General features: G+C 43.5%; 43 protein-coding genes, 12 tRNA genes, 1 rRNA gene and 1 riboswitch. Of the genes, 6 read left to right on the top strand and 50 right to left on the bottom strand.

Annotated features, from left to right (window positions below):
* The 7 genes from K5Q34_RS09305 to groES all read right to left on the bottom strand — a co-directional run.
* Nucleotides 1-5,834, bottom strand: a 5,834-nt coding sequence (locus K5Q34_RS09305) for an isopeptide-forming domain-containing fimbrial protein (RefSeq protein ID WP_221864883.1), incomplete at its 3' end; no start/stop codon positions are given.
* A 120-nt stretch (nt 5,835-5,954) separates the two neighbouring features.
* Nucleotides 5,955-8,744, bottom strand: coding sequence for a G5 domain-containing protein (locus tag K5Q34_RS09300; RefSeq protein WP_221864882.1), 2,790 nt, complete (start codon nt 8,742-8,744; stop codon nt 5,955-5,957).
* Between the two features lie 407 nt (nt 8,745-9,151).
* The gene (gene fusA / locus K5Q34_RS09295) at nt 9,152-11,233 is read right to left on the bottom strand and encodes an elongation factor G (protein ID WP_002938501.1); all 2,082 of its coding nucleotides are present in this window, start codon (nt 11,231-11,233) and stop codon (nt 9,152-9,154) included.
* 322 nt (nt 11,234-11,555) lie between these two features.
* Nucleotides 11,556-12,026 (bottom strand): 30S ribosomal protein S7, encoded by a 471-nt coding sequence (gene rpsG / locus K5Q34_RS09290; RefSeq protein WP_002940031.1) that lies wholly within the window; start codon nt 12,024-12,026, stop codon nt 11,556-11,558.
* Between the two features lie 16 nt (nt 12,027-12,042).
* Nucleotides 12,043-12,456 carry a 30S ribosomal protein S12 gene (gene rpsL, locus K5Q34_RS09285; protein ID WP_002940030.1) on the bottom strand — a complete coding sequence of 138 codons (414 nt, stop codon included), beginning with the start codon at nt 12,454-12,456 and terminating at the stop codon, nt 12,043-12,045.
* A 230-nt stretch (nt 12,457-12,686) separates the two neighbouring features.
* The gene (gene groL, locus K5Q34_RS09280; RefSeq protein WP_024393522.1) at nt 12,687-14,309 is read right to left on the bottom strand and encodes a chaperonin GroEL; all 1,623 of its coding nucleotides are present in this window, start codon (nt 14,307-14,309) and stop codon (nt 12,687-12,689) included.
* Nucleotides 14,310-14,319: 10 nt separating this feature from the next.
* Nucleotides 14,320-14,601, bottom strand: a complete 282-nt coding sequence (gene groES, locus K5Q34_RS09275) for a co-chaperone GroES (protein ID WP_105178932.1) — start codon at nt 14,599-14,601, stop codon at nt 14,320-14,322.
* Nucleotides 14,602-14,798: 197 nt separating this feature from the next.
* Here groES and K5Q34_RS09270 point away from each other — a divergent pair, with 197 nt between their 5' ends.
* A complete protein-coding gene (locus K5Q34_RS09270; protein ID WP_205027634.1) occupies nt 14,799-15,086 on the top strand; it encodes a hypothetical protein in 288 nt (95 codons plus the stop codon).
* A 223-nt stretch (nt 15,087-15,309) separates the two neighbouring features.
* On the opposite strand, the gene K5Q34_RS09265 is transcribed toward K5Q34_RS09270, so the two are convergent.
* Nucleotides 15,310-15,705, bottom strand: coding sequence for a single-stranded DNA-binding protein (locus K5Q34_RS09265; protein WP_099811371.1), 396 nt, complete (start codon nt 15,703-15,705; stop codon nt 15,310-15,312).
* A 54-nt stretch (nt 15,706-15,759) separates the two neighbouring features.
* On the opposite strand from K5Q34_RS09265, the gene K5Q34_RS09260 reads away from it, so the two are divergent.
* Nucleotides 15,760-16,536: a DUF2785 domain-containing protein gene (locus K5Q34_RS09260; RefSeq protein WP_221864881.1), complete on the top strand. Its 777-nt coding sequence runs from the start codon at nt 15,760-15,762 to the stop codon at nt 16,534-16,536.
* Nucleotides 16,537-16,570: 34 nt separating this feature from the next.
* Here the strand turns inward: K5Q34_RS09260 and ytpR are convergent, their stop codons facing one another.
* The 4 genes from ytpR to K5Q34_RS09240 are packed head-to-tail and all read right to left on the bottom strand — an operon-like array spanning nt 16,571 to nt 18,815.
* Nucleotides 16,571-17,194, bottom strand: a complete 624-nt coding sequence (ytpR, locus tag K5Q34_RS09255) for a YtpR family tRNA-binding protein (protein WP_205027596.1) — start codon at nt 17,192-17,194, stop codon at nt 16,571-16,573.
* Nucleotides 17,195-17,212: 18 nt separating this feature from the next.
* Nucleotides 17,213-18,169, bottom strand: a complete 957-nt coding sequence (locus K5Q34_RS09250; protein ID WP_105116244.1) for a DUF1002 domain-containing protein — start codon at nt 18,167-18,169, stop codon at nt 17,213-17,215.
* Between the two features lie 44 nt (nt 18,170-18,213).
* Nucleotides 18,214-18,534, bottom strand: coding sequence for a thioredoxin family protein (locus K5Q34_RS09245; protein WP_024375735.1), 321 nt, complete (start codon nt 18,532-18,534; stop codon nt 18,214-18,216).
* Nucleotides 18,531-18,815 carry a DUF4651 domain-containing protein gene (locus K5Q34_RS09240; protein ID WP_015646299.1) on the bottom strand — a complete coding sequence of 95 codons (285 nt, stop codon included), beginning with the start codon at nt 18,813-18,815 and terminating at the stop codon, nt 18,531-18,533. The genes K5Q34_RS09245 and K5Q34_RS09240 overlap by 4 nt, the downstream gene beginning before the upstream one ends.
* A 212-nt stretch (nt 18,816-19,027) precedes the next feature.
* Here K5Q34_RS09240 and pepA point away from each other — a divergent pair, with 212 nt between their 5' ends.
* Nucleotides 19,028-20,089 (top strand): glutamyl aminopeptidase, encoded by a 1,062-nt coding sequence (gene pepA, locus K5Q34_RS09235; RefSeq protein WP_221864880.1) that lies wholly within the window; start codon nt 19,028-19,030, stop codon nt 20,087-20,089.
* A 194-nt stretch (nt 20,090-20,283) separates the two neighbouring features.
* Here the strand turns inward: pepA and K5Q34_RS09230 are convergent, their stop codons facing one another.
* The 11 genes from K5Q34_RS09230 to comGA all read right to left on the bottom strand — a co-directional run bounded on the left by K5Q34_RS09230 (nt 20,284) and on the right by comGA (nt 28,356).
* Nucleotides 20,284-21,546 carry a folylpolyglutamate synthase/dihydrofolate synthase family protein gene (locus K5Q34_RS09230; RefSeq protein WP_221864879.1) on the bottom strand — a complete coding sequence of 421 codons (1,263 nt, stop codon included), beginning with the start codon at nt 21,544-21,546 and terminating at the stop codon, nt 20,284-20,286.
* A gap of 55 nt (nt 21,547-21,601) precedes the next feature.
* Nucleotides 21,602-22,153, bottom strand: coding sequence for a folate family ECF transporter S component (locus tag K5Q34_RS09225; RefSeq protein ID WP_105157385.1), 552 nt, complete (start codon nt 22,151-22,153; stop codon nt 21,602-21,604).
* A gap of 44 nt (nt 22,154-22,197) precedes the next feature.
* Nucleotides 22,198-22,343: riboswitch (THF riboswitch) on the bottom strand.
* Between the two features lie 125 nt (nt 22,344-22,468).
* Entirely contained in the window at nt 22,469-23,656 is a 1,188-nt protein-coding gene (locus K5Q34_RS09220) for an acetate kinase (protein WP_172115688.1), read from the bottom strand.
* Between the two features lie 49 nt (nt 23,657-23,705).
* Entirely contained in the window at nt 23,706-24,659 is a 954-nt protein-coding gene (locus K5Q34_RS09215) for a class I SAM-dependent methyltransferase (protein ID WP_221864878.1), read from the bottom strand.
* A gap of 49 nt (nt 24,660-24,708) precedes the next feature.
* Nucleotides 24,709-25,122, bottom strand: coding sequence for a competence type IV pilus minor pilin ComGG (comGG, locus tag K5Q34_RS09210; protein WP_141597151.1), 414 nt, complete (start codon nt 25,120-25,122; stop codon nt 24,709-24,711).
* Nucleotides 25,100-25,534, bottom strand: coding sequence for a competence type IV pilus minor pilin ComGF (gene comGF, locus K5Q34_RS09205; RefSeq protein WP_221864877.1), 435 nt, complete (start codon nt 25,532-25,534; stop codon nt 25,100-25,102). Before comGF ends, comGG begins: the two co-directional genes overlap by 23 nt.
* Nucleotides 25,521-25,814 carry a competence type IV pilus minor pilin ComGE gene (gene comGE / locus K5Q34_RS09200; protein WP_024401507.1) on the bottom strand — a complete coding sequence of 98 codons (294 nt, stop codon included), beginning with the start codon at nt 25,812-25,814 and terminating at the stop codon, nt 25,521-25,523. Before comGE ends, comGF begins: the two co-directional genes overlap by 14 nt.
* Nucleotides 25,786-26,193 (bottom strand): competence type IV pilus minor pilin ComGD, encoded by a 408-nt coding sequence (gene comGD, locus K5Q34_RS09195; RefSeq protein WP_221864876.1) that lies wholly within the window; start codon nt 26,191-26,193, stop codon nt 25,786-25,788. The genes comGE and comGD overlap by 29 nt, the downstream gene beginning before the upstream one ends.
* Nucleotides 26,174-26,455, bottom strand: a complete 282-nt coding sequence (gene comGC / locus K5Q34_RS09190; protein WP_074391328.1) for a competence type IV pilus major pilin ComGC — start codon at nt 26,453-26,455, stop codon at nt 26,174-26,176. The genes comGD and comGC overlap by 20 nt, the downstream gene beginning before the upstream one ends.
* A gap of 1 nt (nt 26,456) precedes the next feature.
* On the bottom strand, nt 26,457-27,494 hold the full coding sequence (comGB, locus tag K5Q34_RS09185; RefSeq protein ID WP_253214107.1) for a competence type IV pilus assembly protein ComGB: 1,038 nt from the start codon (nt 27,492-27,494) through the stop codon (nt 26,457-26,459).
* Nucleotides 27,406-28,356 (bottom strand): competence type IV pilus ATPase ComGA, encoded by a 951-nt coding sequence (gene comGA, locus K5Q34_RS09180; protein WP_221864875.1) that lies wholly within the window; start codon nt 28,354-28,356, stop codon nt 27,406-27,408. The genes comGB and comGA overlap by 89 nt, the downstream gene beginning before the upstream one ends.
* An 85-nt stretch (nt 28,357-28,441) precedes the next feature.
* Between comGA and K5Q34_RS09175 the strand changes: the two genes are divergently transcribed.
* Complete coding sequence (locus K5Q34_RS09175; RefSeq protein ID WP_221864874.1) at nt 28,442-29,392, top strand: S66 peptidase family protein; 951 nt, start codon at nt 28,442-28,444, stop codon at nt 29,390-29,392.
* 27 nt (nt 29,393-29,419) lie between these two features.
* Here K5Q34_RS09175 and K5Q34_RS09170 read toward each other — a convergent pair whose 3' ends face one another.
* The 4 genes from K5Q34_RS09170 to pbp1b all read right to left on the bottom strand — a co-directional run bounded on the left by K5Q34_RS09170 (nt 29,420) and on the right by pbp1b (nt 40,011).
* Nucleotides 29,420-29,794, bottom strand: a complete 375-nt coding sequence (locus K5Q34_RS09170; RefSeq protein WP_221864873.1) for a DUF1033 family protein — start codon at nt 29,792-29,794, stop codon at nt 29,420-29,422.
* A 147-nt stretch (nt 29,795-29,941) separates the two neighbouring features.
* Complete coding sequence (gene rpoC, locus K5Q34_RS09165) at nt 29,942-33,589, bottom strand: DNA-directed RNA polymerase subunit beta' (protein WP_024385119.1); 3,648 nt, start codon at nt 33,587-33,589, stop codon at nt 29,942-29,944.
* A gap of 177 nt (nt 33,590-33,766) precedes the next feature.
* A complete protein-coding gene (gene rpoB / locus K5Q34_RS09160) occupies nt 33,767-37,339 on the bottom strand; it encodes a DNA-directed RNA polymerase subunit beta (RefSeq protein WP_024385118.1) in 3,573 nt (1,190 codons plus the stop codon).
* Between the two features lie 248 nt (nt 37,340-37,587).
* Nucleotides 37,588-40,011, bottom strand: a complete 2,424-nt coding sequence (gene pbp1b, locus K5Q34_RS09155) for a penicillin-binding protein PBP1B (protein WP_024401499.1) — start codon at nt 40,009-40,011, stop codon at nt 37,588-37,590.
* A 146-nt stretch (nt 40,012-40,157) separates the two neighbouring features.
* Between pbp1b and tyrS the strand changes: the two genes are divergently transcribed.
* Nucleotides 40,158-41,414: a tyrosine--tRNA ligase gene (gene tyrS, locus K5Q34_RS09150; protein ID WP_221864872.1), complete on the top strand. Its 1,257-nt coding sequence runs from the start codon at nt 40,158-40,160 to the stop codon at nt 41,412-41,414.
* Between the two features lie 56 nt (nt 41,415-41,470).
* Complete coding sequence (locus tag K5Q34_RS09145) at nt 41,471-41,848, top strand: HIT family protein (protein WP_221864871.1); 378 nt, start codon at nt 41,471-41,473, stop codon at nt 41,846-41,848.
* Between the two features lie 339 nt (nt 41,849-42,187).
* Here the strand turns inward: K5Q34_RS09145 and K5Q34_RS09140 are convergent, their stop codons facing one another.
* The 23 genes from K5Q34_RS09140 to rrf all read right to left on the bottom strand — a co-directional run bounded on the left by K5Q34_RS09140 (nt 42,188) and on the right by rrf (nt 52,341).
* Nucleotides 42,188-42,397 carry a heavy-metal-associated domain-containing protein gene (locus tag K5Q34_RS09140; protein WP_221864870.1) on the bottom strand — a complete coding sequence of 70 codons (210 nt, stop codon included), beginning with the start codon at nt 42,395-42,397 and terminating at the stop codon, nt 42,188-42,190.
* Nucleotides 42,394-42,840 (bottom strand): CopY/TcrY family copper transport repressor, encoded by a 447-nt coding sequence (locus K5Q34_RS09135; protein ID WP_221864869.1) that lies wholly within the window; start codon nt 42,838-42,840, stop codon nt 42,394-42,396. Before K5Q34_RS09135 ends, K5Q34_RS09140 begins: the two co-directional genes overlap by 4 nt.
* A gap of 102 nt (nt 42,841-42,942) precedes the next feature.
* Nucleotides 42,943-44,451, bottom strand: coding sequence for a zinc ABC transporter substrate-binding protein AdcA (locus tag K5Q34_RS09130; protein WP_029172118.1), 1,509 nt, complete (start codon nt 44,449-44,451; stop codon nt 42,943-42,945).
* 9 nt (nt 44,452-44,460) lie between these two features.
* On the bottom strand, nt 44,461-45,273 hold the full coding sequence (locus K5Q34_RS09125; protein ID WP_002936593.1) for a metal ABC transporter permease: 813 nt from the start codon (nt 45,271-45,273) through the stop codon (nt 44,461-44,463).
* The gene (locus tag K5Q34_RS09120) at nt 45,266-45,970 is read right to left on the bottom strand and encodes a metal ABC transporter ATP-binding protein (protein ID WP_024385111.1); all 705 of its coding nucleotides are present in this window, start codon (nt 45,968-45,970) and stop codon (nt 45,266-45,268) included. Before K5Q34_RS09120 ends, K5Q34_RS09125 begins: the two co-directional genes overlap by 8 nt.
* Entirely contained in the window at nt 45,971-46,414 is a 444-nt protein-coding gene (locus K5Q34_RS09115; RefSeq protein WP_012774904.1) for a zinc-dependent MarR family transcriptional regulator, read from the bottom strand. It lies immediately after the preceding gene.
* Between the two features lie 166 nt (nt 46,415-46,580).
* Nucleotides 46,581-46,772 (bottom strand): hypothetical protein, encoded by a 192-nt coding sequence (locus K5Q34_RS09110; protein WP_205028885.1) that lies wholly within the window; start codon nt 46,770-46,772, stop codon nt 46,581-46,583.
* Nucleotides 46,769-46,930 (bottom strand): hypothetical protein, encoded by a 162-nt coding sequence (locus K5Q34_RS09105; RefSeq protein WP_161941060.1) that lies wholly within the window; start codon nt 46,928-46,930, stop codon nt 46,769-46,771. Before K5Q34_RS09105 ends, K5Q34_RS09110 begins: the two co-directional genes overlap by 4 nt.
* 39 nt (nt 46,931-46,969) lie before the next feature.
* The gene (locus K5Q34_RS09100; protein ID WP_205028886.1) at nt 46,970-47,800 is read right to left on the bottom strand and encodes a hypothetical protein; all 831 of its coding nucleotides are present in this window, start codon (nt 47,798-47,800) and stop codon (nt 46,970-46,972) included.
* A gap of 6 nt (nt 47,801-47,806) precedes the next feature.
* Entirely contained in the window at nt 47,807-50,917 is a 3,111-nt protein-coding gene (locus K5Q34_RS09095) for an SEC10/PgrA surface exclusion domain-containing protein (protein ID WP_221864884.1), read from the bottom strand.
* 269 nt (nt 50,918-51,186) lie between these two features.
* Nucleotides 51,187-51,270, bottom strand: a tRNA-Leu gene (locus tag K5Q34_RS09090).
* Between the two features lie 11 nt (nt 51,271-51,281).
* Nucleotides 51,282-51,353: transfer RNA gene (locus K5Q34_RS09085), tRNA-Gln, on the bottom strand.
* Nucleotides 51,354-51,364: 11 nt separating this feature from the next.
* Nucleotides 51,365-51,437: transfer RNA gene (locus K5Q34_RS09080), tRNA-His, on the bottom strand.
* Between the two features lie 7 nt (nt 51,438-51,444).
* Nucleotides 51,445-51,515, bottom strand: a tRNA-Trp gene (locus K5Q34_RS09075).
* Between the two features lie 7 nt (nt 51,516-51,522).
* Nucleotides 51,523-51,603: transfer RNA gene (locus tag K5Q34_RS09070), tRNA-Tyr, on the bottom strand.
* 20 nt (nt 51,604-51,623) lie between these two features.
* Nucleotides 51,624-51,696, bottom strand: a tRNA-Phe gene (locus tag K5Q34_RS09065).
* Nucleotides 51,697-51,711: 15 nt separating this feature from the next.
* A tRNA-Met gene (locus K5Q34_RS09060) sits at nt 51,712-51,785 on the bottom strand.
* A gap of 9 nt (nt 51,786-51,794) precedes the next feature.
* Nucleotides 51,795-51,884, bottom strand: a tRNA-Ser gene (locus tag K5Q34_RS09055).
* A gap of 5 nt (nt 51,885-51,889) precedes the next feature.
* Nucleotides 51,890-51,961: transfer RNA gene (locus K5Q34_RS09050), tRNA-Glu, on the bottom strand.
* A 6-nt stretch (nt 51,962-51,967) separates the two neighbouring features.
* Nucleotides 51,968-52,041, bottom strand: a tRNA-Ile gene (locus K5Q34_RS09045).
* A gap of 30 nt (nt 52,042-52,071) precedes the next feature.
* A tRNA-Gly gene (locus tag K5Q34_RS09040) sits at nt 52,072-52,142 on the bottom strand.
* 5 nt (nt 52,143-52,147) lie between these two features.
* A tRNA-Val gene (locus K5Q34_RS09035) sits at nt 52,148-52,220 on the bottom strand.
* 5 nt (nt 52,221-52,225) lie between these two features.
* Nucleotides 52,226-52,341: ribosomal RNA gene (gene rrf, locus K5Q34_RS09030) — 5S ribosomal RNA — on the bottom strand.
* Between the last annotated feature and the right edge of the window lie 131 nt (nt 52,342-52,472).

The raw sequence follows: 52,472 nt of genomic DNA, 5'->3' as shown, positions 1-52,472 counted from the left end.
TGGTAGGTGAAGCTTTCTTCACGTGTTGCCAAGTCCGCACGGTCCGCTCCATTTACATCCTTGACAATCGGTGGATTCTCTGGACTTGGTGGAGTGACTGGTACTTCATTTGATTTCTTCTTCGTCTCTGGGTTGTTATTGATCACATACTCGGCCGTATTCGGAATCTCGGTCTTGCCGTCTACCTTATAGGCTGAGAGGTTCGCACCTGGACGAATCTTAGCATTAAATGTCACTACGACTTCTTTACCGCCGTTAGCTTTCACTTGTGCTTCTGAAAGGGTGACTGTCAAGCGTTGGTCTTGAACCGCAATCGTTGCGTCGGCACTTGCGTCCTTGCCATCGATTGTGACAGTTGCGCCACCTTTTTCGCCATCAAACTCTAAGACATCTACGAGGGTATCGCTGATCTCAAAGGCTGTCGCATCAGTTGGTACCGCACTGGTGATATGGTAGGTGAAGCTTTCTTCACGTGTTGCCAAGTCCGCACGGTCCGCTCCATTTACGTCCTTGACAATCGGTGGATTCTCTGGACTTGGTGGAGTCACTGTGACTGGTTCTGACGTTACTTTTGGTTTATTATCAACCGTAATATTCGCAACGTTAGGAACTTTGACTGCTCCATCTGTAATGTAGTCTGACAAGTTGACATTAGCGCGAATCTTAGCTTTAAATGTCACCACGACTGCCTGACCTTGAAGTTTAGAAAGTTGATCTGACGTCAAGTTGATCGTCAAGTTTTGGTTTTCTGTCTTCACAGTTGTTTCCTGTGTGACATCTTTATCACCAATCTTAACAACGACTTCGCCCTTACCATCTGCTCCCGCAAACTCTAGAACATCCTTCAGTTCGTCAGTGATTTCGAATTTCTTCGCATCAGTTGGAACCTGAGTAGAAATGCTGTATTCAAACGTTTGGTCACGGTTTGTCAAGTTCTCATGAGCTTTACCGTTAACCTTCTTATCTACTGTCGGTGTTGGTGGAGTTGGTGGAGTGACGGTTACTGGATTTGAATTTTCCTTCGGCTTGTTATCAATTGTGAAGCTTGCCGTATTTGGAATCTTCGTAGTATTGTCATCCGCATTCAAGTAGCCTGATAAGTTAGCGTTCGCACGAATCTTAGCTTTGAAGGTTACAACAACTGCTTTACCACTATCTTTCTGCAGCTGTTCTGGTGACAATTTAACACTCAAGTTTTGACCTGAAGTAGCGATCGTTACAGCATCGGTCACCGTAGTATCACCAATAGTTACTACTACATCTCCCTTGCCTTCTGCACCGGCGAACTCTAGAACTTCCACAAGTTCATCGGTGATTTCGAAGCTTTTCGCATCGGTTGGAACCTGAGTTTGAATAGTATACTCAAACACATCCTCACGATTAGTCAAATCTTCATGTTGTTTCTTATTAACTTCCTTAACAATTGTTGGATTGTTTGGAGTTGGTGGGGTTACTGTGACTGGTTTTGAATCAACCTTAGGTTTGTGATCAACACTGATGCTTGCCGTGTTTGGAATCTTAATCGTGTTGCTTCCTTCTTCCAAGTAGCCTGTCAAGTTGACATTAGCACGAATCTTAGATTTGAAGGTTACAACAACAGCCTTACCGGCATCATCTTTCAAGTGAGTAGCACTCAATTGAACACTTAATTGTTGACCTGCTACAGTAACAGTGCTTTCTTTCGTTACGTCCTTATCACCGATCTTAACAACGACGTCGCCCTTACCATCTGCACCGGCAAACTCTAGAACATCTTTGAGTTCATCAGTGATTTCGAAGCTTTTCGCATCGGTTGGAACTTGGGTATTGATAGTGTACTCAAACACTTCATCACGTTGTGGAAGATCTGCGTGGACTTGATTGTTAACCAACTTATCTACTGTTGGGTCAGTTGGTGTCGGTGGAGTCACTGTAACTGGTTCTGACGTTACTTTTGGTTTATTATCAACCGTAATATTCGCAACGTTAGGAACTTTGACTGCTCCATCTGTAATGTAGTCTGACAAGTTGACATTAGCGCGAATCTTAGCTTTAAATGTCACCACGACTGCCTGACCTTGAAGTTTAGAAAGTTGATCTGACGTCAAGTTGATCGTCAAGTTTTGGTTTTCTGTCTTCACAGTTGTTTCCTGTGTGACATCTTTATCACCAATCTTAACAACGACTTCGCCCTTACCATCTGCTCCCGCAAACTCTAGAACATCCTTCAGTTCGTCAGTGATTTCGAATTTCTTCGCATCAGTTGGAACCTGAGTAGAAATGCTGTATTCAAACGTTTGGTCACGGTTTGTCAAGTTCTCATGAGCTTGACCGTTAACCTTCTTATCTACTGTCGGTGTTGGTGGAGTTGGTGGAGTGACGGTTACTTCATTAGATTCTTTAGGATTATTGTTCAGAATATACTTAGCTGTATTCGGAATAAGTGTTGTTCCAGTTTGAACATACTTATCTGCTGACAGGTTTGCATCTCCTCTAATCTTAGCATTAAAGGTAACAACTATTGGCTTACCTGCATCATTTGTAAGTTGTTCTTTCGTGAACTTAATGCCTAAATTACGTCCGACAGCTGATACTTCAACTGCATCTGTAACCACTGTATCTGCAATTTTAACAACTACATCACCTTGGTTTCCTGCAAATTCAAGTGCCTCATCCAACTCATCAGTGATTTCAAACGTGTCGGCACCTTTAGGAACCGTTGATTTGATTGTGTATTCGAACACCTCATCACGCTTCGTTAAGTCAGCGTGTTGTTTCCCATTGACTTGTTTTTCAATAAGTGGTGGTGGAGTAACAATAACTGGTGGAGTCGGCGGAGTTTCTTTTTCACCTGTGCTAGACGGATCGCGGTAGTAGACTTTTGCCTCATTAGGAATCTGTGCAAAGGCTGTACCAGATTTCACTTTAGCAGGAATCGTTAAATGAACTGTCTCGCCTCCAGATAATAATGCAAAACTACCCGGTTTGATTGCTGCTGTTACAGTACGTGTAACCGCATCGTAACTTACATCAAAATGTTGACTTAATTCTGCATTGACAAATGGTTGTGCTCCATCTTTAAGCTCAAGACGTTCATCCAAGACGTCAACAATCTTGTATGACTTATAAGCGCTGATATCATCAGGCAATTTTGTCTTAATATCAAACGTGAAATCTTCACTCTCTTGGAGAACGTTGTGTTCATCCTTCGCATCGTTGATTTTCTTGCTGATTCCTGGCTCTTTTGGAGTCACATATACAATATTAGACTTTTGCGGTTTCCCGTTCAGCACTACTTGTGCTTCGTTAGGAACCTTGATTTCGCCATTCACAACATACTTAGCTAAATTCGCATTATCTCGAATTTTTGCCTTGATTCCAATTCTAACCACAGCTGGTTGAGTGTAGTTATTTGTTGCACGGCGAATTTGGATATTCAACGCATTAGTGATATCTGCTTTAACCAAGTTCAAAGCAACGGACTGCTTGTTAGCATCAATTGTTAATTTGTTAGTTAACGTAGCATTTTGTACATCGTTAATAAATACCTCTGCCGAGATAACCTCTAGCTCAGGAACTAGGGTGTCTGAAATAGAGTAGGTATCAAACAAACCTGGCCATGAAGACTCCACATTGTAGTAGAATTCTTGCGACCTATTTTCTAGATACTCTTGCGAGTTTCCAGGTTTATAACCTGCTTCCTTATTTGGAACACTTTGAACATCTTTTTTGATGTCTGTTTCCACAGGAGGTTTAACATAAACAGTATTTGAACGACGTGTCTTAGCTTCCTCATCTTCCGGATTATTTGTCTTACCGTTCCATACAATGTTTGCTTGGTTTAGGATACCCAAACCATCATTCTCTTGTAAAATTTGACGATAAACAACCGGATTGTTCGCATTCGAATATTGATCCTTAATACGCACCTTCACATGGAGAGTATATTGCTTGAATTTGTGAGCTCCATACTTACCTTCATCCACATACTGAGTCTGTGTTCCAGGCGCTTCCGGAATATCCGCAACAACAATCGTTCGTTGATTACCTAGGGCGTCGTTCCCTGTGGTCGTTCGAATCTTGAAATTATTTAGACGTTGGCCATCTTGACCTGTCACATAAGCATCGACATACTCTAAACGATAGTCTAGCTTGTCGATCAACATAGGATTTGCTTCGAAGTTCAATGGCGCATTATTCATGCGATAAAGAACTTGGTACGTAAAGCCTTCGCTAAATGTACTCAAATTAGCAGCGTATGACTTTTTACCTTTTACAACTGGATCATCCAACTGACCTGTATCATTAGATTGATCCGCATCTGTGATAGATTTCGTTGCACTTGGGTAACAGTATTTCAAGTCAGTAACTTGAACAGTGGTTGGATCCTTAGAACCAATCAAATCACTTACGTATTCACCAACCTTAAAGCGTCCAGTCAACTGACCGACTGTTTCGGTCTTAGTTTCTGGTTGGTAGCCATCGGCAGGATCTGTTTCCTCATCTTCTGATAGAGCCGCATCTTCTGCCGCTGTCTTCGTCAAGTCGTATTCAAACGAGTTTTTACCAGGATTAAAGACGCTGTCTGGTACAGAAATCGTTACTTTAGTCCCTTCTTGGGTAACAGAACCTTGAATTTCTGTGTTCTCGTTCGTTACTGTCTCAACAACCTTCTTGCCATTGATAGTAACACTATTAACTTTATAACCATCCGTAACCGTAAAGTCACCAACAATATTTTCTTTAATCATTGCAGATGTAACGGCTTTTAAAATGTTTTCAGCAAAACGATTTGCATCTGTTTGCTCATTGACATAAAAAGATACCGGATTGCCGTTAATAGTTTTATCAGGAGAGGCTACTGATTGCAAAGCAGCATGGAAAACTTCCTGTACTGACCGTTTATCAGTACCGACATTAATTCCTGCCCTTTCATATGCTGTACCATCTCGATATGCAGAACCGTAACCTGTTAGCGTCTCAAAGGTTGGAACATCCTCCCAGAAACCAACAACAACTGTTCCGTCGTCACCAATTGCTTTCTTGATCCTGTCACCCGCTTGGGTCAACTCAGCCGCACGAGCAAGGTAGTTTTGAGAGGCCTCTGGCCATGAACTTGTACCCCAACTTTTTTGAAGTGCAAATGTTCTGTTAAAACTTTCTTGGATATATACGCGACCATCAGCTGCACGGTACCCGTTAGCTACACCATCAGTCACCAAAAGGAATACTGTTTTCCTATTGTTTGCCATTCCTCCGCCGGAATTTTTAATCTGATTATAGCTATTAAGTACGTCATCAATAGCCGGAACCGTCGGAGTTCCTCCTCCAACAGCGATACTATTAATGAAATTATGGACCTGATTTGAATTAGTCAGCAAACCATTCGTCGATTTGTATGAATAAGTTGTACCAGCATTCCCCATTTGATTATACGAAGTATAATTGGTATCTGGTCCTGTACTATAGATTGCACCACTATTATAAAACGTAGCATTATCATAGTACTGTATTCCATCCAAACCTTGGAAAGTCGCAACCATTACACGGTCTGTTGTTTTCTCATCTCCCGTGAAAACAAGTCGTGGATTTTTTTCATCATATGCATTAGCATCTACCGCTGTTGTCAGCGTTCGTAGAGCAGATTGCACACTACCGATAGTATTTTTAAAAGATCCACTCGCATCCTGCAAGATTACCAAGTCAATTGGCTGACGTGGTAATCCCCAGTTCACTTCTTGCTTTGTTTCAATCTTAATCGCACAACCTTTTTGCGAGACGGTTGTGGTTACTCCATCTGTGGTCGTTGAACCTAAGTCGGCGGCCTGGATATTCGGGACGGAAGTTATAAGCATACCTAGTTGTGATAGCAACACTGAGAACATCATAAACAGATGTCTCAGCCTTCGATACTTTTTCATAACTATTAAAAGTTCCTTTCTAGATAAATCCCCCTACGCTCACCAACAATCGTATTATTGTTGTTTGCGTTTTTTAATAAATGCCACCCCCATCATAACGAAACCAACAAATGTCATCCAAATAGATGTAGACACTCGCTCTCCCGTTTCTGGAAGCACCGTTTTATTTTTATCATTTTGTGAGGTTTGAGGTTTGGTTACCGTTTCCTCATTTTTTTGAACATCGTTCTTGATTGAAGGAGCTACTTTCTTCGTACCAACCTTAATCACTTCATTCACAGCTGGAGTTGTCACGCTATCGCTCTTAACTTCACGACCTGTTTCTACTCCATCTGTCTTCGTTACGGTATAGACGATTGTACGAACACCAGCCTTACCAGCTGCGGATACAACTTCCTTACCTTCTTCAAGGGTAGGATCGTTCTCACGAACTGTCTCATAAGCAACAGCTTCTGTCTCCGTTACTTCTTCTGTTGTGATGACTGGGGCTTTCTTCGTACCAACCTTGATCACTTCGTTCACAGCTGGAGTTGTAATAGTGTCGCTCTTAACTTCACGACCTGTTTCCACTCCATCTGTCTTCGTTACTGTATAGACGATTGTACGAACACCAGCCTTACCAGCTACGGATACGACTTCCTTACCTTCTTCAAGAGTAGGATCGTCTTCACGAACTGTCTCATAAGCAACAGCTTCTGTCTCCGTTACTTCTTCTGTTGTGATGACTGGGGCTTTCTTCGTACCAACCTTGATCACTTCGTTCACAGCTGGAGTTGTAATAGTGTCGCTCTTAACTTCACGACCTGTTTCTACTCCATCTGTCTTCGTTACGGTATAGACGATTGTACGAACACCAGCCTTACCAGCTACGGATACGACTTCCTTACCTTCTTCAAGAGTAGGGTCGTTCTCGCGAACTGTCTCATAAGCAACAGCTTCTGTCTCCGTTACTTCTTCTGTTGTGATGACTGGGGCTTTCTTCGTACCAACCTTGATCACTTCGTTCACAGCTGGAGTTGTCACGCTATCGCTCTTAACAACACGACTTGTTTCTACTCCATCTGTCTTCGTCACAGTATAGACGATTGTACGAACACCGGCCTTACCAGCTACGGATACGACTTCCTTACCTTCTTCAAGGGTAGGATCGTTCTCACGAACTGTCTCATAAGGAACGGCTTTGGTCTCCGTTACTTCTTCTGTTGTGATGACTGGCGCTTTCTTCGTACCAACTTTAATCACTTCATTTACAGCTGGAGTTGTCACGCTATCGCTCTTAACAACACGACTTGTTTCTACTCCATCTGTCTTCGTTACGGTATAGACGATTGTACGAACACCAGCCTTACCAGCTACGGATACGACTTCCTTACCTTCTTCAAGGGTAGGATCGTTCTCACGAACTGTCTCATAAGGAACGGCTTTGGTCTCCGTTACTTCTTCTGTTGTGATGACTGGTGCTTTCTTCGTACCAACCTTAATCACTTCATTCACAGCTGGAGTTGTCACGCTATCGCTCTTAACAACACGACTTGTTTCTACTCCATCTGTCTTCGTCACAGTATAGACGATTGTACGAACACCGGCCTTACCAGCTACGGATACGACTTCCTTACCTTCTTCAAGGGTAGGATCGTTCTCACGAACTGTCTCATAAGGAACGGCTTTGGTCTCCGTTACTTCTTCTGTTGTGATGACTGGTGCTTTCTTCGTACCAACCTTAATCACTTCATTCACAGCTGGAGTTGTAATGCTATCGCTCTTAACAACACGACTTGTTTCTACTCCATCTGTCTTCGTTACTGTATAGACAATTGTGCGAACACCAGCCTTACCAGCTACGGATACAACTTCCTTACCTTCTTCAAGGGTAGGATCGTTCTCACGAATTGTCTCATAAGGAACGGCTTTGGTCTCCGTTACTTCTTCTGTTGTGATGACTGGTGCTTTCTTCGTACCAACCTTAATCACTTCATTCACAGCTGGAGTTGTAATGCTATCGCTCTTAACAACACGACTTGTTTCTACTCCATCTGTCTTCGTTACTGTATAGACAATTGTGCGAACACCAGCCTTACCAGCTACGGATACAACTTCCTTACCTTCTTCAAGGGTAGGATCGTTCTCACGAATTGTCTCATAAGGAACTGCTTTGGTCTCTGTCTCTTCTTCAAGAGTAATTACAGAAACAACTGTTTTCTTCGTACCAACCTTAATCACTTCATTTACAGCTGGAGTTGTAACACTATCGCTCTTAACAACGCGACCTGTTTCTACTCCATCTGTCTTTGTCACAGTATAGACGATTGTACGAACACCTACTTGTCCCGGCGTCGCAACTTCTTCCTTACCTTCTTCAAGGTTCGGATCTTTTATCCGAATGGTTTCATACGGCTCTTCTTTCGTCTCTGTCACTTCTTCTGTTGTGATAACAGGAGATGGTGGCTGAACAGTTCCACTCAATTGAGCGCGGATTGCCTCAATACGAGCTTGGAGTTTTGCTCTTTCTGCGGAGTTTTTTACATTACTCACCGCAGCGATACTAGTAGCATAACCCCCCATAGCATCGGATTCTGTAAACAAATAGTCAGCAGTATCCTTATCGCCATCTGCAAGCGAAGCTTCTATTTCAGACAAATAGCCTGAGATCTTTTTAATTAAAGCAAGCTGCTCTGCATCTGGAAGTTCTTCATCTTCTCCTGGAGGAGTCTCCCCGGGTGGAAGATCGTTGGCATTGACTACCGTCGAACCGATCAACATTACATTGTTAAACCACGGCAACGGGTTCAACAAACTTGCAATGAGAGCAAGTCCAACGAGTCCTTGGAACCTTTTACTTCTCATAAAATTTCCCCTTTTCATAATATTTTAGGAATTTAAATATCCCAAATAATTATAGCGTTTATATAGAGAAAAAGCAATAAAAAACAGAACTTAGGTGATTTTTATAAAGCCTATAGCTACACGTTTTCAATCTATTTTCATCTGTTTTTTGTCTGTTTTTTAACACATTTCTTTGAAACTTTAAATATTTATATACATGTATATTGATATACGTTTTTTTTCTTGCAAAATAGATAGAATAAATACCCACATTCCTCTTAAATGATGTAGCTCTCCAGCAAAAATAAAAAGACAAAAATCCTGCATAAACACATCAAACATGATAGACAGAACAAGTTTTCTCTCTTGAAATTCCACACTGAATCTCAAACAAGCAAAAAGGCAGCCGAAGCTGCCTGGGTTAGCAATTATGCATTGCCACCGTTTTTCTTAATGATTTCATCTTGTACAGATTTTGGTACATCTTCGTAGTGGTCAAATACCATCATGAAGGTACCGCGACCTTGTGTTGCTGAACGAAGAACAGTTGCGTAACCGAACATTTCAGCAAGTGGCACATAAGCACGAACGATTTGTGTGTTACCACGAGCTTCCATACCATCAACGCGACCACGACGTGCAGTAACGTGACCCATAACGTCACCAAGGTTATCTTCTGGTGCAGTGATTGTTACAAGCATCATTGGCTCAAGGATAGTTGGTTGAGCTGATTTAGCTGCTTCTTTAAGGGCAAGAGACGCTGCCACTTTGAAGGCTGTTTCAGATGAGTCGACATCGTGGTATGAACCATCGTAAAGCTTCGCTTTAACGTCAACGATTGGGTAACCAGCAAGAACACCGTTAGCCATAGATTCTACGAGACCTTTTTCAACCGCTGGGATGAATTCACGTGGAACCACACCACCGACGATAGCGTTCTCGAACTCGAAACCTTTACCTTCTTCGTTTGGTGTGAATTCAATCCAAACATCACCGAATTGACCTTTACCACCAGACTGGCGTTTGAAGAAACCACGAGCTTGTGTAGAAGCGCGGAATGTTTCACGGTATGATACTTGAGGAGCACCTACGTTTGCTTCAACCTTGAATTCACGACGCATACGGTCAACAAGGACATCCAAGTGCAACTCACCCATACCAGAGATAACTGTTTCACCAGTTTCAACGTTTGTTTCAACGCGGAATGTTGGATCTTCTTCAGCCAATTTAGAAAGGGCAATACCCATCTTGTCTTGGTCAGCTTTAGACTTAGGCTCAACCATCAATTGGATAACTGGTTCTGGAACGTGGATTGACTCAAGGATGATTTTTGCTTTTTCATCTGTCAATGAGTCACCAGTTGTAGTATCTTTCAAACCAACCGCAGCGGCGATGTCACCTGCATAAACAGTTTCAATTTCTTGACGGCTGTTTGCGTGCATTTGAAGGATACGTCCGATACGCTCACGTTTACCTTTAGAAGTGTTCAATACGTATGAACCGCTGTTAAGGACACCTGAATATACACGGAAGAATGTCAAACGACCTACGAATGGGTCAGTCATGATCTTGAAGGCAAGAGCTGCAAATGGCTCTTCATCTGATGCATGACGCTCTTCTTCAGCATCTGTATCTGGATTAACACCTTTAATAGCAGGGATGTCAAGTGGGCTTGGAAGGTAGTCGATAACCGCATCAAGCATCAACTGAACACCTTTGTTTTTGAAGGCTGAACCACACAATACTGGGAAGAATTCAACGTTGATAGTTGCTTTACGGATAGCAGCTTTCAATTCTTCGTTTGTGATTTCTTCACCTTCAAGGTATTTCATCATCAATTCTTCATCAGTTTCAGCAACTGCTTCAACCAATTTTTCACGATATTCTTCAGCTTGCTCAAGGTATTCAGCTGGAATATCTTCTTCAAGAATATCTGTACCAAGGTCGTTAGTATAGATTTCAGCTTTCATCTTGATCAAGTCGATGATACCACGGAACTCATCTTCAGAACCGATTGGCAATTGGATTGGATGAGCATTTGCTTGAAGACGCTCGTGAAGTGTGCTTACTGAGTAAAGGAAGTCAGCACCGATTTTATCCATTTTGTTAGCGAATACGATACGTGGAACACCGTATTCAGTTGCTTGACGCCATACTGTTTCAGTTTGTGGCTCAACACCTGATTGTGAGTCAAGAACGGTTACCGCACCATCAAGAACGCGAAGTGAACGTTGTACTTCGATTGTGAAGTCCACGTGTCCTGGTGTGTCGATGATGTTTACACGGTGGTTGTTCCATTGAGCTGTTGTTGCAGCAGATGTGATAGTGATACCACGCTCTTGCTCTTGCTCCATCCAGTCCATTTGTGATGCACCTTCGTGAGTTTCACCGATTTTGTGGATTTTACCAGTGTAGTAAAGAATACGCTCAGTTGTCGTTGTTTTACCCGCGTCAACGTGCGCCATGATACCGATATTACGAGTTTTTTCTAATGAAAATTCGCGTGCCATGAGGTTTGTTCTCCTATATTTTTAGTTTTCTATTCTGATTATACCATATTTTAAGAAAAGCGAGTGGGCAAATCCCACCCGCTTAAGTTCTTACTAATGGTGTGAAGTGGATGAGGCAAGCCTCAATCCGATTTTTGATGGTTGAACGATAAGTTGGTACCATAATCTCAATTAATTTATGTAGAACTGACTTAACGTCCTCACATCCTAATTGAACCCGGCCGGCGTACTGCCAGTGAAAAAAGATAAGCTTCCTTGGTTGTAAACAACCAGCGTCACCTTCCTATTTTTCACCTGTACGCTCGTCCTTGGTATCTTAATCTTACCAGCGGAAGTGTGCGAATGCGCGGTTTGCTTCTGCCATTTTGTGAGTATCTTCACGTTTCTTAACAGCTGCACCTGTGTTGTTTGCAGCATCCATGATTTCTTTCGCAAGGCGATCGATCATAGTGTGCTCACCACGGTTACGAGCGATTGTTACCAACCAACGAAGACCAAGTGTTGTACGACGCTCTGGACGAACTTCAACTGGGACTTGGTAGTTAGAACCACCGACACGACGTGCACGTACTTCAAGTACAGGCATGATGTTTTCCATTGCTGTTTCAAATACTTCAAGTGCATCGTTACCAGTTGCTTCTTTGATTTGATCAAAAGCACCGTAAACGATTGATGCAGCAGTACCACGTTTACCGTCCAACATAACACGGTTAATCAAACGAGTTACCAATTTTGAGTTATACAATGGATCTGGCAATACTTCGCGCTTAGGCGCTTGATTTTTACGACTCATTTATATTTCCCCTTTCTTAGCCTTTTGGACGTTTAGTACCGTATTTAGAACGGCCTTGCTTACGATCGTTAACACCTGCAGTATCAAGTGCACCACGAACGATATGGTAACGTACCCCTGGAAGGTCTTTTACACGTCCACCACGAAGAAGAACAACGCTGTGCTCTTGCAAGTTGTGACCGATACCTGGGATGTAAGCAGTAACCTCGATAAGGTTGCTCAAACGTACACGAGCAAATTTACGAAGGGCTGAGTTAGGTTTTTTAGGTGTCATTGTTCCGACACGAGTTGCAACACCGCGTTTTTGTGGTGATGAAACGTTTGTTTGAACTTTTTTACGGCTGTTGTAACCAACGTTCAAAGCTGGTGATTTAGATTTTTCTACTTTAGACTTACGTGGTTTACGTACCAACTGGTTAATTGTAGGCATCTACATTCTCCTGTATATATTTTTTATTTTTGGTGATAGGGCATTGGTGACAACCCCTATCTGTGTGTACTTTTGCAACATTTGTCAGCACGTCCCTGTACACTCTTGAGAGACCAAAAGTAAAAAGTACCGTCTAATATAGTACCACATCCCAAACCCATTGTCAAATAGATATGTTTGAAATTTTCAAGAAAAAACACAGCCAATCAGCTGTGTCATTTTGCTATTTCTTAGTAGCCCATACCCATTCCATCCATACCTTGTGGCATAGCTGGAGCGGCTGGTTCTGGTTTATTGGCAACGACTGCTTCTGTCGTCAAAATCAAGCTGGCTACGGAAGCCGCATTTTGAAGAGCTGAACGTGTTACTTTAACAGGGTCAATGATACCTGCATCCATCATGTTGACCCATTCGCCTGTCGCTGCGTTAAAGCCAGTGCCAAGTTCTGAATTCTTCAGTTTATCAATGATAACTGAACCTTCATAACCTGCGTTATAGGCAATCTGACGAACTGGTTCTTCCAAGGCACGAAGGACAATATTACGTCCTGTTTCATCGTCTCCTTTCAACTCCAATTTCGCTACGCTATCGATAACATTGACAAGGGCTGTACCACCACCGGCAACGATTCCTTCTTCAACTGCGGCACGTGTTGCGTTGAGGGCATCTTCGATACGGAGTTTCATTTCTTTCAACTCAGTCTCCGTAGCGGCACCGACTTTGATAACTGCAACACCGCCTGATAATTTGGCCAGACGCTCTTGCAATTTTTCACGGTCAAATTCTGAAGTTGTTCCCTCAATTTGTGACTTGATAACAGCGACACGGTTGGCAATGGCTTCTGGATTTCCAGCACCTTCAACAATGGTTGTACCATCTTTGTCGACCACAACTTTGGCAGCCTGACCAAGTGCTTCAATGGTCGCATCTTTCAAGTCCAAACCAAGGTCTTCTGTAATCACTGTACCGCCAGTCAAGATAGCGATGTCTTCCAGCATAGCTTTACGACGGTCACCAAATCCTGGCGCCTTAACAGCAACAACGTTGAATGTACCACGAATCTTGTTGAGAACAAGTGTAGGAAGAGCTTCGCCATCCACATCGTCAGCAATAATCAACAATGGACGATTGGTTTGGAGAATGCTTTCCAAAAGTGGCAAAATATCTTGGATATGAGAAATTTTCTTATCGGTAATCAAGATGAATGGATTTTCAAGCTCAGCTACCATTTTTTCATTATCTGTTACCATGTATTGTGACAGATAACCACGGTCGAATTGCATACCTTCAACCACATCCAATTCTGTTTCCATACCGCGAGATTCTTCAATGGTGATAACGCCGTCTGTTCCCACGCGCTCCATAGCTTCTGAAATGTACTCACCAACTTTTTCAGAACGTGAAGACACGGCTGCAACTTGAGCAATTTCAGCTTTATTTGATACAGGACTTGCTTGTGCTTTCAAGGCTTCAACTGCTGTTGCAACTGCTGCTTCAATCCCACGACGGATACCGATTGGGTTGGCACCTGCGGTTACGTTTTTCAAGCCTTCACGAACAATAGCCTGAGTCAAAACAGTGGCAGTTGTTGTCCCGTCACCTGCGATGTCATTGGTTTTTGAAGCCACTTCTGACACCAACTTAGCACCCATATTTTCAAAATGGTCTTCCAACTCGATTTCTTTAGCAATGGTCACACCGTCATTTGTAATGAGTGGTGAACCGTAAGCTTTTTCCAAGACAACATTACGACCTTTTGGACCCAAGGTTACTTTGACTGTATCAGCCAAAATATCGACACCACGGACCATGCTTTCACGTGCATCTGCTGCAAATTTAATTTCTTTTGCCATTTTCCTACCTCTATTCTACAATTGCCAAAATGTCTGCTTCACGAATGATCTGAACGGTTTGGTCCCCATCTTTAACTTCCAATCCTGCGTGAGCATCAATCAAAACGGTATCTCCAACTGCCACCGCTGGGGCAACCAAGTCACCATTCAAGGTACGAATCCCTTGTCCGATCGCTAGGACACTTGCTTCTTTTGTCTTTTCTTGACTTGCACCTGCTAGGACAAAGCCACCAACTGTTTGTTCTTTTTCTTCAATTTTTACGACGATACGATCGCCCAATGGTTTCAACATTCTACTACCTCCTGGTATTTTTAGCACTCTACACTCGTGAGTGCTAACTCACATTTCCTATTGTATCACTTGGTCAAAAATAGTCAAGAAAATTCTATTCCTTTTTCGTGAAAATCCTTCTTAAGTATGAGACAGATTTTACCTATTCATTATTGGTAAACTATGTTATACTATTTTTAAAAAGTTAGGGGGTATTCATGAAATTTTTTAGAGATTTAAAAACAGATTACCTTGAAAGCCGATTTTCAGACTACGAAAGTTTTGCTGAGTGGTTTTTAAAACGTAAATTAGGCTTTTGGGGGAGTGGGAAAGAACTCGACTGGTCAAAAAGAGTTCGTCTTCCCACCCCCGCACAGTTGATTAGGTCAGATTTGGAGTGTGAAACACGAACAAAGCTGCCAATCAACCACTGCGCTGAGATGTTGACACGAACTCTGAGAAGCGAGACTGGACTTTTTGCCCCGTCGCCTATCTACTCTGGTTAGTCTGGATATTTTTCTTTAGCCGCCCTCATTACATCATCTTTTTCTTTTATGGCGTTTTCCTATTGTCACTGATTGTTATGCTAGTAGAATGGTGGAAATATAGAAAATGAATCGCAAAAAACGCCAACTTTCGTCAGCGTTTTTAAGGAGATATGAAAAATATTTAGGATTAACTATAGTATAGCCTACTTTTCAACATTCTCCATCGGTCTTGGGACGGATATTAAAACGGCAATTCTTCCTCTTCCAGAACCAAGTCAGCTAGGTCATCGCCAGTATTATTTTCTCGCATGGCACGTTGGGCGCGGCTTTCGAGCAACTGGAAGGTATTTCCCAAGATTTCCGTCACATAGTGGTTGCTGCCATCTTTTTCGTATTTACGGGTCCGCAACTCACCATCAATAGAAATCAGACTACCCTTGCTGCCATAGGAAACAAGTGTCTCCGCCAGTTTGCCCCAGAAAATAACATTGAGAAAATCCGCTTCACGTTCGCCATTTTCTGTCTTAAATCGTCTATTAACTGCGACGGTTACGCGAGTCAAATTTTTGCCGTTAGGGGTTTGAGTGAGTTCAGGTTGGGCCGTCAAGCGACCGATTAGAATAACTTTATTATACATTTTATATCCTCCTACTTATGTATTCGTAGAAAGTTCATAAAAAGAAAGAAAATCATGAAAGAATTAATAGAAAAATTGCAAACCTCTAAACCATATACCGATGATGAACTGGCTTGGTTGCTGGAAAACATCGGTCATCCAGATCCTGCTATACGCGACGATCTGGTTTATACTAGTTTTTGCCACATCTTTCTAAATGGTTTGATTACAAGAGAACAAGCACAGTCGCTACTGCAATTCTCTCAAGAAACCAATCCCCTTTCCCTAGAAAGCTCCACACTAAAACGAAGTTTTACTTGCTTGCTTTACTGTCTTCTGCTGTCTGTTGACAATGACCAAGATTCTGAGTACTCTGCATTTTTAAGCACTGACGACCGCGAACTGCTTTTCCAACAGGCCTTGAATTATTTGACGATTGAAAATGACTGGTCTGGCTACGATGAAAAACTCGGCTGGATCCATACCGCTGCCCACGGAGCAGATTTTCTTCTGGCCGCAAGCTGTCATGAGCAATTTCCCAATGATAAAACCGAAGAAGTCTGGCAGGCTATTGTCACTTGTCTAAAGAAACAAAAGCAAGTTTTCTCCGCTGGTGAAGAAATCCGTCTGGCACAAATCCCTGTCTACCTCCTGCTAAATGAAAAAGTAACTAGCCAAGAGTTGACAGAATGGATGAACGAACTAGACTTCCCCAACCAAGAACCTCTGGACTACTTCCGGTGGCTCAACCTCCAGCATTTCCTGTCCAGTCTCTACTTCCAACTCAAATCACATCAGGTTTTTACAGAGGAACTCCAACAAGCGATTGAAGGAAAAATTGAAACAGCATAAAAGAATTGGCCAAAATCGACCAATTCTTCTTTTTCTATCCCTTCCAGTGTTTAGCTGGATCAAAAGCTTCTCCGACCACTGCGGAGTCGTCTAATTCGATAATACCACGGACTTGTGGTGCGTTTGGCAGAGCCAATTCACGCGGACTGCACATCATACCAAAGCTATCTTCACCACGCAACTTCCCTGGGAAAATCAGGCTACCGCTCGGCATCATTGCCCCCGGAAGAGCTACAATGGTTTTCAAACCTTGGGCAGCATTTGGGGCACCAGCTACGATTTGCACTGTTTTGCCACCGACATTGACCTGACAGATATTGAGGTGGTCGCTGTCTGGATGAGGAACCAATTCCACAATCTGACCGACTACGAACTTTGGAGCATTGTCGTTAACCAAGCTTTCAGTAAAGCCTGCTTTTGCCAATTCGGCATTCAAGGTCGCAACTTGCTCGTCTGTCAAGAAAACCTGACCATTTCCAATAATCTCAATCAAACTTGATACTTCAAAAATATTCCAGGCTACTGTTTTTCCTGTTTCTTCTAGGAAAACACGCGCCACTTGACCCTTACGTTCAAACTGGACAGCCTGCCCCTTGTCCTCAGCCACAATCACCATCAGAACATCGCCAACATGTTCCTTATTATATGTAAAAATCATTTCTTTTTCATTTCTCCTTTATGCAAATAGACCGGTCAAGCCTTTCCAAAGATTTTCAAAAAAGGCACCGATTTTTTCTAAAATCCCTGAATCTTGTAGATTCTTATAGGCTTCTGAAATTTGTTGCTCCGCCTGTTGCTTGAACTGGTTGAGCTGGGCAGCAACCTCAGCCGAATCAATGGCAGAGGTTTCCTGATAAGCTTTAGCAAAGGTAACTAATTTTGAAACCTCATCTGCTGTGATGACATTTTCCAAACCGTTATTGGCCAAGACATCGTTGATAATGGTGTTTATGTCTGATTCGGAAGCTACCTGACCATTGGACTTTTTGTAGTCGGCAAGAGCAGTCTTGATTTCCGCTACCGCCTTATCCAAGGCTGAACTATCAAAGTTGGAGTCACCTGTATGAGCCGTCGCCACTTCATTGACTGTCTCTAGCTCCTGTTGAGCTACTTCGGTTCGGGCTGTATCAACTGTTTCTCCATTGGCCGCAAGAGCCTTGTAAACACCTGTCAAAGCAGACTCCCCCGTTACCTGAATCGGAGAAGCTACATCAATCAAGACATCCGTCGCACCAGCTGTAATAGCCGCATTGGCATACTGCGTTTCGGTAATCAAGGTGATGTTCTGTGGCGTCTTAATATCTACCACAACCCCTTTTCCAGCATCCTGCTTTTGCACCAAGACAGATGAATAGAGGGAGGCTGTGTCCGCTCCAGATGTACCTAAATATTGGTCCATATCCGTGCCGACAACCACCTGACGACTGACATTATTAACATCCGAAATACCAAATAGATTGTTAACCTCTGTCGCCTGCGCATCTGACAAACCGCCACCATAGACCAGTGTTGGCTTGCCCCATTTTTCATTGATAACATCCGTCTGAATTTCCGCTTGAGCCAGCGGGGCCAAACTTAAACTCAATCCCAGCACCACAGGTGCTAGAAGGATTTTTCCTAGTGATTTCTTCATGTTCTTTCCTTTCTTTTGGGAAACGGCAGAGCTTCTCTGCTAATTTATCTACCCAGTCCAGATAAGAAGTTCATGATTTCTTCCTTGGTCTTGCGATTCTTATCGACAAAACGACCGATTTCCTTACCATTTTCCAAAACAACCAGACTTGGAATGCCTAAAATAGCCCATTCCTGCGCCAAAGGCATAAAGTCATCTCGATCCAGTTGCACAAAACGGAAATCTGGAAAAGCCTCTTCGATAGCTGGCAAATGCGGTTTGATATAGTGGCAATCTCCACACCAAGTCGTCACAAATAGAAAAACAGTTGGCTTGCCATCTTCAATCAAGGCAGCTACTTCTTCAAGATTTGTTGGAAAAATCATTTTTCTTCCTCCCTGTATTGAATAGAACCTTGGGTATTTTCAAACAAAAATACCTGTCCTGCCTCCATCACAACCCCTCCGATAAGAGTTGTCTGCGTAGAAGCTGTTTCATCCACATAGACCGTGGCAATCTCTCCTAAATCAGCAAAAAAGTCACGCACCTCCTGCAAGGCCTGTGCTTTTTTACGGTCTTCTTGGATTTTACGGTAAAATTGAGCACTAGCGGTGAGCACACCTGCCCCCAATAAGCCTGCTAGCAAGGCTGTCTTTTTCTTTTTCATGTTGACTATTTTATCATATTTCCTCGAAATTTTCCCAAAAATGCCATTGGACTTGTGACAGCTGAGACAAACTCTCCACAAACATATGAAAACGATTCAGTTTTCAGAAAGCATGATTTCATCATGTGTTTATTGTTTATTTTCCCATATTTTCAAGACAAGTCTAGCTCTTCGTGATAAAATAGTAGTAATCATGTCATGGAGGAAGAAGTATGACTCTTTTTGAAAAAATTAAAGAAGTTACAGAATTGCAAAGCTTACCGGGATTTGAAAGACAGGTTCGCAACCACATCCGCCAAAAAATCACACCGCATGTGGACCGCATTGAAACAGATGGACTAGGTGGAATTTTTGGCATCAAGGATACGGCTGTTGAAAATGCTCCTCGTATCCTAGTGGCTGCACATATGGATGAAGTCGGCTTTATGATTAGCCAAATCAAGCCAGACGGTACTTTCCGTGTTGTCGAGCTAGGAGGGTGGAATCCGCTAGTTGTATCCAGTCAAGCCTTCACGCTTCAACTACAGGACGGTCGGACCATTCCTGCCATTTCAGGTTCAGTGCCTCCCCATCTTTCTCGTGGGGCTAACGCTCCCGGCATGCCTGCCATTGCTGATATTATTTTCGATGCTGGTTTTGCCAATTATGACGAAGCTTGGGCATTCGGCGTTCGTCCGGGGGATGTCTTGGTTCCCAAAAACGAAACCATTCTAACAGCCAACGGAAAAAATGTTATTTCTAAGGCTTGGGACAACCGCTTCGGTGTTCTTATGGTGACCGAACTACTGGAAAGCCTATCCGGTCAAGCTTTACCAAATCAGTTGATTGCTGGGGCAAATGTGCAAGAAGAGGTTGGCCTACGTGGAGCTCATGCTTCTACAACTAAGTTCAATCCAGATATTTTCCTTGCTGTTGATTGCTCGCCTGCAGGCGATATTTATGGCGACCAAGGAAAAATTGGTGACGGAACGCTACTTCGTTTCTACGACCCAGGTCATATCATGTTAAAAAACATGAAAGACTTCCTCCTCACAACTGCCGAAGAAGCAGGTGTCAAATTCCAATACTACTGTGGTAAAGGTGGAACAGATGCTGGTGCAGCTCACTTGAAAAATCAAGGTGTTCCATCAACGACAATCGGTGTCTGCGCTCGCTACATCCACTCCCACCAAACCCTCTACAGCATGGATGACTTCTTAGAGGCTCAAGCCTTCTTGCAAGCCATCGTTAAAAAGCTAGACCGCTCAACGGTTGATTTGATTAAAAACTATTAAAACAAAAGACTTTGCTAGGTAGAATGCCCGGCAAAGCCTTTTTTCTATATAGTCGAATGAATTAGCTTTCAGACAACTGAGGTGCAGGTAGCTAGAACAGCCTAAAGGCTGTTCTAGGTTGGAAATAAGACTTGCGAAGCAAGTCACTTTCGCAGAGTACGGCAAACCGAAAGTGACGATGTATCAAAGCTAATTCAAATGACTATAAACTCTTCTAAAATGTACTTCCTCACATAGGTAATGAAATAAAGTGAGCCTGTAATCAGGTAAAGTTTTTTGGGATTGTCCAAGTCCGCCTGCTCCAACCACTCCTGATAGGTCTGAACTCGTTCATAGCCTGACGGATAATCTTCTAACTGTACCGCTCTGAAATCGTCAAAAGTTGTCACGCTAACAGGTCCAAATTGGCTAAGCTGGGACAACATCCGGTCCACAGGCTTGGTATTGATGGCCGCAAAGAGGATTTCAATATCTCTGTCCGCGTACTTTTCTTCCAAGAGTTGTGTCAGAACTGCGATGCTTTCATTATTGTGGGCTCCGTCAATCATGAGCCCTGGTTGTATCAATTCTAAGCGGCCCGGCCAGATGGCTTGGGACAAGCCCTGGCTGATGGTTTCATTGGTAATCTTTGGAAAATGAGGTCTGATGAGCTGAGCTGTGGTCACTGCCAAGGCTGCGTTGACCTCCTGGTGACGACCCTGCATCTGTAGCCTCAAATCCTCAACTCGGCCGAAGGGGCTTGAAACCACAAAGCCTGCTCTGCTATTTTCCAAAATAATTTCCCGCCCTACCGCATAGGTCAGACTCTGAAGCTGACGGGCCTGCTCCTCAAATACTGCCAGCACTTCTGGCTGGTCGGTCGCATAGAGGAGGGGAACCCGCTCACGCAAGACAGCAACCTTGTGACGGGCTATAGCAGCGTGGGTCTCTCCCAAAAAAGCCTGATGGTCCAAGCCGATGGACGGGCAAACTACCGCTAGAGGATTAAGGACATTGGTCGCATCCTGCAAACCGCCCATGCCCGCTTCCACCAAGAGAATGTCGGGACGCTGGTAGTGAGCAAAGTAGATAAACATAGCCACTACTACAATCTCAAACTCCGAGATGGCACCCAGTCCAGCTGTCTGGTCCAAGTCCTCAATCAAGGGCTGCAAGTCTGTCACAATCCTCGCAAAATCTTCCTCCGAAATCATCTCCTGCTCAAAGACAATCTGCTCTCGAAAATCAATGATAGACGGTGACGTAAAGCGACCGACGGTGTAATCCGAAAACCGTAAGATAGACTGTAAGGCATTGAGGGTAGAACCCTTGCCATTTGTACCAACAAAGTGAATAGTCGGCACTTGAAGCTGGGGATTGTCCAAGCGTTCCAAGAGCCAGTTGACACGCGCAACGCCATTTTCTAAATCTGATGCAGGGCGATTCGATAGCCACTGACGAGTTTCTTGATAATCCATGATTCCCTCTCTACAAAAGCAGCAACAGGGGGATGACCTGTTGCTCGATACTGTTTTATTTAATACCCATTAACTTGGCCAATTCAGGTATTTTTTGTAAACTTGGCAAGACAAGCATGGTCACGACAATGCGTAATGGAATTTCAAAAATAGCCTTAATCAAACGACTGCTATACAAGGCAATCCAAGGTGTTCCAAAATGGAAATGGAGGGCAATCGGTGTCATGATAAAGGAAATCACAACCTGAATCAAGACAACTACACCAGCCACATAGAGCCAATCAGCTTTGTTTTTAATATTCAGCGGCTTCTGATAAAAGAACCAGCCGTAGATAAAAGCAGATACCGCCTCAATCAAAATCCAAGTGAAGAGGACAGTTTGCCCGCTAAACAAGACAAAGACTGGGTCTGAAATAGCCGCAAAGACAGCCGCCCAAACCGGACCTGCAATAGCTCCCAAAATAGTATTGGGAATAAAGGTAAACTGGACCTGCAAGGTTTCTGAAATCCGAATGGAGAAATAGTTCTCCACAATCATGACCAAGGCAAGGGTCATCGCAATAGCAGTCAACAACTGCACTGTTAGTTTTGGAATCTTCTTTTCCATAAAAAATGCTCCTTTTTCAAAAAATGGAGCTGTCGTGTGTATTCGACAGCGGATGCAATGGTTTACCGCGCTACTCTCAGCCAGACCCCGATGTTCCTACTCTAGAAGACATCAGATACAAGCAAAAATCAGCTTCGTTATGTGGCAACATCCCATCCACATACACTTGACGCAAACCATCTACTCTGTGCAAATTTCTTTGCCAGTCTATTGTATCACACACTATATATTTTGACCACTTGCTAAAAACTATACCTTTCTAAAGGCATAAACTATAAGAGAAACTGGCAGTCTCCGACTACCAGTTAGTTTTTCTTATTTCAAACGTTCAACTTCACGCGCAATAACCAATTCTTCATCCGTTGGAATAACCAAGACACGAACTTTTGATTCTGGCGTTGAAATGTCACCATTCGCACCACGAACATTCTTAGCTGGGTCTATTTCGACACCGAACCAAGACAAACCTTCTACCACGTCATTGCGCATAAGCGGTGCATTTTCACCCATACCTGCAGTGAAGACAATGGCATCTGCACCATTCAGAACAGCGAAGTATTGACCAATGAATTTCTTGATACGGTCGATAAAAATGTTATAAGCCAAAACAGCATCTGGGTTCTTAGCTTCCAAACCTGATTCAATGTCACGCATATCGCTTGAATAACCCGATACACCAAGCAAACCTGATTGTTTATTCAGCATGTTAACAACATCCGCAGCATCCTTCAACTCATCAACATTTGCAATCAAGTAAGGAATAATCGCTGGATCAATATCTCCCGAACGAGTACCCATCATTGGACCAGCTAGAGGAGTGAAGCCCATAGAAGTGTCAACTGATTGACCGTGGTAGTTGGCAGTAATAGATACACCATTTCCGATGTGAGCCGTAATCAATTTTAATTCCTCAAGCGGACGTCCCAATACTTTTGCTGCCTCATGCGCTACATAATAGTGGCTAGTTCCGTGAGCTCCGTACTTACGAACCTTGTGGTCGGTATAGTACTTTTGTGGAATCGGATAAAGATAGGCATGCTTTGGCATCGTAGTGTGAAAGGCTGTATCAAAAACAGCTACATTCAAAACTTCTGGTAGTACTTCCTCAAATGCACGCATTGCTGCTACGTGAGCAGGGTTATGAAGCGGTGCCAAAGCACTTAGTTCTTCAATTTGCTCAACCTCTTTTGGTCCAATAACAGCTGATTCTTTGAAAATCTCTCCACCTGCAACAACACGGTGTCCGATACCAGTAATTTCCTCGTAAGCAGCGATGATGTTGTGTTTAAGCAAGTCTTCTAGGAGAATCTTAACCGCAACCGTATGATTAGGAATATCTAAAACTTCACTTTCTTTCTTCCCATCATACTTAACTGTTGAGATGGAATCATTCAAACCGATGCGCTCAATAATCCCTGCTGCTAGTACTGTTTCTTCTGGCATTTGATAAAGTTGCCATTTTAGACTTGAACTACCTGCATTAATTGCAATTGTTTTTGACATATCTTACCTCTTTTAAAGCGTTTTCCTAACTAGTATAACAGATTTTCACTTAAATTGCATTCTCTTGCTTCCAATTTTTGAAATTGAGCATGAACTTCTGAATAGCTTCTGGTTCTTGAAGACTTTGTAAGGGATAAACAAACGGCGCCAACGGTCTTGCAGCTTTCTTTTGCAAGACAAAAATAGACTTGGCCATAGCAGCCTTCCCAAAGAGATTTGGTGGCAGGGCAATCATGGCAACAATATTGGCTTGTTCTTGTAACCAGCCTTTCAGTAAATCGCTTTGCGGACTAGTCAATAAATCATTTGGAGCCAACAAAATCGCAAAGCCATCTTTTTCCAGATATTTGAGGGATTGTTCCATGAGCAAATGATGGGCGTAGGTATGTTCATTTGGGCTGGCGACCTGATAACGGCTGGCAATCTGGTCATCTGGATAGTAGCCAATAGGCAAATCTCCCAAAATTACTTGACTTTCCTTCAAAATCTGCGGACGTACCGCATCTCCCTGAGCAAAAGAAATATCTGCCTGCATGACATCCGCAATACTTGCCGACAAATCAATCAAGAGGTCGTCCACTTCAATCCCCAAGTAATCTAATTCTTTCTGGCTGGCATTGAGAATGGTCTGAGCTAGATTGCCTGTCCCCGAACCAATTTCCAGAACCGTCACCTTGGAAGTAGATACTAGTTGGTCTACTAGAAAAGATAGGATAAATCCGATAGAGTCTGGTGTGAACTGGTGATTGTACTGCATGGGTTCAGTCTGATTGGCCTTGATGAGCAGGAATTGGAAGGCACGACGCCATTCTTCCTTGGCTAAATCTAGTTGTTTCAAGGTCTTGTTATTATTGATAACAAGACCTGTCTCATGCTGACCAGCTACGTAAGCAGCATTTTGCTCAATCATGGCATCGTAGATATTGGTGCCTAGCTGGTTTTGGATAGTCTGTACGTTTTCTAATAGCAGGTCGTAAGCCTGTTCGATCTTTTCAAAATTCATACTCTTATCTTATCAAAAATTCACCAACTTTGCACCAAAAAGGGAGCGACTAGCCACTCCCCTCGGGTACTATTTTAACCGGAAATTGATAGGTATACAGACCATCACTTGTTAACTCAACTGCAACCAATAGTTGGTCACCTTTAAGTTGATAACGAGCCTGTCCCTCTTGAAAAGAGACCCTTCCTCTATCCTCCTTCTGCTTAGAACCTGTGGTTAAATTTGCTTCCTTTTCATTCACCGCCGCTCCCGTAACTATTTTTTCTACTTGCAGGTCCTTCTCAACCTTGTCCAAGACCATCTGAGCCATGATATAAGCAGTCGTTTCTTGCCTTGCCACCTGTACCAAGCGACTCTCAGCTTCTTGGCGGTGGAGATAAAACTGAAGCAAAAGACTAAAAACCGCCAGCATCAAAAGGGCATAGAGCAGGATGCCAGCCTTAACTTTTTTCTTTAAAAGCATAGATAAAGGTCCGTTCCTCTCCGTTTTTAAAACTAAAGTCGATGCGCACCAGCTGGTTTTCTTGAGAAATGGCTGCGCTATCCACCTGATAGAGCATGGGCTGGTAGCCCTGTCCCCTATCATTTGTTTTCCGAAAATCATCCGACCGTGACTTGCCAAAGGCCAAAGCCTGACCTCCCTTATCAACATAGACCTTGCCATTTTCAACCTTGACCAAGTCAGCCTGGTCCCACTCCGACCGCAACTGGCTAGAGAAGACCAGCCATTCCTTTTGAATGGTTTGATTTTGATAATGCGCTTCTTGGACCAGCAGTTTTGACAAGCCTTCAAAGACCAGAAGACTACCTGAAAGAATGACTAAAGCTACCAAGCATTCCAAGAGAGTAAAAGCAGGAATTTTACTTTTTAACAACCGATAAAACCTCCTTTCCCTCGTGGAAAACAATGATCTTATCTGCTGTTCGTTGAACCTGAACTGTAACACCGTTTAAGGCTAGGTTATCTTGCTCGGTTTGAACAGCCATCTGTGCTAGATTGAGAACCTCCTGTTGTTCCAATTCCCAAGCCTGTCGCCTACGACCTGCATCCACAGCTGACAAAATCAAGCTGCAAATAGTCACTAGAGTCGCAAGGGCAACCAGACTTTCTAGCAAAATATAAGCCTTATTCTTCTGTTTTCTTATAGCGACCACTCCCTATATATAATTGATACGTGACTGTCTTTCGACTAAATCGAAAACGAATCTTGGTCAGAGAAGAATTTCCACCATTTTCTTCAAATGTGATGGTCTTCCCTTCCAATACTTCTACATTTCTGGGTACTTCTACAGCCTGATAACCATTTGTAACCTCCTGTCCACCGATAGCTAGACTCACTGTTTGGTGGGAACTGGCTGCCAATTTTTGACTGTCTTTATAGATGGCCTCAAATTCCCAGAGAAAAATTTCTTCCTGAATAGACCGAAAGGCCGTTTGCACCGTTCCTGATAAAGAAACAGCTAAAAAACTGACAACAAACAAGGTCAGCAGGCTTTCAAACAGGGTAAAAGCCTTATTTTTTCGCCGTAGCATACTGCTCCGCTTGTTTTGGTGTAATATAACCAGCCTTTTGCAAGTCCTCCACCGTTGCTTCCTTATCATATTCCAATTCATAGAGCTCCATCTGACTCTCCACTACTTTGACAACCGCAGCATCCCCCTTCTTCTGAATAGCATCCTTCTGCTTGCTCAAATTTGGCACAAAGAGGAGCAAGAGCAGGCTGATAATTCCCAAAACGACTAACATTTCCACCAGAGTGAACCCTTTTACCTTCATTTCAATTAACTTTTTCATTTTATAACTCCATATTTTGATAAATCGGCAGCAGCATGGCTGCGTAGATGAGAACGACCATTAAGGCCACAAAGAGAAAGACCAGCGGTTGAATCAGCTGCATGGCTCTATTGACCCGAGAGAAAAAATCCTCCCAACACTCGGCTGCATAAACTGTCAACTCGCTCCCCAACTTGGACTTGACCTGACCATACTCCACAATCAAGCTCAGCTCCCGCTTAAAAAAGGCATAGGCCTTAATGTGTTCGTGAAAACTCTGACCATTGGAAAGCGACTGCTCCAGGTCCTGTCCAATCTCTCGAAAGAGCTGCGATTGCTGCTCCTGCATCAAACCCACAATCTGCGGCAGGTCCAAGCCTTGCCCAATCAAACTCCCCCACTCCCTAGCGTAATAAGCCGTCAGATAGGTTTGGATGAGTTTTCCGAAAAATGGCAGAGCTGCTAAGCAGGAAAAGACCTTGATTTTGTTAGTTTTACGAAACCAGACAAGACCAGCTAAGACCGCCACCAAACTAAGTCCACAGAGGGATAAAAAGATAGTCGGCAGATGATTAATTAGCATGGTCGCTGCATTGCCTTCCTCCAACTGGGGCAGAAGGTAATTTTTCAAGCCCAGCATAATCAAGAGCAGAAACCCTAGTAAGATAATTGGGTAGGTCGCCACCTCAATCAGTTTCTTATGAACCTTGCTGACATTTTCCAGATAGGACTGGATATGGCTCAAACTCAGGCTGGTATTGCCATGAACTTCTGCCAGAGCCACCTGTGTGACCACCGCATCTGAAAACTGCAAATCCGCCAGCAAACTTGAAAAGGGTTCGCCTGCTAACAGCCCATCTGACAAGACCTGGGTATAGGGATCTGCCAGAAGCTGACTGCGTTTGAGGAAATCAACAATCTCCCCCAAATGAAAACCACTAGCAAAAAGATTATTGAAAAGCTCAATGACCTTACGCTGGCGAGCCAAGGGCAATTTTTTCTGTTTCTGCCTGCCCAAGACTGATATGTCCTGCTGCAAAAAGGCGATCAATTTGCTCATTCCACTGGTCTGCGGAATGGTTTTGGTAATTTCCCTTCGCAAAATCTACTACACCTCCTCCCCCAATCAAACGTTGATAGGCAATGCCTTGAAGGGCATTATTTAACTCCTCAGGGCTGACACCTAGTTCTAACATACGAGCATAGACTCCTGAAATAGACCTTGCATGAACTGTGGAGAAAACGGTAGCTCCCGTCAGGCTGGCTCGAATGACTGCTCGAGCGGTTTCTGCATCCCGAATCTCACCAATGATGAGCAAGTCTGGTCGATGGCGGAGGGACAGTTTGATCAGATTGTCGTAGGTGGCTCCGATGGCTTCATTGAGTTGAAGTTGAAGCATGTCCTCCTGCTTGATTTCGACAGGATCCTCGATGGTCAAAATCTGCTTGTCTGGGAATTTCAGCCTGGCAAGATGGTACATAAGTGTGGTCTTACCAGAGCCGACTGGACCCGAAAAAAGGTAGAGCCCTCGTCCCTTGATTTCTTCTGCAAGTCGCTCGGCCGCCTCAAACCAGAACTTGAGTTCCTTGTCATTGTCATAGAGCAGGCGGATAACCAGACTTTCCTTACCACGATAATCTCCGACAGTTGATAAGCGAAGTGAAATCTCTCCGCTACCATAATCATAGTCACAGGACCCCTGCTGGCTACGGCGTTTTTCACCAACATTTAAACCTGCTAAAAACTTGAAATGGCTAATGATGGCTATTACTTCTTCCTCAGCCAAGTCTTGCACAAACTCCCGTTCATCCATAATACGATGATAGACTTGGTAGCCTTGACCACGAGGAACCAGATAAATATCACTGACCCTATCTGCCACCGCCTCCTCAATCATCTTTCTTGCTTTTTCTTGAATCATACAACCTCCTCACCCTATCTATTCGTAAGGAAACTTGATTTTCCATACTTTTTTGTTAAAATAATAAAAAAGCTTGGAGGTTCCTATGAAAAAATTAAAAAAAGGCGACCATATACGCGTAGTTAGCCCCTCTTCATCTATTGAAAGAATTGGTGGTTTCGAGGCCAATCTTGCTGCCAAGGAAAGGTTGGAAGATTTGGGCTTCAAACTCTCTTTCTCAGAACATTATTTTGAAAACGATATTTTCGATTCGGCTCCGATTGCCAGTCGTGTTGCGGACTTGGAAGCAGCCTTTGCGGATGAATCGGTCGATGCCATTCTGACAACCATTGGCGGTTTCAACTGTAACGAACTACTGCCTTATCTGGATTTTGACCTAATCGCCCGCCATCCAAAAATTTTCTGCGGTTATTCGGATACGACTGCCCTGCTCAATGCTATCTACGCCAAGACAGGCATGCAAACCTACATGGGTCCAGCTTATTCAAGCTTCAAAATGGATTTGGGGCAACAGTATCAAACAGAAGCCTGGCTCAAGGCCGTGACACAAGATTCCTATGACCTGATTCCGAGTCCTGAATGGTCCAGCGACGCCTGGTACCTACCAGACGCCCCTCGCACCTTTTACCCAACAGAGTGGAAAGTCTACAATCCAGGCCAGGCCTCTGGTATTGCCATCGGCGGAAACATCTCAACCCTCAATCTACTGACTGGGACAGAGTTTGCTCCCAGACCAGACAAATATATTCTATTTTTAGAAGAGGCGGAAGACGACGATTATCTCATTATCGCTCGTCATTTGACAGCTCTTCTACAAGCCTATCCAAATCCACAGGCTCTTGTCTTCGGTCGTTTTCCTAAAGAAACCAAGATGACCGAGGAGATTTTGCTGGCGATTTTGGACAAGCACCCTATTCTCAAAAAAGTTCCTGTTCTCTACGATTTGGACTTTTCCCATACCCAGCCTCTGTTTACCATTACCATCGGTGGTCAAGTGGAGCTCGACACCGAAGCCTTTTCTATCAGATTCAGCTAAAAAGGATTGCTCACTAGGGCAATCCTTTTATGAATCATAGTTGACACATTTTCCTTGTCTTAGCTTGCAAGGGCGAACTCGCGGTTGTTGCACCGGTTTAGTAGCAAACCCTGCAGGTAAATTTTCTCTCGCTTCTACCAACATCAGCGAATGATACCGCTGCAAATATTCATCGCATTCCTCACACCAATGCTGGTCTGATTCATCCCAAAAGGCCACCATTGTGCCATTTTTACTCTGCTTCTTAGGGAACTTCTCTGATAGCCGTACCCACTCTTTTTGAAAAGCATTCAGTGCATCCTCATAGCGATCAAAAGCAGCCCTACTGGTAACATCCTCTTCCCAACCATCTAAGAACCACCAGGGTTCAAAATCTCCATACATTTTAATAACTTGATACATAATATTACTTCCTTTTTCGTACACATTATATCGAAATTGTATGATTTAAGAAAACATTCTGCTTGTTAATTCCTTATCAAGTCATATATATGTTTCTTTCCGAATATCAAAAAGCACATCCCTCAAAGAGAGATGTGCCATCTTAATTTACTCAGTTACTGCTGCAAGTTCTGCTTCTGCTGCAAGTTCTTCAGCTACTGTGTCTTCAATGATTTCAACTTCATTGATGGCTTGTGGTTCAAGATTACGGTAGCGGGCCATACCTGTACCTGCTGGGATAATCTTACCGATAATAACGTTCTCTTTCAGACCGAGAAGGTTATCGCGTTTACCACGAATGGCTGCATCTGTAAGAACACGAGTTGTTTCTTGGAAGGATGCGGCAGACAAGAATGAGTTGGTTTCAAGGGACGCTTTTGTGATACCCATAAGAACTGGACGAGCTGTTGCCGGAATACCACCTGCAATAACCACTTCCGCATTGGCATCTGTAAAGTCGGTAATGTCCATGAGGGTACCCATGAGAAGATCTGTATCTCCTGGATCCATGACACGAACTTTACGAAGCATTTGGCGAACCATTACCTCGATGTGCTTGTCGCCGATTTCTACACCCTGGCTACGGTAAACTTTTTGAACTTCAGAAAGAAGGTAAGTTTCAACCGCCAAGACATCACGGACTTCAAGCAAGCGTTTTGGTTGGATAGAACCTTCGGTAAGGGCTGCTCCACGCGCAACTTGGTCACCAACTTCAACCTTCATACGGGCTGTAAATGGAACCACATATTCGCCTTCGCCAGTTTTACCTTTAACAAAGACTTTCTTGGTACGAGTAGAAGCATCTTCTTCAATAGCGATAACTTCACCTTTAACCTCAGTGATAACCGCTTCCCCTTTCGGATTGCGGGCTTCAAAGATCTCTTGGACACGAGGAAGACCCTGCGTAATATCGCTGTTTGAGGCTACACCACCCGTGTGGAAGGTACGCATTGTAAGCTGTGTACCAGGCTCACCGATAGATTGGGCAGCGATTGTACCAACTGCTTCACCCACTTCAACCGCATCACCTGTTGCCAAGTTGATACCGTAACAATGACGGCAGACACCGTGACGAGTATTACATGTAAATACGCTACGGATGGTTACTTGTTCAACACCAGCATTGACAATTTCGCGGGCAATATCTTCAGTAATCAATTGGTTTGGACCAATGATAACGGCACCCGTTTCAGGATGTTTAACAGTTTTCTTAGTGTAACGACCTTGCAAACGCTCTTCAAGTGGCTCGATCATTTCCTTGCCATCTGTGATTGAACGGATGTCAAGACCACGGTCTGTTCCACAGTCGTCTTCACGGATAATAACGTCTTGGGCAACGTCAACCAAACGACGAGTCAGATAACCTGAGTCGGCTGTCTTCAAGGCCGTATCCGTCATACCCTTACGGGCACCGTGAGTTGAGAAGAACATTTCCAATACAGAAAGACCTTCACGGAAGTTAGACAAGATAGGCAATTCCATGATACGTCCGTTCGGAGCTGACATCAGACCACGCATACCGGCCAACTGGGAGAAGTTGGAAATGTTACCACGGGCACCAGAGTCCATCATCATAACGATTGGGTTCTTCGGATCTTGTTTTTCAACCAGACGTTTTTCCAATTTTTCCTTAGCTGAACGCCATTCATCTGTAACAGCTGCATAACGCTCATCGTCAGTAATCATACCACGACGGAATTGTTTCTTGATTTGTTCTACACGTTCGTGAGATTCTTCAATGATTTCAGCCTTGTTGTCGATAACTGGGATATCCGCAATACCCACTGTCAAACCAGCGAGTGTTGAGTGATAATAACCCAAGTCTTTCAAACGGTCAAGCAGGGCTGAGGTTTCAGTTGTACGGAAACGCTTGAAGATTTCAGCGATGATGTTACCAAGATTTTTCTTCTTGAATGGTTGGTTGATTGGCAATTCTGCAATAGCAGCCTTGATATCTGAACCTGGTTCCAAGAAGTATTTATCAGGGGTTCCTTCTGTCAAGTTAGCATTGTTTGGCTCTTGCAAGTATGGAAGACCTTCTGGCATAATCGCGTTGAACAAGATTTTTCCGACAGTTGTCATCATGACCTTGTGTTTTTGGTTGTCTTTCCAAGGCTTATCAAGGCTATCTGTTGCAATACCAACACGGGTATGCAAGTGAACATAGCCGTTGCGGTAAGCCATAACAGCCTCATCCGCATCCTTGAAGACCATACCTTCACCTTCACGACCAGCATCTTCCATGGTCAAGTAGTAGTTACCCAAAACCATATCCTGAGATGGTGTTACGACTGGTTTACCATCTTTAGGGTTAAGGATGTGTTCTGCCGCAAGCATAAGGATACGTGCTTCTGCTTGTGCCTCTTCTGACAATGGAACGTGAATCGCCATCTGGTCACCGTCAAAGTCGGCGTTGTAGGCTTCACAGACAAGCGGGTGCAAACGAAGGGCTTTACCGTCGATCAGAACTGGCTCAAAAGCCTGGATACCCAAACGGTGAAGGGTAGGTGCGCGGTTCAAAAGAACTGGGTGTTCTTTGATCACTTCTTCCAAGATATCCCAGATACGATCATCACCACGTTCAATCAAACGTTTCGCAGCTTTTACGTTACCAGCAATATCACGGGCAACGATTTCGCGCATGACAAACGGTTTGAAGAGTTCGATAGCCATTTCGCGTGGCACACCACATTGGTACATTTTCAGCGTTGGACCAACGGCGATAACGGAACGTCCTGAGAAGTCAACACGCTTACCAAGCAAGTTTTGACGGAAACGTCCTTGCTTACCTTTAAGCATGTGGCTGAGTGATTTAAGTGGACGGCTACCTGGTCCTGTGATTGGACGACCACGGCGACCGTTGTCAATCAAAGCATCCACAGCTTCTTGGAGCATACGTTTTTCGTTTTGTACGATAATTCCTGGAGCATTAAGTTCCAAAAGACGAGCCAAACGGTTGTTACGGTTGATAACACGGCGGTAGAGTTCGTTCAAGTCTGATGCGGCAAAACGACCACCATCCAATTGAACCATCGGACGCAAATCTGGTGGAATAACAGGAAGGATGTTGAGAATCATCCACTCAGGCTTGTTACCAGATTTGTAGAAGGCATCTAATACATCCAAACGACGAACTGCTTTAATGCGTTTCTGACCAGAAGCTGTTTTCAATTCTTCTTTCAAGGCTGCGATTTCTTTTGGAAGATCGACTTGTTTCAAGAGGTCTTGAATCGCTTCTGCACCCATTTTGGCAACGAATGAACCATAACCATATTCACGCAAACGCTCACGGTATTCGCGCTCAGTCATGATTGACTTGTGCTCAAGCGGTGTATCTTTCGGATCGATCACCACGTAAGCTGCGAAGTAGATAACTTCTTCCAAAGCACGTGGGCTCATATCCAAGGTCAAGCCCATACGACTTGGAATCCCTTTGAAATACCAAATGTGTGAAATTGGTGCTTTCAACTCAATGTGTCCCATACGTTCACGACGTACTTTTGCACGAGTCACTTCAACACCACAGCGGTCACAAGTAATCCCTTTATAACGGATACGCTTGTATTTACCACATGAACACTCCCAGTCTTTTGTTGGACCAAAGATGACTTCGTCAAAGAGTCCATCACGTTCTGGTTTAAGTGTCCGATAGTTGATTGTTTCAGGTTTTTTAACCTCACCGTAAGACCATGAACGAACCTTACTTGGTGAAGCTAACGTGATTTGCATACTTTTAAATCGATTTACGTCAACCACTAATAATCCCTTTCTTTTCTTGTGAGAGGCTGGATTCCCAGACCTCAAATTCTTGAACAATAATCAGCAGAATGGATAGCTGGTAAGCTATTCCTCTATAAATCAGACGGTGGAAGACCGTTGGTCCTTGTCTCTTTCAGTTCTGAGATTTGGACCAACTTATTCCATCCATTCTAATTATTCTTTGCCTTCTGCTTCTTCTGCTGCAAAGGCTGCGGCTGCATCAGCTGCGGCTTTTGCACGTGCTTTTTCAAGATCATCTACGTGGATGATGTCATCATCTTCACCTTCATCAAGGTCACGCAATTCTACTTCATTGTTGTCTTCATCAAGGACACGCATATCCAAACCAAGTGATTGCAATTCTTTGACAAGAACGCGGAATGATTCTGGAACACCTGGTTTTGGAATTGGTTTACCTTTGGTGATGGCTTCATAGGCTTTAAGACGGCCTGTCACATCATCTGACTTGTAAGTCAAGATTTCTTGAAGGACGTTAGAAGCACCGTAGGCTTCAAGGGCCCAAACCTCCATCTCACCGAAACGCTGACCACCAAACTGAGCCTTACCTCCGAGTGGCTGTTGGGTAACGAGTGAGTATGGTCCGACTGAGCGGGCGTGAAGTTTATCATCAACCATGTGGTGAAGCTTGATCATGTACATGACACCGACAGATACACGGTTGTCAAATGGCTCACCTGTACGTCCATCGTAAAGAATGGTTTTGGCATCTGAGTCCATACCTGCTTCTTTAACAGTTGACCAGAGGTCTTCTGAACTTGCACCATCGAAAACTGGTGTTGCGATATGAATACCCAAGTTGCGAGCCGCCATACCCAAGTGAAGTTCCATAACCTGACCGATGTTCATACGTGATGGCACCCCGAGTGGGTTCAACATGATGTCAACTGGTGTTCCGTCTGGAAGATATGGCATATCCTCAACAGGTACAATACGTGAAACGACACCCTTGTTACCGTGACGACCGGCCATCTTATCTCCGACCTTGATCTTACGTTTTTGAGCGATGTAAACACGAACCAACATGTTAACACCTGATTGCAATTCATCACCGTTGGCACGAGTAAAGATTTTCACATCACGAACGACACCATCGGCACCGTGAGGTACACGAAGAGATGTATCACGTACTTCACGTGACTTGTCACCGAAGATAGCGTGCAAGAGGCGCTCTTCAGCAGAAAGATCTTTTTCACCTTTTGGTGTGACTTTACCAACAAGAATGTCGCCCTCTTTAACTTCCGCACCGATACGGATAATCCCCATTTCATCCAAGTTGCGAAGAGCATCTTCACCAACGTTTGGAATTTCGCGAGTGATTTCTTCAGGGCCTAACTTGGTATCGCGTGTTTCTGATTCGTATTCTTCCAAATGAACAGATGTATAGACATCGTCTTTCACAAGGCGTTCAGACATGATAACCGCATCCTCGAAGTTGTAACCTTCCCAAGTCATGTAGGCAACGATAGGGTTTTGACCAAGAGCCATTTCCCCATTTTCCATAGAAGGTCCATCTGCGATGAAGTCGCCTTTTTCTACGACGTCGCCCAATTTTACAAGGGTACGTTGGTTGTAGGCAGTACCAGAGTTTGAACGACGGAATTTAGAAATGTGGTAGACATCAAGCGAGCCATCTTCACGACGCACTTCTACCTTGTCCGCATCTGCGTAAACAACCTTACCATCGTGTTGAGCAATGATTGCCGCACCTGAGTCGTGGGCAGCCTGGTATTCCATACCAGTACCAACGTAAGGTGCTTTTGGATCAATCAAAGGAACAGCCTGACGTTGCATGTTGGCACCCATGAGGGCACGGTTGGAGTCATCGTTTTCCAAGAAAGGAATACATGCTGTCGCAACGGCAACTACCTGCTTAGGAGAAACATCCATGAAGTCTGCTGAATCTGCTGGGAACTCTTGGTTGTTACCTTGGTGACGTCCCATAACAATCTTATCAACGAAACGGTTGTTTTCATCAAGTGGTGAAGTTGATTGTGCTACGATGTAGGCATCTTCTTCATCCGCTGTCAACCAAACGATTTCGTTCGTTACTGTACCAGTTGCACGGTCGATCTTGCGGTATGGTGTTTGAATGAAACCATACTTGTTAAGGTGTCCATAAGAAGACAAGTTGTTGATCAAACCGATGTTTGGTCCCTCAGGTGTTTCAATCGGACACATACGACCATAGTGGGTGTAGTGAACGTCTCGAACCTCATAACCAGCACGGTCACGAGTCAAACCACCAGGTCCCAAGGCTGACAAACGGCGTTTGTGAGACAACTCAGAAAGTGGGTTGTGTTGGTCCATGAACTGTGACAACTGAGATGAACCAAAGAATTCTTTGATTGCGGCTGTAACAGGACGGATATTGATGATTTGTTGTGGCGTCAATACTTCATTGTCTTGAACAGACATACGCTCACGCAAGTTACGTTCCATACGAGTCAAACCGATACGTACTTGGTTAGCAAGCAATTCACCAACGGCACGAATACGACGGTTACCCAAGTGGTCAATATCATCTACACGACCAAGACCCTCAGCCAAGTTGAGGAAGTAGCTCATTTCAGCCAAGATGTCCGCAGGTGTTACTGTACGTACGTTTTCTGCTGGATTCGCATTACCAATCACCGTCACAACACGTTCTGGATCCTTAGGAGCTACAATCTTGAATTTCTGCAAAAGAACTGGCTCAAGAAGAACAGCGTTGTCATTTGGAATATATTCTACCAAGTTGAGTTCATCGAATTGTGCTTCTACTTTTTCAAGCACATCACGACTCAATACAGTACCAGCTTCCAAGACGATTTCGCCTGTCTCACCGTTAATCACATGCTCAGCAAGTGTTTGGTTGAGCAAACGAGTACGGAGGTTGAGTTTTTTATTGATTTTATAACGACCAACAGGTGCCAAGTCGTAACGACGTGGGTCAAAGAAACGAGCTGTCAAAAGGCTACGAGAGCTTTCAGCTGTCTTTGGTTCACCTGGACGAAGACGCTCATAGATTTCCTTGAGGGCTTCATCTGTACGAGAATCTGCTGGGTTTTTATGAATATCTTTTTCAATGGTATTGCGAACCAATTCGCTATCACCGAAGATGTCAAAGATTTCATCATCGCCTGAGAAACCAAGCGCACGAACAAGCGTTGTGAACGGAATCTTACGCGTACGGTCAATACGAGTGTAGGCAATGTCTTTTGAGTCTGTTTCCAATTCCAACCAAGCTCCACGGTTAGGGATAACCGTTGAACCATAACCTACTTTACCGTTCTTATCTACTTTATCATTGAAGTAGACACCTGGTGAACGAACCAACTGAGAAACGATGATACGCTCTGCACCGTTGATGATGAAGGTACCCATTTCAGTCATGATTGGAAACTCACCGAAGAAGACTTCTTGCGTCTTGATCTCGCCAGTTTCTTTATTCACCAGACGGAAAGTTACATAAATTGGAGCTGAGTAGTTCGCATCATGCGCACGTGCCTCTTCCAATGTATATTTAGGTTCTTTCAATTCATAACCAACGAATTCCAATTCCATGGTATCCGTAAAGTTTGAAACTGGAAGTACATCTTCAAAGACTTCTTTCAAACCATAATCTAAAAAGTCTTGGAAAGAGTCCGTTTGGATTTCAATCAAATTTGGTAAATCAAGAACTTCCTTGATTCTTGAAAAACTACGACGGGTACGGTGCTTACCGTACTGAACTTCATGTCCTGCCAAGTTAATTCTCCTCTATTTTTCTATTGATTTTTCTGCAAAATCAAACACATTTGTCTTTTGTTAGAATTTTTAGAATCTTTAAGAATAGGTAACAATTCTCAAAAAAATTCCTCATAGACACAAAAAGAGCAGCTAAATCTTCCTTTGAAAAAGTTTGATTTAACTGCTGCAAGCCTTGTTTGGACAATATTTCAAACAAGACACACGACAAATAATTTACACTATTATAGCACAAGTACTAGGAAAAATCAAGGTGAATCATTATTCGCTTGCTCACTAGTTGCTGTTTGCGTTTCTGATGATTGGTTCGTGTTATTAGCTGAAGAACTCGTGCTAGTCCGAGTCGAACTGCTTCGTTGGGTTGAGCTACTTGATGTTGGTGTTTGCGAGCCGATAATTGTATTCCAAGCCTGTGCTCGGTCACTATCTGTCCCCCCAACCATGAAGTTATAGCTCGTTACTGGTGCACCATTTTTAGCCCAATAACTAGTTGTCATCGCACCGCCAACTGTTACTTGGCGCCCATTTACCTGTGTCGTCCCTGCACGTTGACCTGTAGAAGCAACGACGCTAGAAGCAATAACACTACTGTCTAATTCAAATTTTCCTGCGAACATATCCGCATTAACATTGTAAAGAGCATCAACCATATGGGCCACATATTGTGAATTATTGTGGTAGCCAGTCCAGACATACATTTCTGAGTTATCATCATTCCCAGCCCAGGTACCTAAAGTTACTCTAGGGGTCGATAGCATGAGCCACACGTCATTGACTTCATTACTTGTTCCCGTCTTACCGACGAAATCAGACGATGCTGCCTGTGGGTTTAAACCACTCAATCGACTCTTGAACGTCGTAGTATACCCAGAGTTGACAACCTGTCTCAAAAGCTGGTTCATAATACTTGCAGTTGCTTTAGAATAGACCTGAACCGGAGCAGCTTCATGCTGATACACTACTGTTCCATCAGAGGCAGTAATGCTTTCAACAATGTAATGTTTGTTATAAACACCACCATTTGCCAAAGTTTGATAGGCATTGGTATTTGTCAATACTGAAATTTCAACACCACCGCCCAACGGTACACTTTCAATATCGTACATAGGAATATGATAATTCATTTTATCCATGTACGCTTTGGCATCTACACCTGCATTTCTCATCATCTTATAGGTCCAAAAAGCAGGAATGTTAACAGAACGGTCAATAGCCGTCTGTAAGTTCATCATGCCAGTACCACGTCCTGAACCATACATAATCGGTTGTCCACTTGAAAAGTTCGTTGGATAATCTGAAAGGATGCTGGCAGAACCTATCAAACCTTGATCAATCGCAATACCGTAAGCTAACAGAGGCTTGATGGTTGACGCTGGCGAACGAAGAGTATCAAAGGCATGGTTATTTTGGTTGGTTGCATAATCGCGACCACCCACAAATCCTAAAATGGCTCCTGTGGCATTATCAATTAACACACTACCTGTCTCGACATATTCGTTTCCATCATCCAAAACAGATCCATAGTTTGCCACAACAGACTGCATCGCCGCATAGATTCCTTGATCAACGGTACTCTTAATCGTATAGCCGCCTTGACTCAATTCTTGCTTAGCCAATTCTTCATAGGAAGCCTTAGTTTCATCATTTTTCAAGTCATTTTCAGAAACCTTATCGCGTTTTACCAGATAATCAAACATAACCTCTTGCGCTTCTTCCATGACCTCGTAGTAGAGATAATCTTTCGTATCCGCCATTACAGGAGCTGGAGCAATAAAATCTTGTTTAATATCGTAAGCTTTGTAGGTTTCGTATTCTTCCTTGGTCAAGAATGACGCCCGATACATATTAAAGAGAACATCTTGATAGCGTTCAATACCGTAAACCATATCTTCATCTGATTTACGTGTTCCATCTGATGCATAGGGAGAATAAACAATCGGACTTTGCGGTAAGCCTGCAATAAAAGCAGCCTGCGGAACAGTCAAGTCTTTCGCTGGTTTACCAAAAATTCCCTGAGCCGCAGCTTCTACCCCTGCAATATTTCGTCCCTGATTATTTCGACCAAATGGAGAAACATTTAGGTAAATGGTCAAAATCTCTTCCTTGGTCATATTCCGCTCTAATGCCAAAGCCGAAACAATCTCATTAGCCTTACGCGTAAAGGTTGGAGCATCTCCGACAAGTTGCTGTTTTATCAATTGCTGCGTCAAGGTTGAACCACCGCTAGATGAACCTAGACCAACTGATCCCAGTGCCGCACGCAAAACAGCCTTAGGCACAACCCCATTGTGGGTTTCAAATGTTTCATCCTCTGTCGCAATTACAGCCTGTTTTAGATAATTAGAGACCTCTTCCGAAGTAATGGGTACACGAAGCAAATCTGAATTAACTTCCGACACCAAGCTACCATCCGAATAGGTAACGGTGGAAATCCGACTAACTTCTGAAACCTTCGCTACCAGTTCCTCTGTTTTGGGAATCTTAACGTCATCGAAAAGACTAACCACGAAACCAATTCCTATACCCGCACCAAAAAGACCGAATAGGAAGACCAAGACTGCTACTGAATTGAATAATAATTTCAGCGTCCGAAGGAAAACTCCCACTACATCCCCTAAGCCTAGGGCACTGATTTTCTTTTTAAAATCTTGCTTATCTGATTTAGTCGCCATATTAACTCCTTATCGTTCCATTATACCAAATTTTGTTTATTTTCCGCAATTTCGTGGTATAATAGGAGAGAATTTTTTAATGGTAAGATGCGGTTTTAGCTTGTAAAAAACTCAAAAACCAAAGCATCTAATTGAAGGAGAAACGCATGAACATTTTTGAAGAACTAAAAGCACGTGGCTTGGTCTTTCAAACGACTGATGAAGAAGCCCTAGTAAAAGCATTAACAGAAGGGCAAGTATCCTATTATTCTGGCTACGACCCAACTGCCGATAGCCTGCATTTGGGGCATTTGGTACCAATCCTCGTCTGCCGTCACTTGCAATTAGCAGGGCACAAACCTTACGCTCTAGTTGGTGGAGCTACTGGTCTGATTGGCGACCCTTCCTTCAAGGATGCGGAGCGCAGCTTGCAAACCAAAGATACCGTAGACGGTTGGGTTGATAAAATCCAAGGTCAACTCTCTCGCTTCTTGGATTTTGAAAATGGTGACAACAAGGCCGAAATGGTCAACAACTACGACTGGTTCTCAGACATCAGCTTTATCGACTTCCTCCGTGATGTTGGTAAATACTACACAGTCAACTACATGATGAGCAAGGACTCTGTGAAAAAACGGATTGAAACAGGGATTTCCTACACCGAGTTTGCTTACCAAATCATGCAGGGTTATGACTTCTACGAGCTCAATGACAAACACAACGTGACCCTTCAAATCGGTGGTTCTGATCAGTGGGGCAACATGACAGCTGGTACTGAATTGCTTCGTCGCAAGGCTGACAAGTCTGGTCACGTGATGACTGTTCCTCTCATTACCGACTCAACAGGTAAGAAGTTTGGTAAGTCAGAAGGCAACGCTGTTTGGCTTGATGCCGACAAGACTTCACCGTATGAAATGTACCAATTCTGGCTCAATGTCATGGACGACGATGCCGTTCGTTTCTTGAAAATCTTTACTTTCTTGTCACTTGATGAGATTGCTGAGATTGAAGAAAAATTTGACGCTGCCCGTCATGAACGCCTAGCTCAGAAGATTTTGGCTAAGGAAGTCGTGACATTGGTCCACGGTGAAGAAGCCTATAACCAAGCCCTTAACATCACCGAGCAATTGTTCGCTGGCAACATCAAAAACCTATCTGCAAAAGAACTCAAACAGGGCCTTAGCAACGTTCCAAACTATGCTGTACAGGCTGAAGACAACCTTAACATCGTGGAACTCTTGGTTACCTCTGGTATTGTCACCTCAAAACGCCAAGCTCGTGAGGACGTAGCAAATGGTGCGATTTATGTCAACGGCGAGCGTGTGCAAGACTTGGACTACACACTGTCTGACAGCGACAAAATCGACGGCGAGTTGACCGTTATCCGTCGTGGGAAGAAAAAATATTCAGTTTTGACTTATTAATATTTTTCAAGGAAATCCTATGTGATTTCCTTTTCTGCTAACCTAGGAGAAATGACATGACCTGTATTTTTTGTCACCAACTCAATGAAAATGACATTCTCTACCAGACGGAGCATTTCAAGGTCGTCTGGGACATTGACCCTGTCCAAACAGGGCATCTGCTGATTATTAGCAAGGAACACTATGACACGCTCCACCAAGTCCCTCCTGCTGTTCGCTATGAGCTATCAGACTTGGAAGTCTTGTTGACTGAAAAACTCTGTCAAATATTGGCAATTGACGGTGTGACCATAGCCTGCAACGATCGCTTGTTTGATGCTGGCACCCATTTCCATGTCCACCTGATTCCACGCTTTCAATCAGACGGCTTCTGGGACCAAATTTCACTTGCACAAGTCCAACTAGACCTGCATCGATTTCTCAAAGCATTATAAAAAGCAGCCCGACAGCTGCTTTTTCGCTTATATAGTCGCTTAGTTTCCTTTTAGTACTCGCTTCAAAGGTTTGGGGAACCTTTGAAGGCTAGAGATAGTGCGAACCAGGTTCGCTTCAAAAGCCGCAGGCATAACTCAATGCTTTCTTGTTTCTAGGTGACTAGCTGATGTACTTCGCTTTTTTGTTTTCAGGCCCAGGTACGAATAGTCCACTGGACTATTCGTATCCCCCAGACTGTTTCAATCAGGCAAGGCGAGTTCCAACACTCCAGTGGAGTGTTGGAAATAAGGAAACGACGTTTCCTCGCTCATCGAAGTAATAAAAGAGAAACTAAATGACTATATCAATTCTTCCACTTCATAGATAGTATCATCCAGCACCTCTTGGTACCGTTCCAAGTCATAGGCCACAGAGGTTTCCACCTCCGCCAACTGCTGATCCAGCTGGATTTTCACATCTTCCACCCCATCCATTTCCAAGAGGTGTTTGGTCACGTGCTTGACACAGTTTTGGCACGATAAGTTTTTCAATTTCAAAGTTTGCTTCATATTCTTTCTCCTTTTGCATGATGCCCACAGGTACATTGCCCCGCCAAACACCGACAAGCGATTTGCTCGGGTGCAGTCTTTTGTAGCTGAGAGATTTTGCTGGCTATATTTTCTAAGCTTTTTTGGGAAAATATCCCTGTGTCTAGCAGTTTTTCAACCAGTTGCCCCTGTTTTGTGGAACATATGGCAGCTAGTAAGAGCTCCACCTGCCCCTGCAAATGTTCCTCTTCACTGATAAGCGGGTAGTAGTGGTACTTGCTAGTTTCCTTAGCCATTCTCAAATAGTTTTTCTTCCGCAGCCGCCCCAAGAGTGTCTTAATGGTCGTCGCCTGCCAATCAAAACCTTCCTGCAAGGCCTGAATAATTTCCTGAGAAGTTGCACCAGGATAGGCCCACAGAACCCGCATGACCTGCCACTCCGCAGCAGAAATTGTCTGCTCCACACATTCACCTCCCAACAATCATTTTCTAACTTTAGTTTACATTTGTAGTCAAAAATTGTCAAGAAGAAAGACTGAACATCTTGCCCAGTCTTCTCATTATTCTTAGTGAGCCAGCATTTCCTGACCAATTTCCAAACCAGTCAAACCAACAGGATAATATGTCGGCCAGTTTTCCAACTCTTCCAACAGTTTTTCTTGGCTCTCTCCACCAAAATAGATATGGAAGTGACCTGTTTTAACAGGGGCGATATTGTGGTCGCTAAATTGAACATACTTATAGTTACCAGCATTTGCATCCGTTGCTTCAAACAAGAAACGAACACCACGATTTCCTTTTTTGTAGGTCAAAATCTTATAACCCACATACTTATATGTGAATTTTTCTTTCTTATCTCCCACTACAAATTCCATGGTATTATCTGTAATGTTAATTTGATCAACATCTGTTTTGTAGCCTGTATCGTAATAAGCCTTGTACTCTTCAGCTGTCATACCACCTTTGATCTTAGCCTTGTAATCCCAGACTTGATCCAGCGTCCCGTCCAGCAAGTATGGATAAACCGACTGCCACTCACCTGCATAATCTGAAAGAGTACGATCTTTTACGGCACTATCTTCAAAATAACCATTATAGACAGTTTGCGCAGTCTCAGCACCTTCTTCTGGCAAAATTTCAGAACCTTCTTGGGAAGTTGTTTTTTCAAGAGCAGTCAGATTATCTTCCATAACAGAAATATAATCCTTACCATTTTTCATATCCTCATCCGTCAAACTTTCAAGAGGATTAAGAACGTCCAACTGAACCCCAGTCTCTTTAGCAAGTGTTTCTGCAACAGATTTTGACGCATTTTCTTCAAAATAGATATACTTAATACCATATTTATTGATATACTCTGTCAATTCTGCTAGACGTGATGGAGTCGGATCCTCATCTGCAGCAACACCTGTAATAGAAACTTGTTTCAAACCATAGTCCAAAGCCAAATATGCAAATGCAGTATGTTGTGTAACAAAGTATTTCTGTTTCGCAGCAGATAATGTTTCAGAATATTTCATATCTAAAGCATCTAATTTCTCAATATAGGCTGCCGCATTTGTTTCAAAAGCATCTTTCTTTTCTGGGTATTTAGCTACCAAACTATCACGAATATTTTCTACAAGTGTGATGGCACGCTCAGGAGACAACCATACATGCGGATCATAAGCATGGCTATGGCCCTCCTCACTATGGTCGTGATCCTCACCTTCTTCACTACCTGGCAACAAGAGCATCCCTTCCGTCGCACTAATCACATTAACCTTTGTTGTGTCAAGTGATTTTTCAACATCATGAACCCATGTTTCCATATTTTCATTTTCATAAACAAAAGCATCTGCCTCTTGGATACGAGCAATATCTTTAGCTGACGGCTCATAACCATGAACCTCTGTCCCAGCCTTAACCAACAGATCAACATTTGCCTCATCACCTGCCACCTGCTTGGTAAACTCATAAACAGGATAAAAGGTCGTTACAATATTCAACTTCCCATCTTCAGAAGCTGTGCTATTGCCACAAGCCCCTAAAAGCAAAGCTGAGACAGACAAGAATAATAAACCAACTTTTTTCATCTTAACTCCTTATTTTTTAAATTTTTGAACAACATTCACCAGTAAGAAAATACTAATGAAAATCAAGGTAATACTTGCACTCGCCGGGGTTTCTGCATAGTAAGAAGTCAACAAGCCCATGACCATTCCAAAAAAGCCAATGCCCATCCCAGTAAAGATAACAGCTTTAAAACTCTTACCAAGTCGCAATGCAATAGAAGCAGGCAACACCATAATTGTTGAAACCAGCAAAGCACCTGCCGCAGGAATCATTAGGGCAATGGCAACACCAGTCACCACATTGAAGGCAATGGACATAGCTCGCACAGGCAACCCATCTACAAATGCCGTATCCTCATCAAAAGTAAGAATATACATCGGACGTAAAAACAGCAATGTCAGCACAATAACAATCACAGCAATCGTAAACAAAGCAATTACCTGCTCCTGACTAATCGTCACAATCGAACCAAACAGATATTGTTCCAGGCTAAGCCCTGATTTCCCACCAGATTTATTCATGACAATAAGCGAAATAGCCAAACCAGTCGACATGAGGATAGCCGTCCCAATTTCCATAAAATTCTTGTAAATTGTCCGCAAATACTCTAAAAATACAGCTGCCACAATAACGACAAGAACAGTCGAAAGCGTTGGTGAAATCCCCAATACCAAACCAAATGCAACCCCCGCCAACGAAACATGACTAAGAGTATCCGACATCAAACTCTGTCGTCTGAGTATCAAAAAGACCCCCAAAATAGGCGAGAACAGACTCATCGCAATGATTGCCAGGAAAGCACGCTGCATAAAGTCATAATGAAATACAGATAGATCAAACATCGGCAACCTCCTCATCCGCTTCATGAACATTGAAACAACGCCAAGGAGACTGCTGATCACGAACTAGGTGAATATTACGATCAGCGTATTTATTCAATTCATCAGGATCATGAGTTATCATCAAAACCGACTTTCCATGCTTCTTAGCCGAATGATGCATGAGCTGGTAAAAAGCATCCTTGGTCCCTGCATCCATCCCTGTTGTCGGTTCATCCAGAATAAAAATATCTGGATCAGAGGCAAACATACGCGCAATGACCGCACGTTGCTTCTGCCCACCACTCAAAGCACCTAAGCGCTTATCCCGATGTTCCCACATTCCAACTGATTCCAAACTAATCCGAACATGTTCCTCATCATGGGCTGTCAAACGACGAAACCAACCTTGTCGAGGATAACGCCCTGATTTTACAAATTCGTAAACCGTGCTCGGAAAACCAGCATTAAAACTTGCAATTTGCTGAGGTAAATAGGCCATTCTCAACTTCTTACCTTTTATACTCTTCTCAGCAATAGAAACCCTCCCCTGTTTGGGCTTCAATATCCCCAAAGTCGCCTTAATGAGGGTTGTCTTGGCTGCGCCATTCTCACCAGTCAAAGTCACAAATTCCCCACTATCAAGATAATAATGAATATGTTCTAAAACCGGTTCTTTGTCGTAGTAAAACGACAAGTCTTCCACAGTAATATATCTCATTTATTTTCTAATCTTCTCCACTAACTCACTTAAGAATCGAGCAATTGACTCCTGCTCTTCGAGACTATAATTTTCCAAAAGCTCTTCATAAGCTTCCAAGGTATGCGCGTGATGATGAGCATGCTCTGCTGCAATAGGCTTAGCAGCCTCAGTCAAACTAAAGCGAACAATACGAGCATCCTTATCATCTCTAACCGCCACCAATAACCCCTGAGCAACTAATGACTTTGTAGCCTTCGTGATCGCAGCCTGACTAACATTCAACTCCTTAGCAATCTCAGTATTAGTATATGCAGCCTTTTCAATAAGCATCAAAATATGCTCCTGCGTATTCGTCAACTTCACCGTGCTTTGACAAGAACCAACCAAAATCTCCAATTGATTCTCCGAACTCAAAACAATCTCGTGCAGGTACTTCTCAATTTCTAATGCAATACGATTCATAGGCATCCCCTTAACCTTTTAATTAACTTGTTAAGTATACCACATGGAAAACAAAAAAACAAGGAAAATTTGCTGAAAAAGAGTAGATCTATCCATAGCAACTCATAAGCCTTCTTAATAAAAAAGAAACACCAATTTCTCAGTGTTTCTTCATCTCAAACTATTCTTACCATCTGTTAACAGCAGATTCCACCTCAGTTGTAACATCCCTATACTCGAGATTATTCAAGCTTGCATAGACATCATCGATACTATCACGATAAAAATGATCCGACTGAGCAGATAGCTTAACCATTTTATCTTTATCTAGTTCACTCGGTGCTTCTAGTGTAACAATACCATCCTTGTCAATAATCAATTTAGAGAAATTGTAAACATAGAAATCTGTTGAAGTTTTGACAAAAGAATCTTCTTTTTAAAAGAAACCGATAGATATTCTTTCGTTCCCACCTGACAAGCCGTTAACACCAAAACTGACAAGGCTACAAAACCTACTCTTAATAATTTCTTTTTCATCTTTCTCCTACAAGCCAGGACTTCTCCAGTTCATTTGAATCAGCGAATAGTTGCATGGACGCCGTAACGCTCCATGTTAGCTAATTTTTCATTAGCTCGCGCATTCTGGATAGCTGCCCTTGCCGCGGCATCTTCCAAATGAGCCTGCCCTTTACGAAGTCGCTCTGCCTGATCACGCAGTTGTGAAATTTGAGCATTCCTCCGCGCCAATTGTTCTGCCATTTTTTTCTGTTGATTCATCACAGATTGTTGATGCTGTTCTGTCCGCCAAAGGTTGGCAGCTTCTTGGAAATTCGTTGCACGGAAATCCTGCAACAAGACCAACATACCCGCAAAATCTGTCAAATTTGCAAAATTATCAGGGATCAGAGACAAGAAATAAAGAAGTGTCTGGTTGCTTTCCAATGCTAACTTATCTGCAAGGAGCGACTGATATTCTTGAGAATGTTCCGCTTCAACAGTTGCTTCTTGAGTAACCTTCTCAAGTTGTTTCTTACTAAGTACATTTACAGTATAATTGAGACCGAAAGCCGAATGTTTTTTATTAGTCGGTCTAGCCATAAGCCACATAAAGAGACGGACTGTAGCCTGCCCAAATAGATACATCACCCCCATCATGAAAAGAGCGTTGAAAAAATTATTGCCGAGTTCAACCACTCCCATCAGGGCAAAAATGATACCACCAATATTTCCATTCCGATTATACTTAGCTGTTGTAGCCTGTTTAACACGCGTACTAATAGTCTGTTCAACAATAGAAGACATTTTATTCTTAATAGTAAAGAATTCATCAATCTGCACATACAAATACTGCAAAATATCAATGAGTTCCTCGCGACCAAATTGGTTTATATTTTGTTGTTCTGCCATTCTTTCCTATCCTCTTCTCCGTTTTTTTGCATAACCTAGTCCAAGACCAGCAAGGGCCGTGTAGCCTAACAATACCAAAAGGCTTTCTTGTGAGCCCGTTTGTGGCAGCTGTCTATACTTTTCAACTCTGCTATAAGTGATTGGCTGTAGCTTAGTACCTGCAGTTTGGTTGCCATCAAAGTAGCCCACAATCTTACCAACTTTATCTGTGATAGCAATCGGTTGACCGCCTGCATCATTGATAGCTTGTCTCTGAGCCACAATCTGTGCTTGGGTATAAGCCTCCTTCACAGCCTCATATTGAGCTTTAGCATCACGTTGGTTCTTCAAGAATTGGTCCAACTTATCAATTTCAGCATCAAGGGTTGCTTTAGCAGCAGTGTGAGCCTTGATAGCTTTTGCAAGCTCTGCTTGAGCATCTGCAAGGACTTGGTCAGCATTTTTGAGTGCTGCAAGCTTAGCCAATTGTTCGGCAAGTTGCGCTTTCAATACAGCAATTTCATCTGCAATCTTAGCTTCTTCAGCCTTCAATGCCTCTACTTTCGACTGAGCTTCTGCAAGAACGACTTCGCTGGTAGACTTAGCTTCTTTCAGTTGAGCCAATTTTGCTTCTTCAGCAGCCAATTGACTTTTCGCATCTTCAAGAGCTTTAGTCTTAGTTGCTACATCTGCGTTGAGGTTGTCAACAGCTTGTTGAGCCTTAGCCAAGCGAGTTTCAGCAGCTTGACGAGCAGCGGTTGCACTTGTCAATGTAGCCTGGGCGGCTGGTGTTTGGTCAGCGATTGCTTCAAGGCTTGCAATGGTTGCACGAGTTGCAGCAAGTGCAGAGTGAGCCTTGTCATTTGTAGTTCTTGCCTGAGCAAGAGTTGCTTTGGCACTTGTGTCTGCTGCGACAGCTTTTGCTTGAACCGATTTCGCATCTTCAAGAGCTTTAGTCTTGGTTGCTACGTCAGCGTTTAGGTTGTCAACGGCTTGTTGAGCAGCAGCAAGGCGCGTTTCAGCGGCTTTACGCACAGTGGTTGCACTTGTCAAGGTAGCTTGTACCGCTGGTGTTTGGTCAGCAGTAGTTTTCAAAGCAGTCAATTGAGCTATAGTTGCTTGTAAAGCTGATTGAGCTTGGTTGTTAGCAGTTGTTGCACTAGCAAGAGTTGTTTGTGCTTGCTTGTCAGCTTGTGTCGCTTGAACCTGTGCTGTCTTAGCCGTTGCCAATTCAGCCTTAAGGGCTGTTGTGTCGTATGGTGATGCGATGGTGTTACCACCTTTGTCTGCAAATTGGATGGTATGAGCGCGTCCGAATCCACCAGGTGTTACGCTTGTAACAAAGGCTCCGCTGGTTTGTACATTAACGGTACCACTACCAGCATATCGTGGAAAATGCCAATATTCGTTTGTAATATGCGCATAATTTTGGTTGTAATCACCAGCCCATGTATTGATTGACATACTGAAAATGTTCCGATATAACTGAGTCATGGTGGTAGTTTTAGTGGAGATGAATGCAATCCCCTCCGAGTTGTAACTTACATTATTATTGCCATCATTTCTTAATGCTGTATAGCTGTGATCACCAGTATTATCATTTTCAGCTGTATAATTTTTAGCAATTTGCATAGCCGCTTGTATAGCATCTTTTGTGACAATCACATCTTCGTTGTTTGAACCCCAAATTTGCTTACGCACAGCATTTTCAATATAAACATAGTATTGAGATAAAGCTGTTACTTGCTCTTCTGTCATGTTTGCGGGGTCAACCACAGTTGTGTCAACAGGAGTTACCATTGTTTTAGTATAGCCAACCATATCGGTTGTATACCATGTATTGACTGCATCAAACAAAGCATCTTTATTGCTTTGAGACTTATCCTTCACAAACGCCTTATAAGCATCGATAACATCTTGTGACAGTTTTGGGGTTGTTAAGTTATCAAAAGCTGCGATGTTAGCTGTCAACTCTGCCACTTTGTTGTCGGCAGCTGTTTTTGCGGCTGCTTTGAGTTTAGCATCAGCCTGTGCTTGTGCAAGAGCTGCCGCTGTTTGGTTAGCAGTCGCTTGTTGTTGCGTTTGTGTTTCAGTAAGGCTTGCAAGGTCGCTGGCCTTTTTAGCATCCGCAGCTTGGGCAGTTGCAAGGTCAGTTTGTGCCTTGTTTTCGGCTGCTTGTGCTTGTGTAAGGTCTGCTTGTGCATCATCGCGTTCTGCAATGATTGCAGCAGCTCCAGTACCGTCTAGTGCCTTCTGGGCCTTATCCACCGCCGTATTGGCATTTACCAAGTCAGCTGCCGCTTGAGTAGCGTCTGCTTGCGCTTGTGCAAGGTCACTTGCAGTCTTATCAGCTGTTGCTGATTGAGTAGCTTCAGTTGCTTTAGCAGTTGCCAAGTCACTTGCTTTCTTAGCATCAGCTTCTTGAGCTTTAGTAAGGTCGCTTTGTGCTTTGGTTTCTTCTGCTTTAGCAACTTCAAGGTCACTTGCAGCATCGTCACGTTCTGCGATAACTGTCTCTTTACCTGTGCCATCTAGAACTGCTTGTGCATTATCCACAGCTGTTTGAGCATTGTCCACAACAGTCTCTTGAGCATCAATGGCCGCTTGGTCACTATTTACTTTAGCTTGTGCATCATCGGCTTTTGCTTGTGCTTCAGCTGTGTTTTCAGCGGCTTGAGTAGCCTTGCTTTCAGCTTCTGAAATAGCTGTTTGCGTATTAGCAACTTCTATTTCAGCTTTCGCAATGTTCTCATCAGTCGCTTCGGCCTTGTTTGTTTCAGCCTCTGCAACCACTTCATTGGCCCTTTCAACCACGTTTGCGGCATTTTCTTCGGCAACACTCGCATCCACCACCACAGCAGTCTGATCAGTTACAGCCTGGTCAGCAGCAGTCTTAATAGTAGCCGCCTGATTAACCGTTGCTTCAGTCGGTGTTTCTGTTACAACAGCAGCACCATTGGTCACGATAACACCTGATACCGTCTCAATACCTACACTAGCTGTCAGAGACACCTCAGGGCTCTCTACAGGGCTTGTAGGGGTATTTACAGCTTCTTCAGCATGCACACCATTTGCAATTACAAATGAGCTAAGAGTCGCTACTCCAATAGCTGTGCTCTTTATCAGTTTCTTGCCCATCAATTGAATCTCCTTTTTTAGCAATTAGGAAAGGCTTGGCTGTAAAGTCAAGCCTTGTTATACTAGTATAACAAGCGATTTGTCAAGTATTTTGTGCAATAAATACAGGAAACAACTGTTTTCCCATTATCAACGTAATAAAGTAGAAGTATTATAGCAAATCTAACAGTACTACAATGTCAGAAATATTCTGAGCACCCAAAAAACACCCAACCCGCCAGACAAAGCAAAAAAGAAACGCTGATAAATCAACGTTTCTTCATAAACTATACCGGCGGCCGGGGTCGAACCGGCACGTCCTTGCGGACACTGGATTTTGAGTCCAGCGCGTCTGCCAATTCCGCCACGCCGGCATATAGTTGAACTGGGGTAGCTGGATTCGAACCAACGCATGAGGGAGTCAAAGTCCCTTGCCTTACCGCTTGGCGATACCCCAATATTAAAATAGGCGAGTGAGGGGAATCGAACCCCCGAATGTCAGAGCCACAATCTGATGTGTTAACCACTTCACCACACCCGCCATATAACACGGGCAGTAGGAATTGAACCCACACTGAAGGTTTTGGAGACCTTAGTTCTACCTTTAAACTATGCCCGTAAAGGTATGGAGAGAGAGGGATTCGAACCCCCGAACCCGAAGGAGCGGATTTACAGTCCGCCGCGTTTAGCCTCTTCGCTATCTCTCCGAAATATAATATTAAATTAATGGCGCGAGACGGAATCGAACCGCCGACACATGGAGCTTCAATCCATTGCTCTACCAACTGAGCTACCGAGCCAAATTCTTAAAGAAATTGCGGGAGCAGGATTTGAACCTACGACCTTCGGGTTATGAGCCCGACGAGCTACCTAGCTGCTCCATCCCGCGATAGTAGTAAGGAGGATGTGGGATTCGAACCCACGCACGCTTTTACACGCCTGACGGTTTTCAAGACCGTTCCCTTCAGCCGGACTTGGGTAATCCTCCAAATATAGTCCGTACGGGATTCGAACCCGTGTTACCGCCGTGAAAAGGCGGTGTCTTAACCCCTTGACCAACGGACCATATAATGGGCACGAGTGGAATCGAACCACCGACCTCACGCTTATCAGGCGTGCGCTCTAACCATCTGAGCTACGCGCCCAAACCAAGTTTGGGTATGAACTATGTTCAAAGCGGGTGACGAGAATCGAACTCGCGACAACAGCTTGGAAGGCTGTAGTTTTACCACTAAACTACACCCGCTTATATGGGAGTTAACGGGATCGAACCGCTGACCCTCTGCTTGTAAGGCAGATGCTCTCCCAGCTGAGCTAAACTCCCAATTTGCTAAGCGACTACCGTATCTAACAGGGGGCAACCCCCAACTACTTCAGGCGTTCTAGGGCTTAACTGCTGTGTTCGGCATGGGTACAGGTGTATCTCCTAGGCTATCGTCACTTAACTGTTGAGTCTTGTCAACTCAAAATTGAATATCTATATTCTAACAAGTTTTACCAACGCTGTCAATATTGACTTCGGTTTTAATAAGTAATTGTATTCGAACTAAAAAGCTAGTGATTTAGATAAATCTCC

Origin of the sequence: Streptococcus sp. 2018110, from assembly GCF_019754115.1 — a bacterium.
Classification (GTDB): domain Bacteria; phylum Bacillota; class Bacilli; order Lactobacillales; family Streptococcaceae; genus Streptococcus; species Streptococcus hashimotonensis.
The sequence above is the reverse complement of the archived record's forward strand: the minus strand, read 5'-3'. Positions and strand labels throughout refer to the sequence as shown.

Excerpts from the sequence above, each read along its gene's own strand:
- K5Q34_RS09300 (WP_221864882.1), bottom strand. The coding sequence starts at position 8,744 with ATGAGAAGTAAAAGGTTCCAAGGACTCGTTGGACTTGCTCTCATTGCA.
- fusA (WP_002938501.1), bottom strand. The coding sequence starts at position 11,233 with ATGGCACGCGAATTTTCATTAGAAAAAACTCGTAATATCGGTATCATG.
- rpsG (WP_002940031.1), bottom strand. The coding sequence starts at position 12,026 with ATGAGTCGTAAAAATCAAGCGCCTAAGCGCGAAGTATTGCCAGATCCA.
- rpsL (WP_002940030.1), bottom strand. The coding sequence starts at position 12,456 with ATGCCTACAATTAACCAGTTGGTACGTAAACCACGTAAGTCTAAAGTA.
- groL (WP_024393522.1), bottom strand. The coding sequence starts at position 14,309 with ATGGCAAAAGAAATTAAATTTGCAGCAGATGCACGTGAAAGCATGGTC.
- groES (WP_105178932.1), bottom strand. The coding sequence starts at position 14,601 with ATGTTGAAACCATTGGGCGATCGTATCGTCGTAAAAATTGAAGAAAAA.
- K5Q34_RS09270 (WP_205027634.1), top strand. The coding sequence starts at position 14,799 with ATGAAATTTTTTAGAGATTTAAAAACAGATTACCTTGAAAGCCGATTT.
- K5Q34_RS09265 (WP_099811371.1), bottom strand. The coding sequence starts at position 15,705 with ATGTATAATAAAGTTATTCTAATCGGTCGCTTGACGGCCCAACCTGAA.
- K5Q34_RS09260 (WP_221864881.1), top strand. The coding sequence starts at position 15,760 with ATGAAAGAATTAATAGAAAAATTGCAAACCTCTAAACCATATACCGAT.
- ytpR (WP_205027596.1), bottom strand. The coding sequence starts at position 17,194 with ATGATTTTTACATATAATAAGGAACATGTTGGCGATGTTCTGATGGTG.
- K5Q34_RS09250 (WP_105116244.1), bottom strand. The coding sequence starts at position 18,169 with ATGAAGAAATCACTAGGAAAAATCCTTCTAGCACCTGTGGTGCTGGGA.
- K5Q34_RS09245 (WP_024375735.1), bottom strand. The coding sequence starts at position 18,534 with ATGATTTTTCCAACAAATCTTGAAGAAGTAGCTGCCTTGATTGAAGAT.
- K5Q34_RS09240 (WP_015646299.1), bottom strand. The coding sequence starts at position 18,815 with ATGAAAAAGAAAAAGACAGCCTTGCTAGCAGGCTTATTGGGGGCAGGT.
- pepA (WP_221864880.1), top strand. The coding sequence starts at position 19,028 with ATGACTCTTTTTGAAAAAATTAAAGAAGTTACAGAATTGCAAAGCTTA.
- K5Q34_RS09230 (WP_221864879.1), bottom strand. The coding sequence starts at position 21,546 with ATGGATTATCAAGAAACTCGTCAGTGGCTATCGAATCGCCCTGCATCA.
- K5Q34_RS09225 (WP_105157385.1), bottom strand. The coding sequence starts at position 22,153 with ATGGAAAAGAAGATTCCAAAACTAACAGTGCAGTTGTTGACTGCTATT.
- K5Q34_RS09220 (WP_172115688.1), bottom strand. The coding sequence starts at position 23,656 with ATGTCAAAAACAATTGCAATTAATGCAGGTAGTTCAAGTCTAAAATGG.
- K5Q34_RS09215 (WP_221864878.1), bottom strand. The coding sequence starts at position 24,659 with ATGAATTTTGAAAAGATCGAACAGGCTTACGACCTGCTATTAGAAAAC.
- comGG (WP_141597151.1), bottom strand. The coding sequence starts at position 25,122 with ATGCTTTTAAAGAAAAAAGTTAAGGCTGGCATCCTGCTCTATGCCCTT.
- comGD (WP_221864876.1), bottom strand. The coding sequence starts at position 26,193 with ATGCTACGGCGAAAAAATAAGGCTTTTACCCTGTTTGAAAGCCTGCTG.
- comGC (WP_074391328.1), bottom strand. The coding sequence starts at position 26,455 with ATGAAAAAGTTAATTGAAATGAAGGTAAAAGGGTTCACTCTGGTGGAA.
- comGB (WP_253214107.1), bottom strand. The coding sequence starts at position 27,494 with ATGAGCAAATTGATCGCCTTTTTGCAGCAGGACATATCAGTCTTGGGC.
- comGA (WP_221864875.1), bottom strand. The coding sequence starts at position 28,356 with ATGATTCAAGAAAAAGCAAGAAAGATGATTGAGGAGGCGGTGGCAGAT.
- K5Q34_RS09175 (WP_221864874.1), top strand. The coding sequence starts at position 28,442 with ATGAAAAAATTAAAAAAAGGCGACCATATACGCGTAGTTAGCCCCTCT.
- K5Q34_RS09170 (WP_221864873.1), bottom strand. The coding sequence starts at position 29,794 with ATGTATCAAGTTATTAAAATGTATGGAGATTTTGAACCCTGGTGGTTC.
- pbp1b (WP_024401499.1), bottom strand. The coding sequence starts at position 40,011 with ATGGCGACTAAATCAGATAAGCAAGATTTTAAAAAGAAAATCAGTGCC.
- tyrS (WP_221864872.1), top strand. The coding sequence starts at position 40,158 with ATGAACATTTTTGAAGAACTAAAAGCACGTGGCTTGGTCTTTCAAACG.
- K5Q34_RS09145 (WP_221864871.1), top strand. The coding sequence starts at position 41,471 with ATGACCTGTATTTTTTGTCACCAACTCAATGAAAATGACATTCTCTAC.
- K5Q34_RS09140 (WP_221864870.1), bottom strand. The coding sequence starts at position 42,397 with ATGAAGCAAACTTTGAAATTGAAAAACTTATCGTGCCAAAACTGTGTC.
- K5Q34_RS09130 (WP_029172118.1), bottom strand. The coding sequence starts at position 44,451 with ATGAAAAAAGTTGGTTTATTATTCTTGTCTGTCTCAGCTTTGCTTTTA.
- K5Q34_RS09125 (WP_002936593.1), bottom strand. The coding sequence starts at position 45,273 with ATGTTTGATCTATCTGTATTTCATTATGACTTTATGCAGCGTGCTTTC.
- K5Q34_RS09120 (WP_024385111.1), bottom strand. The coding sequence starts at position 45,970 with ATGAGATATATTACTGTGGAAGACTTGTCGTTTTACTACGACAAAGAA.
- K5Q34_RS09115 (WP_012774904.1), bottom strand. The coding sequence starts at position 46,414 with ATGAATCGTATTGCATTAGAAATTGAGAAGTACCTGCACGAGATTGTT.
- K5Q34_RS09105 (WP_161941060.1), bottom strand. The coding sequence starts at position 46,930 with ATGAAAAAGAAATTATTAAGAGTAGGTTTTGTAGCCTTGTCAGTTTTG.
- K5Q34_RS09100 (WP_205028886.1), bottom strand. The coding sequence starts at position 47,800 with ATGGCAGAACAACAAAATATAAACCAATTTGGTCGCGAGGAACTCATT.
- K5Q34_RS09095 (WP_221864884.1), bottom strand. The coding sequence starts at position 50,917 with ATGGGCAAGAAACTGATAAAGAGCACAGCTATTGGAGTAGCGACTCTT.